General features: G+C 61.1%; 47 protein-coding genes, 2 tRNA genes and 1 pseudogene (1 of these 50 cut by a window edge). 36 read left to right on the forward strand and 14 right to left on the reverse strand.

Going from position 1 to position 57,671, the window contains the following annotated elements; translation table 11 throughout:
• Positions 1 to 124: 124 nt before the first annotated feature.
• The 6 genes from NN484_RS19510 to NN484_RS19535 all read left to right on the forward strand — a co-directional run bounded on the left by NN484_RS19510 (position 125) and on the right by NN484_RS19535 (position 7,352).
• Positions 125 to 733 carry a YqiA/YcfP family alpha/beta fold hydrolase gene (locus NN484_RS19510; protein WP_215501306.1) on the forward strand — a complete coding sequence of 203 codons (609 nt, stop codon included), beginning with the start codon at positions 125 to 127 and terminating at the stop codon, positions 731 to 733.
• A 41-nt stretch (positions 734 to 774) separates the two neighbouring features.
• Positions 775 to 2,682 carry a DNA topoisomerase IV subunit B gene (gene parE / locus NN484_RS19515; protein ID WP_003221068.1) on the forward strand — a complete coding sequence of 636 codons (1,908 nt, stop codon included), beginning with the start codon at positions 775 to 777 and terminating at the stop codon, positions 2,680 to 2,682.
• Complete coding sequence (locus tag NN484_RS19520; protein ID WP_274657688.1) at positions 2,682 to 3,671, forward strand: esterase-like activity of phytase family protein; 990 nt, start codon at positions 2,682 to 2,684, stop codon at positions 3,669 to 3,671. Before parE ends, NN484_RS19520 begins: the two co-directional genes overlap by 1 nt.
• Positions 3,668 to 4,192, forward strand: coding sequence for a retropepsin-like aspartic protease family protein (locus NN484_RS19525; protein WP_274657689.1), 525 nt, complete (start codon positions 3,668 to 3,670; stop codon positions 4,190 to 4,192). Before NN484_RS19520 ends, NN484_RS19525 begins: the two co-directional genes overlap by 4 nt.
• Before the next feature lie 7 nt (positions 4,193 to 4,199).
• A complete protein-coding gene (gene parC, locus NN484_RS19530; RefSeq protein ID WP_215501309.1) occupies positions 4,200 to 6,464 on the forward strand; it encodes a DNA topoisomerase IV subunit A in 2,265 nt (754 codons plus the stop codon).
• 177 nt (positions 6,465 to 6,641) lie between these two features.
• Positions 6,642 to 7,352 (forward strand): PqiC family protein, encoded by a 711-nt coding sequence (locus NN484_RS19535; RefSeq protein WP_127648995.1) that lies wholly within the window; start codon positions 6,642 to 6,644, stop codon positions 7,350 to 7,352.
• Between the two features lie 276 nt (positions 7,353 to 7,628).
• Here NN484_RS19535 and NN484_RS19540 read toward each other — a convergent pair whose 3' ends face one another.
• Entirely contained in the window at positions 7,629 to 9,146 is a 1,518-nt protein-coding gene (locus NN484_RS19540; RefSeq protein ID WP_127648996.1) for an AhpA/YtjB family protein, read from the reverse strand.
• 134 nt (positions 9,147 to 9,280) lie between these two features.
• Between NN484_RS19540 and serB the strand changes: the two genes are divergently transcribed.
• Positions 9,281 to 10,495, forward strand: a complete 1,215-nt coding sequence (gene serB, locus NN484_RS19545) for a phosphoserine phosphatase SerB (protein WP_007967407.1) — start codon at positions 9,281 to 9,283, stop codon at positions 10,493 to 10,495.
• 90 nt (positions 10,496 to 10,585) lie between these two features.
• Here the strand turns inward: serB and NN484_RS19550 are convergent, their stop codons facing one another.
• The 4 genes from NN484_RS19550 to NN484_RS19565 all read right to left on the reverse strand — a co-directional run bounded on the left by NN484_RS19550 (position 10,586) and on the right by NN484_RS19565 (position 15,789).
• Positions 10,586 to 12,340, reverse strand: a complete 1,755-nt coding sequence (locus NN484_RS19550) for a molecular chaperone (RefSeq protein ID WP_274657690.1) — start codon at positions 12,338 to 12,340, stop codon at positions 10,586 to 10,588.
• A gap of 174 nt (positions 12,341 to 12,514) precedes the next feature.
• On the reverse strand, positions 12,515 to 13,375 hold the full coding sequence (gene asd / locus NN484_RS19555) for an archaetidylserine decarboxylase (RefSeq protein ID WP_127648999.1): 861 nt from the start codon (positions 13,373 to 13,375) through the stop codon (positions 12,515 to 12,517).
• Complete coding sequence (gene rhdA / locus NN484_RS19560; protein WP_274657691.1) at positions 13,375 to 14,208, reverse strand: thiosulfate sulfurtransferase; 834 nt, start codon at positions 14,206 to 14,208, stop codon at positions 13,375 to 13,377. Before rhdA ends, asd begins: the two co-directional genes overlap by 1 nt.
• A 42-nt stretch (positions 14,209 to 14,250) precedes the next feature.
• Positions 14,251 to 15,789, reverse strand: a complete 1,539-nt coding sequence (locus NN484_RS19565; RefSeq protein WP_274657692.1) for an HDOD domain-containing protein — start codon at positions 15,787 to 15,789, stop codon at positions 14,251 to 14,253.
• Positions 15,790 to 15,955: 166 nt separating this feature from the next.
• Here NN484_RS19565 and motA point away from each other — a divergent pair, with 166 nt between their 5' ends.
• From motA to NN484_RS19580, 3 genes are all read left to right on the forward strand, one after another.
• A complete protein-coding gene (gene motA, locus NN484_RS19570; RefSeq protein WP_007952169.1) occupies positions 15,956 to 16,807 on the forward strand; it encodes a flagellar motor stator protein MotA in 852 nt (283 codons plus the stop codon).
• A 3-nt stretch (positions 16,808 to 16,810) separates the two neighbouring features.
• Positions 16,811 to 17,887, forward strand: a complete 1,077-nt coding sequence (gene motB, locus NN484_RS19575; RefSeq protein ID WP_215501313.1) for a flagellar motor protein MotB — start codon at positions 16,811 to 16,813, stop codon at positions 17,885 to 17,887.
• A 90-nt stretch (positions 17,888 to 17,977) separates the two neighbouring features.
• On the forward strand, positions 17,978 to 19,111 hold the full coding sequence (locus NN484_RS19580; protein WP_215501314.1) for a sterol desaturase family protein: 1,134 nt from the start codon (positions 17,978 to 17,980) through the stop codon (positions 19,109 to 19,111).
• A 49-nt stretch (positions 19,112 to 19,160) separates the two neighbouring features.
• Here the strand turns inward: NN484_RS19580 and NN484_RS19585 are convergent, their stop codons facing one another.
• From NN484_RS19585 to rsgA, 4 genes are all read right to left on the reverse strand, one after another.
• Complete coding sequence (locus NN484_RS19585; protein WP_215501315.1) at positions 19,161 to 19,646, reverse strand: toll/interleukin-1 receptor domain-containing protein; 486 nt, start codon at positions 19,644 to 19,646, stop codon at positions 19,161 to 19,163.
• Positions 19,646 to 20,605 (reverse strand): caspase family protein, encoded by a 960-nt coding sequence (locus NN484_RS19590; protein WP_274657693.1) that lies wholly within the window; start codon positions 20,603 to 20,605, stop codon positions 19,646 to 19,648. Before NN484_RS19590 ends, NN484_RS19585 begins: the two co-directional genes overlap by 1 nt.
• Positions 20,606 to 20,607: 2 nt before the next feature.
• Complete coding sequence (locus NN484_RS19595) at positions 20,608 to 21,015, reverse strand: TIR domain-containing protein (RefSeq protein ID WP_274657694.1); 408 nt, start codon at positions 21,013 to 21,015, stop codon at positions 20,608 to 20,610.
• Between the two features lie 212 nt (positions 21,016 to 21,227).
• On the reverse strand, positions 21,228 to 22,259 hold the full coding sequence (gene rsgA / locus NN484_RS19600; RefSeq protein ID WP_007950741.1) for a small ribosomal subunit biogenesis GTPase RsgA: 1,032 nt from the start codon (positions 22,257 to 22,259) through the stop codon (positions 21,228 to 21,230).
• 107 nt (positions 22,260 to 22,366) lie between these two features.
• On the opposite strand from rsgA, the gene orn reads away from it, so the two are divergent.
• From orn to NN484_RS19615, 3 genes are all read left to right on the forward strand, one after another.
• Complete coding sequence (orn, locus tag NN484_RS19605) at positions 22,367 to 22,909, forward strand: oligoribonuclease (protein WP_127649007.1); 543 nt, start codon at positions 22,367 to 22,369, stop codon at positions 22,907 to 22,909.
• Positions 22,910 to 23,083: 174 nt separating this feature from the next.
• Positions 23,084 to 23,695 carry a trimeric intracellular cation channel family protein gene (locus NN484_RS19610; RefSeq protein ID WP_215501318.1) on the forward strand — a complete coding sequence of 204 codons (612 nt, stop codon included), beginning with the start codon at positions 23,084 to 23,086 and terminating at the stop codon, positions 23,693 to 23,695.
• Positions 23,696 to 23,850: 155 nt separating this feature from the next.
• Complete coding sequence (locus NN484_RS19615) at positions 23,851 to 24,897, forward strand: Fic family protein (RefSeq protein WP_215501319.1); 1,047 nt, start codon at positions 23,851 to 23,853, stop codon at positions 24,895 to 24,897.
• 2 nt (positions 24,898 to 24,899) lie between these two features.
• Here NN484_RS19615 and queG read toward each other — a convergent pair whose 3' ends face one another.
• Positions 24,900 to 25,970 carry a tRNA epoxyqueuosine(34) reductase QueG gene (gene queG / locus NN484_RS19620; protein WP_274657695.1) on the reverse strand — a complete coding sequence of 357 codons (1,071 nt, stop codon included), beginning with the start codon at positions 25,968 to 25,970 and terminating at the stop codon, positions 24,900 to 24,902.
• A gap of 63 nt (positions 25,971 to 26,033) precedes the next feature.
• Here queG and NN484_RS19625 point away from each other — a divergent pair, with 63 nt between their 5' ends.
• The 12 genes from NN484_RS19625 (at position 26,034) to NN484_RS19680 (ending at position 41,032) form a co-directional block, all read left to right on the forward strand.
• Entirely contained in the window at positions 26,034 to 27,533 is a 1,500-nt protein-coding gene (locus NN484_RS19625; RefSeq protein ID WP_215501321.1) for an NAD(P)H-hydrate dehydratase, read from the forward strand.
• The gene (gene tsaE, locus NN484_RS19630; RefSeq protein ID WP_215501322.1) at positions 27,521 to 27,991 is read left to right on the forward strand and encodes a tRNA (adenosine(37)-N6)-threonylcarbamoyltransferase complex ATPase subunit type 1 TsaE; all 471 of its coding nucleotides are present in this window, start codon (positions 27,521 to 27,523) and stop codon (positions 27,989 to 27,991) included. The genes NN484_RS19625 and tsaE overlap by 13 nt, the downstream gene beginning before the upstream one ends.
• A gap of 51 nt (positions 27,992 to 28,042) precedes the next feature.
• Positions 28,043 to 29,422 (forward strand): N-acetylmuramoyl-L-alanine amidase, encoded by a 1,380-nt coding sequence (locus NN484_RS19635; protein ID WP_414891273.1) that lies wholly within the window; start codon positions 28,043 to 28,045, stop codon positions 29,420 to 29,422.
• A 5-nt stretch (positions 29,423 to 29,427) separates the two neighbouring features.
• Complete coding sequence (mutL, locus tag NN484_RS19640; RefSeq protein WP_215501409.1) at positions 29,428 to 31,329, forward strand: DNA mismatch repair endonuclease MutL; 1,902 nt, start codon at positions 29,428 to 29,430, stop codon at positions 31,327 to 31,329.
• Entirely contained in the window at positions 31,329 to 32,300 is a 972-nt protein-coding gene (gene miaA, locus NN484_RS19645) for a tRNA (adenosine(37)-N6)-dimethylallyltransferase MiaA (RefSeq protein WP_127649012.1), read from the forward strand. The genes mutL and miaA overlap by 1 nt, the downstream gene beginning before the upstream one ends.
• Positions 32,301 to 32,394: 94 nt before the next feature.
• A complete protein-coding gene (hfq, locus tag NN484_RS19650; protein ID WP_003221112.1) occupies positions 32,395 to 32,655 on the forward strand; it encodes an RNA chaperone Hfq in 261 nt (86 codons plus the stop codon).
• A gap of 12 nt (positions 32,656 to 32,667) precedes the next feature.
• Complete coding sequence (gene hflX, locus NN484_RS19655; protein ID WP_127649013.1) at positions 32,668 to 33,969, forward strand: ribosome rescue GTPase HflX; 1,302 nt, start codon at positions 32,668 to 32,670, stop codon at positions 33,967 to 33,969.
• Positions 33,970 to 34,065: 96 nt separating this feature from the next.
• Positions 34,066 to 35,244 (forward strand): FtsH protease activity modulator HflK, encoded by a 1,179-nt coding sequence (gene hflK, locus NN484_RS19660; protein ID WP_064585707.1) that lies wholly within the window; start codon positions 34,066 to 34,068, stop codon positions 35,242 to 35,244.
• Positions 35,244 to 36,113 carry a protease modulator HflC gene (gene hflC, locus NN484_RS19665; protein WP_025110148.1) on the forward strand — a complete coding sequence of 290 codons (870 nt, stop codon included), beginning with the start codon at positions 35,244 to 35,246 and terminating at the stop codon, positions 36,111 to 36,113. Before hflK ends, hflC begins: the two co-directional genes overlap by 1 nt.
• A 313-nt stretch (positions 36,114 to 36,426) precedes the next feature.
• Positions 36,427 to 37,614: an ATP phosphoribosyltransferase regulatory subunit gene (locus tag NN484_RS19670; RefSeq protein ID WP_127649014.1), complete on the forward strand. Its 1,188-nt coding sequence runs from the start codon at positions 36,427 to 36,429 to the stop codon at positions 37,612 to 37,614.
• Positions 37,615 to 37,668: 54 nt separating this feature from the next.
• Positions 37,669 to 38,958, forward strand: coding sequence for an adenylosuccinate synthase (locus tag NN484_RS19675; RefSeq protein ID WP_127649015.1), 1,290 nt, complete (start codon positions 37,669 to 37,671; stop codon positions 38,956 to 38,958).
• A gap of 139 nt (positions 38,959 to 39,097) precedes the next feature.
• On the forward strand, positions 39,098 to 41,032 hold the full coding sequence (locus NN484_RS19680; RefSeq protein WP_215501323.1) for a methyl-accepting chemotaxis protein: 1,935 nt from the start codon (positions 39,098 to 39,100) through the stop codon (positions 41,030 to 41,032).
• Between the two features lie 79 nt (positions 41,033 to 41,111).
• On the opposite strand, the gene NN484_RS19685 is transcribed toward NN484_RS19680, so the two are convergent.
• The 4 genes from NN484_RS19685 to NN484_RS19700 all read right to left on the reverse strand — a co-directional run bounded on the left by NN484_RS19685 (position 41,112) and on the right by NN484_RS19700 (position 44,329).
• On the reverse strand, positions 41,112 to 42,677 hold the full coding sequence (locus NN484_RS19685; protein ID WP_274657696.1) for an ABC transporter permease: 1,566 nt from the start codon (positions 42,675 to 42,677) through the stop codon (positions 41,112 to 41,114).
• Positions 42,677 to 43,687 (reverse strand): extracellular solute-binding protein, encoded by a 1,011-nt coding sequence (locus tag NN484_RS19690; protein WP_274657697.1) that lies wholly within the window; start codon positions 43,685 to 43,687, stop codon positions 42,677 to 42,679. The genes NN484_RS19685 and NN484_RS19690 overlap by 1 nt, the downstream gene beginning before the upstream one ends.
• A gap of 287 nt (positions 43,688 to 43,974) precedes the next feature.
• A tRNA-Leu gene (locus NN484_RS19695) sits at positions 43,975 to 44,061 on the reverse strand.
• A 181-nt stretch (positions 44,062 to 44,242) separates the two neighbouring features.
• A tRNA-Leu gene (locus NN484_RS19700) sits at positions 44,243 to 44,329 on the reverse strand.
• A 225-nt stretch (positions 44,330 to 44,554) separates the two neighbouring features.
• Between NN484_RS19700 and rnr the strand changes: the two genes are divergently transcribed.
• The 11 genes and pseudogenes from rnr to NN484_RS19755 form a co-directional block, all read left to right on the forward strand.
• The gene (gene rnr, locus NN484_RS19705) at positions 44,555 to 47,185 is read left to right on the forward strand and encodes a ribonuclease R (RefSeq protein WP_274657698.1); all 2,631 of its coding nucleotides are present in this window, start codon (positions 44,555 to 44,557) and stop codon (positions 47,183 to 47,185) included.
• The gene (rlmB, locus tag NN484_RS19710; protein WP_127649020.1) at positions 47,182 to 47,946 is read left to right on the forward strand and encodes a 23S rRNA (guanosine(2251)-2'-O)-methyltransferase RlmB; all 765 of its coding nucleotides are present in this window, start codon (positions 47,182 to 47,184) and stop codon (positions 47,944 to 47,946) included. Before rnr ends, rlmB begins: the two co-directional genes overlap by 4 nt.
• Before the next feature lie 295 nt (positions 47,947 to 48,241).
• Positions 48,242 to 48,664 carry a 30S ribosomal protein S6 gene (gene rpsF / locus NN484_RS19715; RefSeq protein ID WP_003221133.1) on the forward strand — a complete coding sequence of 141 codons (423 nt, stop codon included), beginning with the start codon at positions 48,242 to 48,244 and terminating at the stop codon, positions 48,662 to 48,664.
• A 28-nt stretch (positions 48,665 to 48,692) separates the two neighbouring features.
• Positions 48,693 to 48,923, forward strand: coding sequence for a 30S ribosomal protein S18 (rpsR, locus tag NN484_RS19720; protein WP_002551829.1), 231 nt, complete (start codon positions 48,693 to 48,695; stop codon positions 48,921 to 48,923).
• Positions 48,924 to 48,959: 36 nt separating this feature from the next.
• Positions 48,960 to 49,853, forward strand: a complete 894-nt coding sequence (locus tag NN484_RS19725) for a hypothetical protein (protein WP_064585714.1) — start codon at positions 48,960 to 48,962, stop codon at positions 49,851 to 49,853.
• 19 nt (positions 49,854 to 49,872) lie between these two features.
• Entirely contained in the window at positions 49,873 to 50,319 is a 447-nt protein-coding gene (gene rplI / locus NN484_RS19730; RefSeq protein ID WP_003221136.1) for a 50S ribosomal protein L9, read from the forward strand.
• 120 nt (positions 50,320 to 50,439) lie between these two features.
• Positions 50,440 to 51,837, forward strand: coding sequence for a replicative DNA helicase (dnaB, locus tag NN484_RS19735; protein WP_064585715.1), 1,398 nt, complete (start codon positions 50,440 to 50,442; stop codon positions 51,835 to 51,837).
• A gap of 231 nt (positions 51,838 to 52,068) precedes the next feature.
• The gene (locus NN484_RS19740) at positions 52,069 to 52,455 is read left to right on the forward strand and encodes a hypothetical protein (protein ID WP_127649022.1); all 387 of its coding nucleotides are present in this window, start codon (positions 52,069 to 52,071) and stop codon (positions 52,453 to 52,455) included.
• Between the two features lie 116 nt (positions 52,456 to 52,571).
• A pseudogene (locus NN484_RS19745) lies at positions 52,572 to 52,796 on the forward strand (DnaB-like helicase C-terminal domain-containing protein); the annotation flags it as partial.
• 266 nt (positions 52,797 to 53,062) lie between these two features.
• Positions 53,063 to 55,375, forward strand: a complete 2,313-nt coding sequence (locus NN484_RS19750; protein WP_127649023.1) for a YgiQ family radical SAM protein — start codon at positions 53,063 to 53,065, stop codon at positions 55,373 to 55,375.
• Between the two features lie 294 nt (positions 55,376 to 55,669).
• On the forward strand, positions 55,670 to 57,671 hold the 5' portion of the coding sequence (locus NN484_RS19755; protein WP_215501327.1) for a transglutaminase family protein. The gene runs 1,274 nt beyond the window's last position; only the first 2,002 of its 3,276 coding nucleotides appear in the window; the start codon lies at positions 55,670 to 55,672; its stop codon lies off the right edge, out of view.

A 57,671-nucleotide genomic window follows, 5' to 3' on the forward strand; every position in this document is an offset into this window, starting at 1 on the left:
AGGCGGTAGCGGGGGCCGTGAGGGCAGCATTGCATCGGACGGTCATGCATATCATTTGTATGGCCCATACCGCCCTGACTCCCTGTAAACTCCGCTATCTTTCGCCGACACCCAGGGAGCTCAAATGTCCGGTTCGATTCTCTATATCCACGGTTTCAACAGCGCACCGGCCTCGAAAAAGGCCTGTCAGCTGGTCGAGGTGATGGAACGGCTGGGTTTGAGCGATCAATTGCGGGTCCCGGCGCTGCATCACCACCCGCGTGAAGCCATCGGTCAGTTGGAGCAGGCGATTGCCGAGCTGGGCCGGCCGTTGCTGGTGGGAAGCTCACTCGGCGGCTACTATGCGACTCACTTGGCCGAGCGCCATGGCTTGAAAGCCCTGTTGGTCAACCCGGCGGTCAGTCCGCACCGGATGTTCGACGGATACCTGGGCACGCAGAAAAACCTGTATACCGATGAGACCTGGGAACTGACCCACGACCATGTGACGGCCCTGGCCGAGCTGGAAGTGCCGGCCCCCGTGGATGCGCAGCGTTATCAGGTGTGGTTGCAGACCGGCGATGAAACACTGGATTATCGCCTCGCCCAGCAGTATTACCGGGCCTGTGCCTTGCGCATTCAGGCCGGTGGCGACCATGGTTTTCAGGGTTTTGCCGGGCAATTGCCGGCGTTGCTGAGTTTTGCCGGCATTGGCGCCGATTTGTATCAGGCAATCGATTTCACCGCACTGTGATGTCTTGCCCCTTTTTCATGAATCACTGACGACGAGACCCTATGGCCACTCCCAGCGCTAGCTCTTATAACGCCGACGCCATCGAAGTCCTCTCGGGCCTCGACCCGGTGCGCAAACGCCCCGGCATGTACACCGACACCAGTCGGCCGAACCACCTCGCCCAGGAAGTCATCGACAACAGCGTCGACGAAGCCCTGGCTGGCCACGCCAAATCGGTACAGGTGATCCTGCACGCCGATCACTCGCTGGAAGTCAGCGACGACGGTCGCGGCATGCCGGTCGACATTCACCCGGAAGAGGGTGTGTCGGGTGTCGAGCTGATCCTCACCAAGCTGCATGCGGGCGGCAAGTTTTCCAACAAGAACTACCAGTTCTCCGGCGGTCTGCACGGGGTGGGTATTTCCGTGGTCAACGCCTTGTCGACCGAAGTCCGGGTACGGGTAAAACGTGACGGCAACGAATACCAGATGACCTTCGCCGATGGCTTCAAGGCCACCGAGCTGGAAATCGTCGGCACCGTCGGCAAGCGCAACACCGGCACCAGCGTGTACTTCGCGCCGGACCCGAAATACTTCGACTCACCAAAATTCTCCATCAGCCGCCTCAAGCACGTGCTCAAGGCCAAGGCTGTGCTGTGCCCGGGGCTGCTGGTCAGCTTCGAAGACAAAGGCACCGGCGAGAAAGTCGAGTGGCATTACGAAGACGGCCTGCGCTCCTACCTGGTGGACGCGGTCAGCGAATTCGAACGCCTGCCGGACGAACCATTCTGCGGCAGCCTGGCCGGTAATAAAGAAGCGGTCGACTGGGCGCTGCTGTGGCTGCCGGAAGGCGGCGACGCGGTGCAGGAAAGCTACGTCAACCTGATCCCGACGGCGCAGGGTGGTACCCACGTCAACGGTCTGCGTCAGGGCCTGCTCGATGCGATGCGCGAGTTCTGCGAATTCCGCAGCTTGCTGCCACGCGGCGTGAAGCTGGCGCCGGAAGACGTCTGGGAACGCATCGCTTTCGTGCTGTCGATGAAGATGCAGGAACCGCAATTCTCCGGCCAGACCAAAGAGCGTCTGTCGTCCCGTGAAGCGGCAGCGTTCGTCTCCGGTGTGGTCAAGGACGCCTTCAGCCTGTGGCTCAACGCCAACCCGGAAACCGGTCTGGCGCTGGCGGAACTGGCGATCAACAACGCCGGCCGTCGTCTGAAGGCGAGCAAAAAGGTCGAGCGCAAGCGCGTCACCCAAGGTCCGGCGCTGCCGGGCAAGCTGGCTGACTGTGCCGGGCAGGACCCGATGCGTTCCGAGCTGTTTCTGGTCGAAGGTGATTCCGCCGGTGGTTCCGCCAAGCAAGCGCGCGACAAGGAATTCCAGGCGATCCTGCCGTTGCGCGGCAAGATCCTCAACACCTGGGAAGTCGACGGCAGCGAAGTGCTGGCGAGCCAGGAAGTGCACAACATCGCCGTGGCCATCGGTGTCGATCCGGGCGCCGCGGACATGAGCCAGCTGCGCTACGGCAAGATCTGCATCCTCGCCGACGCCGACTCCGACGGTCTGCACATCGCCACGCTGCTGTGTGCGCTGTTCGTTCAGCACTTCCGCCCGCTGGTGGATGCCGGTCACGTCTACGTCGCCATGCCGCCGCTGTATCGCATCGACCTCGGCAAAGAGATCTACTACGCCCTCGACGAAGCCGAGCGCGACGGGATTCTCGACCGTCTGGTGGCCGAAAAGAAACGCGGCAAGCCACAGGTCACGCGATTCAAAGGTCTGGGTGAAATGAACCCGCCGCAGCTGCGTGAAACCACCATGGACCCGAACACCCGGCGTCTGGTGCAACTGACGCTGGGCGACGACTTTGCCGAAACTTCGGAAATGATGGACATGCTGCTGGCGAAGAAACGCGCCGGTGACCGCAAGACGTGGCTCGAATCCAAGGGCAACCTGGCCGAGGTGCTGGCCTGATGCGGTTTGGCGTCGCCCTGGCGTGTGCGTTGCTGCTGGGTTCGATGACGGTGGCGGCCGAGCCGGTGCCCGAGTTGAAGCTGCTCTCCGAGCACCCGGTCGACGGCATGCGCGGCGGCAACCTCTCCGGGCTGGCGGTGTGCGGCAAGGATCTGTGGACGGTTTCCGACCGTGACGACGACCAGATCTACCGGCTCAATACCGCCGATCAGGTCTGGCAGACCGAAACCGTGCACATCGACGTGCCGAAGGCGCCCGACAGCGGTTTGCCCTGGGGCCTGAGTTCGCGGACCTGGGCGGCGTCGTTCATCCGTGGCGGCGATCTGGACTTTGAAGGCATCACCTGCGACAGCGCCGGTAACCGCTACATCGTCAGCGAAGCCCATGCAGCGGTGCTGCAGGTGTCGCCCGAGGGGGCCGCGTCGTGGCTGAAAATCTCGCCGATGCTGGTGCGTGAAGCCCGGGCCAGTGGCATGTTGCTGCACTTCAATGCGTTGTTCGAAGGCTTGGCGATCAACTCGGCAGGCGATGAAATGTGGCTGGCCGCCGAGCGTGAACGCCGTGGCCTGCTGAAGATCAAGCGCCAGCAGACGGTCTGGGATTGCGACGGCGGCTGCGTGCTGCTCAGCGAAGCCGGGGTCGAGATGCAGCCGCCGCAGTTTCCCAAGGCCCGCGCCGTCACCCGTGACTTCGCCGACCTGTCGCTGTTCAACGGCAAACTGTTCACCCTTGAGCGCAATGCCTTCAGAGTCTGTCGTCGCGATGCGGTGACGGCCAAGGTCGAGCGCTGCTGGTCGTTCGCAGAAGAAGCCTTGCAGCCACAGCGCCTTTACTCCCAGGCCTACGGTCTGGCGGAAGCGCTGGTGGTAGATGCCGACGGCGCGTGGATCGGTCTGGACAACAACGATGGCGTGCGCGCCGATGGCGAGAAGCGCCCGATCGTCTGGCGCTTCGCCGCACCTGAAGGTGGCTGGAGCGCCAGGCCGTGAGTCAGCAACCGCCGGGCAAGCGCGCCGGTCGGGTTTTCATGATTCTGGCCTGGTGCGCAGCGCTGTTTCTGGCGACGCGGTTTTTCGGCCAGTGGGAAGCGCGCCAGCAGAATCCGAACGTGGTGGTCACGTCCGAGCAGCATGGCGGCGTGATCGAAGTGAAGCTGGCCGGCAACGCCCAAGGGCATTTTGTCGCCAGCGGCCAGATCAACGGTGAGCCGGTGGAGTTCATGCTCGACACCGGTGCCACCGATGTGGCGATCCCGGCGGATCTGGCCAAGCGGTTGAAACTGGAAGAAGGTTTCGGTGTGACCCTGAGCACGGCCAACGGCCTGAGCAAGGGCTACCGGACCAAAATCGACCGCCTGCAACTGGGCGACATCGTGCTGCGCGACGTCCGCGCGCTGGTGGCGCCGGGGCTGCATGGCGATCAGGTGCTGCTCGGCATGAGCGCCCTGAACAAACTTGAATTTACCCAGCGCGGTGGCACCATGCTGCTGCGCCAGACAACGAACCGATGAGGCCCGCATGAGCGACATCCTTGCAGACAGCTTAGACGGCGTAGAACGCCGATCGCTGGCTGACTTCACCGAAAATGCCTACCTCAACTACTCCATGTACGTGATCATGGACCGTGCTCTGCCGCATATCGGCGACGGCCTGAAACCGGTACAGCGGCGCATCATTTATGCGATGAGCGAGCTGGGGCTGGACGCCGATTCCAAGCACAAGAAATCGGCGCGTACCGTCGGTGACGTGCTCGGCAAGTTCCACCCGCACGGCGACTCGGCGTGCTACGAAGCGATGGTGCTGATGGCCCAGCCATTCAGCTATCGCTACACGCTGGTCGACGGCCAGGGCAACTGGGGTGCGCCGGACGATCCGAAGTCCTTCGCCGCCATGCGTTACACCGAAGCACGCCTGTCGCGCTATTCCGAAGTGCTGCTCAGCGAACTGGGCCAGGGCACGGCTGATTGGGGGCCGAACTTCGACGGTACCCTGCAGGAACCGCTGGTGTTGCCCGCACGTTTGCCGAACATCCTGCTCAATGGCACCACCGGCATCGCCGTGGGCATGGCCACCGACGTGCCGCCGCACAACCTGCGTGAAGTCGCCACCGCCTGCGTACGTCTGCTCGATGAGCCGAAAGCCACGGTCGAGCAGCTCTGCGAGCATATTCAAGGCCCGGACTATCCGACCGAAGCGGAAATCATCACCCCGCGCGCCGACCTGCTGAAAATGTACGAAACCGGCAAGGGCTCGGTGCGCATGCGCGCCGTGTACCACGTCGAGGACGGCGACATCATCGTCACCGCGCTGCCGCACCAGGTCTCCGGGGCCAAGGTGCTGGAGCAGATCGCCGCGCTGATGCAGGCCAAACCGTCGAAAGCCCCGCAGATCGCTGACCTGCGTGACGAATCCGACCACGAAAACCCGTGCCGCATTGTGATCATTCCGGTCAACAGCCGCGTCGATCACGAAGCGCTGATGCAGCACCTGTTCGCCAGCACCGAGCTGGAGTCGACCTACCGGGTCAACGTCAACATCATCGGTCTGGACGGCAAGCCGCAACTGAAAAACCTGCGTGCGTTGCTGGTCGAATGGCTGGAATTCCGCGTGTTGACCGTGCGTCGCCGCCTGCAATTCCGCCTCGACAAGGTCGAGCGTCGCCTGCACCTGTTGGACGGTTTGCTGATCGCCTACCTCAACCTGGATGAAGTGATCCACATCATCCGTACCGAGGAACACCCGAAAGCCAAGCTGATCGAGCGTTTCGCCCTCAGCGAGATCCAGGCCGACTACATCCTCGACACCCGTCTGCGTCAATTGGCGCGACTGGAAGAGATGAAGCTGCGCGACGAGCAGGACGAACTGCTCAAGGAACAAGCCAAGCTGCAAGCCCTGCTGGGCAGCGAAGCCAAGCTGAAGAAGCTGGTGCGCACCGAGTTGCTGAAAGATGCTGAAACCTACGGCGATGACCGTCGCTCGCCAATCGTCGAGCGTGCTGAAGCCAAGGCGCTGACCGAACACGATCTGCTGCCGAACGAGAAAGTCACCGTCGTCCTGTCCGAGAAAGGCTGGATCCGCTCGGCCAAGGGCCACGATATCGACGCCACCGGCCTGTCGTACAAGGCCGGCGACGGCTTCAAGACCTCGGCGGCGGGGCGCTCCAACCAGTTTGCGGTGTTTATCGATTCCACCGGCCGCAGCTACTCGGTGGCCGCGCACACCTTGCCGTCGGCCCGGGGCCAGGGCGAGCCGTTGACCGGCCGTCTGACGCCACCGCCTGGCGCCACGTTCGAATGCGTGCTGATGCCCGAAGACGATGCGCTGTATGTGATCGCCTCCGACGCCGGTTACGGTTTCGTGGTGAAAGGTGAAGATCTGCAAGCCAAGAACAAGGCCGGCAAGGCGCTGTTGAGCCTGCCGAACAACGCCAAAGTCATCGCGCCGCGGCCTGTGGCCGATCGTGAGCAGAACTGGCTGGCCTCGGTCACGACCGAAGGTCGCCTGCTGATCTTCAAGATCAGCGATCTGCCACAATTGGGTAAGGGCAAGGGCAACAAGATCATCGGAATCTCCGGTGAGCGCGTGGCCAGTCGCGAAGAATATGTCACGGACATCGCCGTGCTTCCGGAAGGCGCCACCTTGGTGCTGCAGGCCGGAAAACGGACCCTGTCGCTGAAGGCCGACGACCTCGAACACTACAAAGGTGAACGTGGCCGTCGTGGCAATAAGCTGCCTAGGGGCTTCCAGAGGGTGGATGCGCTGCTCGTCGAAAACCTCAATTAGGCGTCCTAGAGAGCTCGATCTACGATTTAACGCGTAGATCGACGCTTTGGCGCTGGAGTCGGAACGCATATTCACGGATGATATGGCCTTTCCAAGCGCCGGCGTGGCCGAGCGTTCTTCATATTTATTGAGTATTTTCACTGTGGTCAGCCTTGTGGCGGCCACCTGGACGGGATGATGACTTCTCTGCGCCCCCTTATTTTCCTGCTCGCCGGCGTTTTGGGCCTGGCGGGTTGCAGCGTTCACCAGCCGGTGTCGCTGTATCAGCTGGACAGCGGAAGTCCGGCTCAGCCTGCGCAAAGCACAGGCATGGCGGTTTTGTTGGGCCCGGTAGTCATCGCTGATTACCTGCAACGTGAAACCCTGCTGCAACGTCAACCGGACGGCAGCCTGCAAGCCTCGACCGACGGTCGCTGGGCGGGCAGCCTTTCGTCGGATATCGATCAATTGCTGATGCGTCAGGTTGCCGGTCATCTCGACAGCCAGCGCGTGGTATTGGCGCCGGCCACCCTGGGGTTTACCCCGGATGTGCAGGTCTTGCTGACCATCACGCGTCTGGACTCGGGTGAGAAACAACCGGCGATCCTCGATGCGCAATGGCGCCTGATCGACCGCCGTGGTCAGGTGCGCGATAACCGCATCGTTCATCTGCAAGAGCTGCACGCCGGCACCACGGCTTCGCAGGTTCAGGCGCAAGGCATTCTGCTGCAGCGTCTGGCCGAGCAGTTGTCGGTGGCGCTCAAGCCGTTGGCCAACCAGCCTCCGGTGGCCGAAGCACCGCGTAAAGCGGCGCCAAAACCGGCAGCGCCGGCGGCGGGAGCCGAGAAGCAGCCAAAGATTCCGATGGCATCGCCGATTCGCACCGACATGGAAGTGTTCCGCTTCTAAGACCGAGTCGAGTCAAACCAGAGCCCGCCTTGTGCGGGCTTTGTTGTGTCTGGGGGTTGGAGATCTTTGCCGTCGGCGCGGGCCTCTTCGCGAGCAAGCTCGCTCCCACGGGTATTGCAGGTGTTCACAAGATCTGTGGCAGCCATCGTCCACTGTGGGAGCGAGCTTGCTCGCGAAAGAGCCGGTACAGGCAACAAAAAAGCCCGCAGACAATCGCTTGTCTGCGGGCTCATGTTTAGCCGCGAAAAGATCGCAGCCTCCGGCAGCTCCTACAGCTTACGCCCGGCGCTCATGCATCCGCGCCAGTTGCCGCTCGAGCATCGATGGATACGGCTCCATCAAGCGCTCCACACAGCAGGCGCCTTCAGGGCTGGCGATCGGGCGGATCCGGGCACGCTGGCGAATCAGCGAGTCGTCACCGATCTTGCGCTCGACCAGCAGCAGATTGCGGCTGTGCTGGGACAGGGCCAGGGCATCCTGGGCTGAATCGGTCAGCAGCAGGTCGATCTGGCTCAGACCGAACAGCTCATCGCCCAGGGTCAGGCCTAACTGCAATTGCAGGGTGATGCCGCTGTCGGCGACTTCGATCTGCAACTGATGACCCAGCGCCCGCAGCAACTCGCCGCAGCAGATGGCGTTGGTCAGGTAGTCGTCACCGCTGTCTTCGGTGTGGAACAGCATCAGCGTGCTACCGTCGTTCAGGGTTTCGATTTCGCCCTGATACAGCGAAGCGGCCTGGTCGAGGCAATCGCGATAGCGTTCCAGCAACTCTTCCAGTCGGGCACGCGGCAGGCGACGCAGTTGTTCTTGCGAGCCCAGTTGCACCGCCAGCACCGCGCTGTGCTGTGGCACGCTTGGCGTGGCCTGGCGCGCGACCGGCGCAGCGGCTTCGGTCAGCGATTCGTCGCGCAGGTCGGCAAACGGGTCCTCGTCGTCGTCATCGTCTTCAACGGTGCTGACCACATGGCGTGGCGCCGGTTTCTGCGCAGCCATCGGGCGGGTTTCGTCAAAGCTCGGGTCACGCAGATTGCGCACTTCGAACTCCGGCTCATCCTCTTCCTCGAACTCGGGTTCCGGCTCGGGCTCGGGTTTTGGCGCGGGCTCCGGAGCGAAGTTGGCGTGCAGCTGACGCGCCAGATCGCCGATCTCGTCCTGACGGTCGGTGCCGGGGGTGTATTCGTCGATGTTGCGCAGCCATACACGCAATTGCAGCAGCGGCGTGGACAAATAGCGGCCCATGCGCAGGCTCAAGGCCAGCGACAATGCCAACAGGATCGCACTGAGAATGCCCATGCTCTGCAGGCTGATGGTCATCGGCTGCTGGAACTGATCCATGTCCAGGCTGATGCGCAGTTGCCCGGCCGTCACGTCCTGGAAGGTGATCTTGCTCTCGTACATGCCCTCGGCTTCGCCCAACAGGCTGTGCTTGGGACGCTGACCGGATTCGGCGAGGATGCGGTTGTCCACGCTATAGATGGCCGCGTGGGCCACCAGTTTGTTCTTGGTCAGGTTGTTGAGCAGCACGTTGAGGCTGAGGATGTCGTTGGACACCAACAGCTCAGTGGCGGAAGTAGCGGTCTGCGTGGTCAGGCTTTCGCCCAGCGCATCGGCCTGCTCGTGCATGGCCTGCTTGAACTGCAAGCCCATTACCCCGGCATAGATCACCAGGGCCAGAGCGACCAGGATCACGTTATGGCTGGCAATGCGCAATGCAATCGGTACACGGCGGTGGCGCAGTGCACGGAAGATCAGCAGGAAGAAGTTATCGGTTTTAACTGGCGTGGGCCGGTTCACTGAGCTCGGCTCTTTTGTCCGTGAAGTTGACGCGCAGTATAGCGACAGGCCCTAGACCGGCAAAGCGCTCGCGGTGCCCGATGGTCACTGAAAGTGGGTAGAATGCGGTTTTTTTCCAGTTGCGGGGGTGCGCGTTGCGCGAAATCGTCCTGATTAACATCACGGGAGTCGACCGTCCGGGTCTGACTGCGGCCATTACCGGCGTTCTGGCCCAGGGTGGTGTGAACATCCTCGACATCGGTCAGGCGGTGATCCACGACACCCTGTCGTTCGGCATCCTGGTCGAGATTCCCGACTCCGAGCAAGGCAAAGCCGTGCTCAAGGACATCCTGTTCAAGGGCTACGAGCTCGACCAGCAGGTGCGCTTCACCCCGGTGTCCGAAGAGGATTACCAGCAATGGGTGGGCAATCAAGGCAAGAAACGCCACATCGTCACCCTGTTGACCCGCAAAGTGACCGCCGGCCAATTGCAGGCCGTCAGCTCGATCACCGCCAAATATGGCCTGAACATCGACCATATCGACCGTCTGTCGGGTCGCATGCCGCTGGACACGCCGGCGGACAAGGGCAAGGGCTGCATCGAGTTCTCCGTGCGGGGCGAAGCGGCTGATCCGCAGGCCCTGCGCGCCGAATTCCTCAGCGTCGCGCAGGAACTGAACGTCGACATCGCCTTCCAGGAAGACTCGCTGTTCCGCCGCAACCGGCGTCTGGCGGTGTTCGACATGGACTCGACGCTGATCGAAGCCGAAGTCATCGATGAACTGGCCAAGGCGGCCGGTGTGGGCGAGCAAGTTTCGGCCATTACCGAGCGGGCGATGGCCGGCGAACTGGATTTCCGTGCCAGCTTCAAGGAGCGTCTGGCGCTGCTCAAGGGCCTGGACGTCAGCGTACTGGACTCGATCGGCGCCTCGCTGCGCCTGACCGAAGGCGCGGAAACCCTGTTCGCTGAACTCAAGCGTCTGGGTTACAAGACCGCGATCCTGTCCGGCGGCTTCACTTACTTCGCCAAGCAGTTGCAGGCCAAGCTCGGCATCGACTACGTGTTCGCCAACGAACTGGAAGTGGTCGATGGCAAGTGCACCGGTGTGGCGATCGAGCCGATTGTCGATGCCCAGCGCAAGGCGGATCTGCTGAAAGAGCTGGCGCACAAGGAAGGCTTGCGTCTGGAGCAGACCATCGCCGTCGGCGACGGCGCGAATGACCTGCCGATGCTGGCGATTGCCGGTCTGGGTGTGGCCTTCCGCGCCAAGCCGCTGGTCAAGCAGTCGGCCAAGCAGGCGATCTCGACCCTGGGTCTGGATGGTGTGCTGTATCTGCTGGGCTTCCGCGATCGTGACGGGCAGTTGTAATTAAAGATCAAGAGATCGCAGCCTGCGGCAGCTCCTACACAGGAATATGCATTTCCCTGTAGGAGCTGCCGCAGGCTGCGATCTTTTGTATCAAAGCGACTTCCACAACGAATCGAAATCCTCTTCGCTCCCGCCATTCTGCGCGGCCTCCAGCGAGCGATAGGCAAACTGATTGAAACTGTGCGTGCTCGACACCCGTCGATCCAGACCGGCGCGGTGTTCTTCGCCGTGGGTGTTGATCAGCACTTTATTGCCTTCCTGAAATGGCAGGCGCGGGGCGAGCAAGGTTGCGGGCAAGTCGATGGCGCTCACCTCGGGCAATAACAGGCCGCGCAAATAGTGGCTGTGCTCGTCCCGCGAGCGCACCAGTTGCAAGCCGCAGGGCTCGGCGTGCGGCGCCACCAGTTCAATGCCCATTTGCGGTCCGCTGCCGCGTACCTGACGAATCCAGCGGACCACCGCAATGCTCCAGCCCTGATTCGAGCTGTCCTGAATCCCGACCATCTCCCCGGCCTGCAACTCGGCGGGCACTTCGCTCGGCCATCCCAGGCAATAACCGCCGGGGCTGTGGTTGATCACCGGCAACGTATAGGTCGGGTAGTGCGGCGTGTGGTCGGTTGTGCTTTCGTCTTCGCCGATATGGTCGTACTGGATTTCTTCGTAGGGCAGAAACTCATCGGCCTTGCTTTGCGGGGCCGCGTCGAAGGCCTGGCTCCAACTGTCCTTTTCGCCCTTGACCACGGCGCTGCTGAAGTTCGCCGCGCGGGCGCCGGGATGCTTGAGCAGTTCGCTGAAGGTTCGCTCGCCGGCCAGATAGAAGTGCAGGGCGCTCATGCCCACGCATACGGTGAGGTTGCCTTGGCCGGCGGTGCGCTGAAAACTGCGCTCGGCGGCCTGGCCCCAACTGGCGTGCACATGTTGCAGGGTGTCGAGGCTCAGTCCTGTCGGAACGGGGAGTGGCGTCGACGTATCCTGATGCAGTAAATGCGCTTCGATGACATTGACCAGCGGCTGTGGATTGAAGCCGAGCAGTGCGCCCTGTTGTTCTTTACGAAACATGCTGCGGTAGCGCGGGCCGGTGTCCAGTTCGGCGCTGATGGCGAACAGGCCGTCGTTCGGGCTGCCGGGATGCAGCTTGAGCAGGGCGCTCCACGGCTCCAGCACTTCGGCCAGCCGGGCGATCTGGTTCTGCCGCAGTTGGTTGCAACGGGCGCTGCCCAGCAGCAGGGCGGCAATGTAGGTCTGCTCCAGGCTCAGTTCTGTGATCAGGCTCGCCAGATCGTCATGCACCCGGCGCTGTTGCAGCTGCAATTCGCAGGCGCAGCGATACAACTGATGCAGCTCGAACCACAGCTGTTCCGGTGCCGGGCTATACAGCTGCGAGGCCCGCAGCAGTTGCCCCTTGAGCGCATGCGCGGCCCGCTGCAGGGCCTGACTGAGCAGCGCCGCTCGATCCTTGTGGTACTTGGGTGCGATGCGCAGAATGATCTGTTTGTAGCCGATGGCCAGCTGACTTTGCAGGGCCTGACAGAGGTTGCTGATCTTGCGCGAACGGTCGTCGAGCATGATCGCCTGATGCAGGAAGTGTCGCTCCAGATGCTGGCAGACGAAATACACCTCGGGGCGCAGCAACTCCAGCAGTTGCAGGCGATTGTCGCTGGGGGTGAGCAGCTGATTGAGTTCGCCCAGGCCTTGGTACAACTGGCGGGCGGTTTCGCCGATGTTGGCCTTGGGCAGGCCGGCGATCCAGCGCTTGAGGTCGCGCGGGGTGGCTTCGCAGAACGACAGGCGCGACTGCGTTGGAGTCGGGGCGCTTAGCGGCGGTGAGGAGATGGTCTGGCTCATGCCAAAAACCATAGCAGCAAAAATCGGGGTCTGTCGCAACGGCGAACCTGTAGGAGCTGCCGCAGGCTGCGATCTTTTGATTTTTTTTACAAACCAAGATCAAAAGATCGCAGCCTGCGGCAGCTCCTACAGGGATATCGACAATCAGGGGAGTCCGAGGCGGTCGATCGGGAATCAGGCTGTTGGCAGTGCCAGGCCCTGGCCCATCTGCACGGGTGAACCGGCGACCAGTTCTTCAGCCCATTTCACCTGATCCGGCCCGAACAGCACGATCGCGGTCGAACCCAGCTTGAAGCGCCCCAGTTCGGCGCCTTTTTCCAGATGAATCGGCGCACGGGCAGCTTCGTCGTAGCGGAAGGTTTTCAGTTCGCGCTTCGGTGGCGTGACCAGCCCGGCCCACACGGTTTCGATCGAGGCGACGATCATCGCGCCGACCAGCACCACGGCCATCGGCCCGCGCTCGGTGTCGAAGATGCAGGCCACACGCTCGTTGCGGGCGAACAGCTCCGGGACGTTTTCCGCGGTGGTCTGGTTGACCGAGAAGATCCGGCCCGGGATGTAGACCATCTCGCGCAGGGTGCCGGCCAGCGGCATGTGCACGCGGTGGTAATCCTTCGGCGACAGGTAAATGGTGGCGAAGTCGCCGCCCATGAACGGCGCGGCATTCGCCGCGTCACCGCCGAGCAGCTCGAGCACGCTGAAGCTGTGGCCCTTGGCCTGGAACACCCGCCCGTGTTCGATCGGGCCGAGCTGGCTGACCGCACCATCCGCCGGGCTGAGGATCGCGCCCGGGGTTTCGTCCAGTGGACGTGCGCCGTCTTTCAGGGCGCGGGTGAAGAAAGCGTTGAAGTGCTCGTAGGCAGTCAGGTCTTCGACCAGCGCTTGCGACATGTCCACCTGATAGCGCTTGGCGAACCATTGGGTGAAGGCATTCTTGAACCAGCGCACGCGGCACTCGGCAACGCAGCCGGCCAGACGCGACAGCAGGTGATGAGGCAGCAGGTACTGGCTGAGGATAAACAGACGCTCTTTCATTAGTTGTCCTTAGAACCTTGAATCTCGACAGGCGTGTCAGGGTGGTTGCCCCATTCGCCCCAGGAACCGGCGTAGCCCTTGACCCGCGGATAACCGAGGGACTTGGCCACCAGATAAGTGAAGCCCGACCGGTGATGGGTCTGGCAGTGGGTAATGATTTCTTTGTCTTTGGTGATCCCGAGGTCTTCGAGGATCTGCGGCATGTCGGTGCGAATGCGCAGCTGACGCGCCTTGTCCATGCCGGCGGTCCACTCGAAGTTGACCGCGCCCGGAATGTGTCCGCCTTTGGCGGCGAGCACCTTCTCGCCGGAGTATTCCAGCGGCCCACGGGCATCCCAGATCGCCAGATCGGCGGCGCCGAGACGGCTTTGCAGGTATTCGCGCGTGGCGGTCGGTTCTTCGTGCAGGGTCAGCGCCACCGGGCCGCCCACCGCCGGCGGAACCTGGATCGACATTGGCATGCCCGCTGCCAGCCACGCTGGCAGGCCGCCGTCGACGTAGTGGTACTTGTCGTGATCGATCACGTCGAGCAGCCAGATGAAACGCCCGGCCCAGCCGCCGCCCTCGTCATCGTAGACCACGTAGACCGCGTCCTGACGATGCCCCAGCTCACCGAACAGGGCTTCCAGATCGGCCTTGGCCGGCAACAATCCCGGCGCCGGCGGCTGGCCGAGCTGGGTGCGCTTCGGATCGACAAAACGTGCGCCGGGAAGGTGACCTTCGGCATAACGGGCAGGGCTGGTCAGATCCACCAGAATCAGTTCAGGGGAATCGAGGCGCGGGAGCAGGTCGCTCGGCTCGATGACGAGCGGCAAGCCAGAGAAGTCAGACATGTGAGGTCTCCAGAGCACAAAGGGGGGGATTGTAGCGCAGCCTCATCGGCCACGGCTGCTAAAGCTGTGCAGGGCTTTTTCGATGCACTGTGCGGTTTTGCCGAAAGCCTGCACGGTGATGTCGGCAAATGGCCCGCCGCCCTGGTCGGCCACGACGATCATGATCACCCGGCCGTTATTGACCAGCGAACGCAGGAACAGATGATCGCCGCGAAACAGCGAACGCAGGCCCGACGGCAATAACGCGGAGAATTGTGCGTTGTTCTCGGGGGTGATCCGCACCTGTGCCTGCTGTGCGAGCAACCGTTGCAGGACTTTGCTCTGACTGACGACAAAGTTCAGCGCGGCGGCTTCTTTCGGCAGGCCAAAAGTCTGGTGCACGCGCAGATTGGACTGCGTGCGATCGGCCATCAGAATCATCACCCGACGCATGCCGCTGGCGACCAGGGCATCGCGGGCGGCAACGGTCAGGCTCATGGCGTTGGTGAATCGGCTCGGCTCGGCCAGCAGTTCAGCGCACTGACGGCGCCATTGAGTCAGATCCTCGGCACTCGGCGCGGCCGCCGGGAGCATTCCGGCGGGCAGGCGATGGGTGCCCCACGGCCACAATAATGAAACGGCCGGGTGCCACAGATCGGGCATGGCATGCTGGCGCGCACTGTTGGCGGCCTGCTGGTGCAACTGCTGCTGCACCTCGTCCATCGAAATCTGCAGATAAAGGCTGGTCAGGTACTGCCAGCGTTCGCTGTGCGGACTGTCCCAGGCCTGTTGCGCCGATAGCGCCAGACCGTTGGCCAGCAGCACGGTATTGGCCGGCTGATTGAGCCAGCGGCGCAAGGTCGGATCGTCGTCAAGGCGATTCTGCTGGCGCAGCGGATGTTCGCTGTCGCGGGCGATGCGCAGCACTTTCACCAGTTCGCGCTGTTCGCTGAGCAGCAACTTATAGCCTTGCTGCACCCAGATCGGCAGGTGCCAGATTTGCACCAGTGCCTGGGCGATCTTCAGCAGACGTACGCCAAACAATTGCTTCTCGACCACCGGGGCCGATTCGCCCTTGTGGATAACCCGCAACTCCCACTCTTCGAGCAGCTCGGGATACGTCAGCGCCAGCGGCCATAACGGCGAGAGAAACAACAGGCTGCCCCAATGAATGTCCTGCCACAGTCGCGCCAGGCGACTGGCGAAAAAACCGTTGGCCTGTTGCGTGGCGTGCTGGCTGATCATTTGCAGTTGGCGCAGGGCCTTGGGGATCTGCATCTGCGGCTCGACGGGCAAACGGGCGAGCAATTCTTCGGTGCGCGCCAGGCCCAGACGGTTGATCGCCACCTCGAGATTTTCCGCCGGTGCGGCCATGGTGCCATGGGTGTGACGATTGGCCTCACGGATGACGCTCAAGGCCAGTGCCGGGCTGTCCTGCATCAGGTCGGCGATGTCGCGCAGCGAGCTGCGGTTGTCACGAATCGCGCGGCACACTTTGTCGTGAGCCTCTTGCGGCACGGGCAGGCGCACGCCATCGAGCAACTTTACCCAGCCATCGAGGGTGGTCGGTTTTGCATGTGGGACGTTCGTTTCATTAGCCATGTCTGGACGAGATCTTCACTGACTGTAGACGCGCCCGGCATGGGCTAAATTGGCTTTTCGCCTGAACTGGCTATAGTCTGGCGCAGTTTTGCCGATAAGTAGAAGAAGAGATTTTTTAACTTCCGAATATGACCTTGAACCCGACTTAAATAAGTACTTTCTACCTATGGCTAAAATTATCGGCATCATCGTCGTATTCGCGAGCGTGCTCGGCGGATACGTGCTCTCCCACGGCAAAATTGCCGCCCTGATCCAGCCCTTCGAGGTGATGATCATCGGTGGTGCGGCCCTCGGTGCATTCCTGCAGGCCAACCCCGGTTACATGACGATGCACGTGCTCAAGAAGTCCCTGAGCATGTTCAGTTCGCGTTTCAGCCACACGTTCTATCTGGAAGTGCTGGGCCTGATCTACGAGATCCTCAACAAGAGCCGCCGCGAAGGCATGATGGCCATCGAAGGCGACATCGAAGACGCCGCCGCGAGCCCAATCTTCGCCAAGTACCCGGCCGTGCTCAAAGACGAACGCATGACCGCGTTCATCTGCGATTACCTGCGCATCATGTCCTCCGGCAACATGGCGCCGCATGAGCTGGAAGGCCTGTTCGACATGGAACTCTATAGCCTCAAGGAAGACCTCGAGCACCCGTCCCACGCGGTGAACGGCATCGCCGACGCCATGCCCGGTTTCGGTATCGTCGCGGCGGTACTGGGTATCGTGGTGACCATGGCCTCGCTGGGTGAAGGTGATCAGAAATCCATCGGCCTGCACGTCGGTGCGGCATTGGTCGGTACCTTCTTCGGTATTCTCGCGGCCTACGGCTTCTTCGGTCCGTTGGCCCACTCCCTGGCCCACGATGCCAAGGAAGAGCTGAACGTTTACGAGGCCATCAAGGCTTCGCTGGTGGCTTCGGCTTCCGGCATGCCGCCATCGCTGGCCGTGGAGTTCGGGCGCAAGGTTCTGTACCCGGCGCACCGTCCAAGCTTTGCCGAGCTGGAACAAGCCGTTCGCGGTCGTTAAGCCATGGAAAATAATCAGCCGATAATCATCAAGCGCGTCAAGCGCATAGCCGGCGGGCATCACGGCGGGGCGTGGAAAATTGCCTTCGCCGACTTCGCCACGGCGATGATGGCGTTCTTCCTGGTGCTGTGGCTGCTGTCCACGGCAACGCCGGAGCAGAAGATCGCCATCGCCGGCTACTTCAAGGACCCGGTCGGCTTCTCCGAAAGCGGCACGCCGTACATCATCGATCTGGGCGGCACGCCGACCCTCGCGCCGGAAAACACCCTCAACCCCGAGGTGAAGTCGCAGCCGCAACCGGACAAGGTTACGGTCGACACCGAGCAGGTCGAAGGCATGGCCGAACAGGTCGAGAAAGAACGCCTGGAGCTGTTGCTGCAAGAACTGCAGAACAAGGTCGACGAGAACCCGCAGTTGCAGAAGTTCAAGGATCAGATTCTGTTCGAGATCACCCCGAACGGCTTGCGCATTCAGATCATGGACGCCGAAAACCGGCCGATGTTCGACTCGGGCTCGGCACGTCTGAAGCCGTACTTCGAAGACATCCTGCTGGCGATGGCTGACACCATCAAAGCGGTGCCGAACAAGATCAGCATCAGCGGCCACACCGATGCCAAGCCGTACACCGGCACCGGCGATTTCGGTAACTGGGAGCTCTCGGCCAACCGTGCCAACGCCGCCCGGCGTGCGCTGGTGGCGGGCAGCTATCCGGACGGGCAAGTGGCGCGCGTGGTGGGTTATGCCTCGTCGGCGCTGTTCGACAAGGAAAACCCGTTCAACCCGGTCAACCGCCGCATCGACATCGTGGTGTTGACCAAGAAAGCCCAGGCGGCCATTGAAGGTTCGCAAGGTGCTGATCCGGCCAAGCCTGCGGTGGAAGGTGAGAATGGTGCTGCCCCGGCAACGCCGGTCGATCCGAACGCGCTGCCGGCGGATCAGCAACCGGTGCCTGCGCACGAACTGCGCGAACGCTTGAACCTGTTCGACGACGCGCCACCCAAACCGGCCACGCCGGCAAGTGCGCCGCCGGCACCCACAGCACCACCGGCCACTGCACCGGCTGTCGCGCCGAAGCAGTAACCGACAAAAAGCCACGGTCACCGTGGCTTTTTGGTTTCTGCCTGCGTCGCAATGAGCAGTCGCAGTTATCGCAATCACGGAAGATCAGTTATGGAAAGACTCAAAGCCTATTTTCAACGGCACGGGAACGCACCCTTCAAATTTGGTGAGGGGCGGGTCAGTGGCTATATTTCAGCCACCCTCGGGCTGTTGAGCCTGCTGGCGGTGCTCTGCTTCCTGTTTCCTGAATGGCTGACCACCGCCGAACTGCGCAAGGTCTATGACGAGCAGTTCGCGCGCACCACGCTGTTGCTCGGGCTGGTGCTGTCGTTCAGCCTCGGCACCCTGAACATCCTGCTCAACAAGCGCAAGCGCCTGGGGATTACCGGGCTGGTCGCATCGGGGCTGGCGGTGTTCCTCGGCGGCACCAACGTGCAAGTCAGCGAAATCGGGCAGACCCCGTACTCGCTGGGACTGGACTGGTTCGTCCTGGCGCTGCTGGTGTCGGCGATCGTGTTTATTCCGCTGGAAAAACTCTATTCCAAGGATCCCGAGCAAAACATCCTGCGCCCGCACTGGCGCACCGACCTGACCTATTTTTTCGTCAGCCACATGCTGGTGCAGTTCATCCTGATTTTCATCACCGCCTCGTCGGGTTACATCGCCGGCTGGGCGGTATCGCCGGGGTTGCAGGCCAGCGTCCAAAGTCTGCCGCTGGTGGTGCAGTTCCTGCTCGCGGTGCTGGTGGCGGATCTCGGCCAGTATTGGCTGCATCGTCTCTATCATGTGGTGCCATTTCTGTGGCGCATCCACGCGGTGCATCACTCCAGCACCCACATGGACTGGCTTGCCGGTTCGCGCGTGCACTTCATCGAAATCCTGCTGACCCGCACCGGCGTTCTGGTGCCGCTGATGCTGCTGGGGTTCGCGCCTCAGGCGTTGAATGCCTACGTGATTCTGGTCGGCGTCCAGGCCGTGCTGGCCCATGCCAATGTACGCATCAACGGCGGCTGGCTGAACTACCTGATCGTCCTGCCGCGTTATCACCACTGGCACCATGCCCGGCACAAGGACTACATCTACAAGAACTACGCGATTCACACGCCGTTGGTGGACATGCTGTTCGGCACGTTCAAGCTGCCGCCAAAAGAGTGGCCGGTGCGTTATGGCGTGTTTGGCAAGGAGCTGCCGGGCGGGATCGTGCGTCAGCATCTGTATGCGTTTCAGAAGCCCGAGCCGAAGTAGGGCAGCTGGACACAAAAAGCCCCGAATGTTCGGGGCTTTTTTGTGCGCGTCAGAAGCCGCGTCGAATGCGGTTTTTCAATTGATCGTGGAACAACTCGGCATCGCGTTTGTACGTGCCCTTGATGGTCTCGTTGATCGAATCCAGTGTCATCGAGCGTTTGTTCGACACCTCTTCACGATAGGCATCGATGAAGAAATTCAGATCACTGGCCGTGCTCAGCTTCGGCCACTTGTCCAGATAAGCCGGCAATTGCGTGGGCCCGGTCTTGAACGAGCAGATCCGCCGATTACTGATCGTCGCCTCGCCGATTTCGAACGGCACCCACCACGACAATGCGGTTTTCTCCGACACCACCGCCAGCAGGTGCGTGCATTCGGTGATGTTGCGTGTGATGACCCCGGTGATGTCGTCGGTGGTCTGCGATTCCGGGTCGAGCACGTCGAGGTAGGTCTTGATGTTGGCCTGCATCAATTGGCTATTAATGGCCATGGCCTGTGGACGATCCATGTGGCGGTAGCTGATGAATACGGGCATCAGAAGTGTCCTTTTATGGCGAGTTCGCGGTAGTAGGCGCCGAGGGCGGTAAGTCGGCAGCCGGTGGAGTTTATGGCGGCGTAGTACATGTGCTCGGCGTCCACGGGTTCAATCAGGCTGTGGCGATTGCACTTTTGCAGTTGGGCGAAGACTTCGCCGTGCTCGGGGAGGAACGTCGCTTCGGTGGGTTCGTAGCTGGGATCAAGGTCGAATGTCGACTCGGCTTCGGCAAACCACTCCGGTAGTTTGCGCAGGATCTCCTTGGCGATCAGCGGCGAGACTTCGCGCAGGGAAATGAACTGCGAGACGTTGGTCTTGAACACCGGGCGCTGCTCCCAGACGTCGAGTGCGTTGTCGACAAAGGCATACAGGCTGCCGGGGGTGATCTTGCCGAGAATGTTCGCCGCGCCGCCGTGCAGGGCCTGCAGCAGCAAACCGGTGAAGACGCCGTGTTGCGCGCCTTCCATCGCCGGCTCTTCCTTTTTGCAGGCGGTCAGAATGGTCATGCCTTCGCCGACCACGCTGCTCTCGCTGCGCAGGGCGCGTACCTCGCCGGCCGCGCCGCTCTGGCAGCAGTCGAGGATGATCACTTTGTTTTTGATCTTCGTGGCTTTGGTGGCCCAGTTGAGAATGTCGCTGATGCGAATGCCGTCCTTGGTATTGCGATAGTCCTGCGGCAGCAGCATGCCTTCATCGTTGTCGGTGTCGAAGCCGCCATGTCCGGCGAAATACAGCAGCGCGACGTTGCAGTCGCCGGAGAACAGTTCGCGAATCTGGTCCTCGAGTTTTTCCCGGCTCAGGTAATCCTCGGCGGACGTCAGCACCACGTTCTTGAAGTTGGGATCGCCATTGGCGTCAGTCTTCAGCACCGAGGCCATGGCCATGGCGTCGTTGCTGCAACCGCTCAGGCGTGAAACATGGGCGTAGTCGTTGATCCCGATAAACAGTCCTTTGCGCATGGTTACACCGCCGTGTGCAGGCGAATCGCACTGACGATGCTGTTGGTGTTCCACGCGCATTCGGCGTGAGCGGCGTCACGCACCACGGTGGAAATGCGCTCGGCGCCGAATGGCTTGATCGCGATGATCACCTTGCCCATGCGTTTGGCGATCTCGATTTCCTTGTTGATCCACTTGCTGTAGGTCGAATACATCCCGGCCATGATCAGTACCGCCGAGCAAGGGCGAATCTTGTTTTCGATGGCTTCTTCGAGCTGCTTGTCGGTCTGCGCGCCCATGATCGGGTTATGCGGCGGCACGGAAAAATTCTTGAAACTGAAATCCGGCTTGGCGCCGAGCAGGCGTACCAGATTGTCGTGAGCGTGGGCGTAGTTCCACGAATGGCTGATGAACAGGTGATAGGTCTGCATGGGGTTCCTCGAAGGTCGCAGAGGTGCGAAGGAGGACCCCAATCTAGGCATCTGGAGCGTGCCTACAAGGGCCGGGCGGTGAAAGAGAAATGTCCTGCAAGCAGTCGCGGACGGGCCTGTCAGAAAGGTCTGATGTTTAACGGTTCGGGGGATTTGTCAGGCGCGTTCCGACATCCGGCAGCCCTCGGGCGAGGTGCTGCCGGTGCGGATGTTTAGTAGCCGTTTTCCGGCAGGCTGGCGATGATCGAGCGATAGCTGTTCATCCGTTGCTGCTGCACGCGGCCATCTTCCAGGGCCTTGAGCAGTGCACAACCCGGTTCGCGATCATGCTTGCAGTCGCGGAAGCGGCAGGTGCCGAGCAGGTCGTTGAACTCGATGAAACCGGCTTCGACATCGGCGCGGCTGACGTGGCCCAGACCGAACTCACGGATACCCGGGGAGTCGATCAGTTCACCGCCACCGGGGAAGTGGAACAGGCGCGCGGTGGTCGTGGTGTGAGTGCCCTGGCCGGACAGCTCGGACAACGGCCCGACACGGGTTTCGACTTCCGGCAGCAGGCTGTTGACCAGCGACGACTTGCCGACGCCGGACTGGCCGACGAACACGCTGATGCGCCCGTCGAGCTGCTTCTGCAACTGTTCCATGCCGTTGCCGTGGTGCGCCGAGACTTCCAGCACCGGATAACCCAGCGTGCGATACACCGCCAGCAGCGCATTGAGCGCCGGAGCATTCTGCTCGTCGATCAGGTCGAATTTGTTCAGCAGCAGCAGCGGGCGGATGCCGGCGTGCTCGGCGGCGACCAGGTAGCGGTCGATCAGGTTGGCGTGCGGCTCAGGCAGCGGCGCGAAAACGATGACGATCATGTCGACGTTGGCCGCTACCGGTTTGAGTTGGCCACGGCTGTCCGGGCGGCACAGTTCGGTAGTGCGCGGCAGTTGCGCGACGATCACTCCGATGCCCTGATTGCCGGCACGCCAGACCACCTGATCGCCGGTGACCAGCGCCGGCAGGTTGGCGCGCAGGTGGCAGCGGAATACCTGGCCGGCCAGTTCGCCGTCCACGGCCTCGACCTCGACCTGCACACCGAAGTGGGCGATCACCAGGCCGTGTTGCTCGGGGCCCAGGTCGCCGCCCTCCAGGGCTTCGACCGCCGAGGACTCGCGTTTGGCGGCGCGGGCGGCGCGCTCGCCCTGAATCTTTTCGATGCGCCAGTTTTGACGACGATTGAGTTGGCGTTTGGCCATGGGTGTTCCGTCTGAAGAATGCAGCGATTAGGTAAAACGGCCGCGAGTTTAGCACGCCCGGGCACCGGCCTAGGCTAAACTGCGCAGCATTGCCTAGGAGCCCGAATATGCAAAACCCGCAGAACCTGATCTGGATCGACCTGGAAATGACCGGTCTGGATCCGGAAAACGACGTCATCATCGAAATGGCCACCATCGTCACCGATAGTGACCTGAACACCCTGGCCGAAGGCCCGGTGATCGCCATTCATCACAGTGACGAAGTGCTCGCCCGCATGGACGAGTGGAACACCCGCACCCACGGCAACTCGGGCCTGACCCAGCGTGTGCGAGACAGCCGCATCAGCATGGCTGAAGCCGAGGCCGAAACCATCGCGTTCCTGGAAAAGTGGGTGCCGAAGGGCAAGTCGCCGATCTGCGGCAACAGCATCTGCCAGGACCGCCGCTTCCTTTATACCCACATGAAGGCGCTGGAAAACTACTTCCACTACCGCAACCTCGACGTCTCGACGCTCAAGGAACTGGCCGCGCGCTGGGCGCCGGACGTACGCGACAGCTTCAAGAAGGGCAGCACCCACCTGGCGCTGGACGACATCCGCGAATCGATCGCCGAGCTGCAGCACTACCGCAAGCACTTCATCAAGTTCTGATGCTGCCCCTGTAGGAGCTGCCGAAGGCTGCGATCTTTTGATCCTGTTTTTCAGAGTCAAAGTCAAAAGATCGCAGCCTGCGGCAGCTCCTACAGGGGATCGTCGTGTTCGCGCCCTCTTCTGGTGCGACGCTGAAATGGCTAGACTGCGCGCCTTCCTGCCAGGACCGCCGCCATGTTGCTGATGCTCTATCTGATTGCCATTACCGCTGAAGCCATGACCGGCGCGCTGTCTGCCGGACGGCGCGGCATGGACTGGTTCGGGGTGGTGCTGATCGCCTGTGTCACGGCGCTGGGTGGTGGTTCGGTGCGCGACGTGTTGCTGGGGCACTACCCACTGACCTGGGTCAAACACCCGGAATACCTGGTGCTGACCTCGGCGGCAGCGATGCTCACCGTGTTCACCGCCCGCTGGATGCGTCATCTGCGTTCGCTGTTTCTGGTGCTCGATGCGGTTGGCCTGGTGGCGTTCACCCTGATCGGCTGCATGACGGCGCTGGAAATGGGCCACGGCATGCTGGTGGCTTCGGTCAGCGGCGTGATCACCGGTGTCTTCGGCGGCATCCTGCGCGACATCTTCTGCAACGACATCCCGCTGATCTTCCGTCGCGAGCTGTACGCCAGCGTCTCGTTCGCGGCGGCGTGGTGCTACATGCTCTGTCTGTACCTGAATGTGCCGGGCGAGCAGGCGATCCTGATCACCCTGTTCGGCGGTTTTCTGCTACGGCTGCTGGCGATCCGTTTCCACTGGGAAATGCCCAAGTTCGTTTATAACGACGCACCTTGACGTCACTCTGGCGGGCACGTGGAAATATCCTGTTGGGAATGTTGCATAGATGCCACACCTCTAAATAGGGTAAAAAATATAGTTTAAATGGGGTATTTCTTTCTTAAATACCCTTTTAAGTTCTTTTTTACCTCATTCAGAAGGTTGCCTGAATCATGCACTCACTCACCCCGGAATTTCTTGACGCCTTGCGCTTCGACGGTCTTCAGATTTCGACGCTTCGTGCATTGGGAGAGTTTCGGGGTAAGCAACAACTGTTCGTTGCTCAATCGCCGCAGGTCCTCCAAGGGCTTACGCAGATAGCCGTGATTGAATCCACGGAGTCATCTAACCGACTCGAAGGTGTGACTGTCGCGCCAGCGCGATTGAAGTCACTGATGAGCAAAAACGCTGACCCCAAAAGCCGATCCGAACAGGAAATTGCTGGCTATCGGGACGCACTTTCGCTCATCCATGAATCTGCCGATGGGATGCCATTTTCCGAAGGTGTTTTTAGACAGTTACACGGTCTTCTTTACCGCTATCTACCTCAGGATGGTGGTGAATGGAAGGCGATGAATAACGACATCATCGAGCGCCATGCCGATGGTTCATCGCGGATTCGCTTCCAACCAGTTTCTGCTCATATGACCCCTATTGCGGTGACTGAAACCTTGGCGCATTACCACCGTGCGTTGGCATTGAATCTAGCTGACCCTCTGGTTTTGGTGCCGTTAACTGTCCTCGACTTCCTCTGCATACACCCCTTCTCTGACGGTAACGGTCGCGTCGCTCGTCTGTTGACATTGCTGCTGCTCTATCAATTTGATTACAGAGTCGGGCGATTTATCAGTCTTGAACGGATATTTGAGGAATCAAAGGAAGGCTATTACGCAACATTCGAGCTGAGTTCTCAGGGGTGGCACGAGGGTACGCACGATGTTCGGCCATGGCTGGATTATTTCTGGGGGGCATTGCTTAGAGCGTACAAAGAGTTCGAGGTACGAGTGGGCACGATAGAGAAGCGTCGAGGGGGTAAAAGCGATCGAATCAGAGACGAAGCCTTGAAGCGAGTCCTCCCTTTTGCCATCTCGGAAATTGAAGAGTCCTGCCCGGGAGTCAGCCGCGATACAGTGCGCCTGGTTTTACGATCACTAAAAGCAGAAGGACTGATTGAGCCGACAGGTAAGGGGCGCTCGGCCAAGTGGAGAAAACCGGCGTAGTCTCAAATACGGCGTTCAGCGTGCTGTTTCAGCGCCCACTCGACATGTTCACGCACCAGCTCTGACGGGTAGTCGCGGCGCGCCTTCAAGGCTTCCAGCACCGGAATGCTCGACGGCGCATTGCCCAGGCCCACGGCCAGATTGCGCAACCAGCGTTCGTAACCGGCGCGGCGTAGCGGCGAGCCTTCGGTGCTGCTGAGAAATTTGTCCTCGTCCCACAGAAACAGCTCGGCCAGTTCGGCGTTGTCCAGATTGTGCCGTGGCTTGAAGTCGCTTTCCCCGGACGGCCGAGCGAAGCGGTTCCACGGGCAGACGATCTGGCAGTCGTCGCAGCCGAACACACGGTTGCCGATCAGCGGGCGCAGGTCTTCGGGGATGGCGTTTTTCAGTTCGATGGTCAGGTAAGAGATGCAGCGCCGGGCGTCCAGCACATACGGCCCGACGAAAGCGTTGGTCGGGCAGATGTCCAGGCACGCCGTGCAGCGACCGCAATGTTCGGTGCTGTGCGGTTCGTCCACCGGGAGCGGCAGATCGACGAACAGTTCGCTCAAGAAGAAATAGCTGCCGGCCTTGCGGTTCAACACCAGCGTGTTTTTACCGATCCAGCCCAGTCCGGCTTGCTCGGCGATGGCTTTTTCCAGCACCGGGGCACTGTCGACGAACGCACGAAAACCGAATGGGCCGATCTCGGCCTGAATCTTGTCGGCCAATTGTTGCACGCGCTTACGGATCAATTTGTGGTAATCGCGGCCCAAGGCATAACGCGAAACGTAGGCTTTTTCCGGTTGCGCCAGCATTTGCGCCATTTGCGTGTCGCCGGGCAGGTAGTCCATGCGCAGCGAAACCACGCGCAACGTGCCGGGCACCAGCTGTTCGGGATGCGAGCGTTTGCTGCCATGGGCGCCCATGTAATCCATTTCGCCGTGGTAGCCGGCGGCGAGCCAGCGCTCCAGGTGCTGCTCATGCTCGGCCAGGTCCAGACCGCTGATGCCGACTTGCTGGAAGCCCAGCTCGCGGCCCCAATCCTTGATCGATTGGGCGAGGGTGGGCAGATCTGTGGTGATGGCGGACATGAGGCGAGAGAAACCGGAGCTGAGGTGCGTATAATTCTGCCAGACATCGGAGCCCGAAGACGCATGCCGCACACGAAAGATGAATTACCCGACGCGCTGTACGCTGCCGCCCAGGTGCGAGCACTCGACGCACGGCTGATCGCCGCCGGCACGCCGGGCTTCGAATTGATGCAGCGCGCCGCATATGCGTGCTGGCGCGCGTTGGTGCGGCGCTGGCCCTCAGCGACTGAGCTGACCGTGCTGGCCGGGCGTGGCAACAACGCTGGGGACGGTTATCTGGTGGCGGTGCTGGCACAGCGTGCCGGTTGGGCGGTGCGGGTGCTGGCGGTCGGTGAGCCGCAGCGTTTGCAGGGCGACGCGGCGCTGGCGCATGCCGAGGCACTCGCCGAAGGTGTTGCGGTGCAGGGCTGGAGCGCTCAGGCCGAGTTGCGCGGCGTGGTCCTCGATGCGTTGCTCGGCACCGGTTTGAGTGGCGACGTACGTGAACCCTATGCCTCAGCCATTGCCGCGATCAACGCCAGTGGCCTGCCGGTAGTGGCAGTCGATATTCCTTCCGGATTGTGCGCCGACACCGGGCGAGCGTTGGGGCTCGCGGTGCGCGCTGACCTGACGGTGACGTTCATTGGTCTGAAGCTGGGGCTGTTCACCGGAGATGCGGCAGATTGTGTCGGCGAACGGGTGTTCAACGATCTGCAAGCTACGCCTGAAACTTACAGTGACATTCCGCTCGTCGCTCGCCGGCTCAACGCGGCTAATCTGCCGCGTCTGCCTGCGCGTGCGCCGACCTCCCACAAAGGCCGCTTCGGCCATGTGCTGTTGATTGGCGGCGACCATGGCTTTGGCGGCGCGATCCTGCTCAGTACCGAAACTGCCTTGCGCAGTGGTGCGGGCATGGTCTCGCTGGCGACGCGCCCGGAGCATATCCCGGCAGCGCTGGCCCGCGTACCGGAAGCCATGGCGCTGGGCGCTTCATCGGCCAATCAGTTGATGAGCCTGCTGGAGAAAGTCTCGGTGCTGGTCGTCGGGCCGGGGCTGGGGCAGGCGAGTTGGGGGCGGGCGCTGCTGTCGGCTGCGGCGAACGCGGCGCTGCCACAGGTGTGGGACGCCGATGCATTGAATCTGCTGGCCAGCGGTGTTGTCAGTCTGCCGAAGGATTGCGTGATCACGCCGCATCCGGGTGAGGCGGCGCGTTTGCTGGGGATCAGTACCGCCGAGGTGCAGGCCGATCGCCCGGCAGCGGCACATGCGCTGAGCAAGAAATACTCCGCCGTCGTCGTGCTCAAAGGCGCCGGCAGCTTGATCGCCCATCCCGATGGACGTCTGGCGCTGTGTCATCAGGGCCATCCGGCCATGGCCACTGCCGGCCTCGGTGATGTACTCGCCGGTCTGACCGGCGCGTTGCTGGCGCAAGGCATGGACGGCTTCGAAGCAGCGTGCCTGGCGGTCTGGCTGCATGCCAATGCCGGCGCACAACAAGGTAAATTCGGCCGTGGGCTGGCGGCCAGTGATCTGATTCCAGTCATTCGTCAGTTGTTGGAGGAGCATGCACCGTGTCTGAAGTAACCCTGTACCTGGCCGATGAACAGGCGATGAGCGACTTTGGCGCACGCATCGCCCGCGTTACCCAGGGCCATGGGCTGATTTTTCTCGAGGGCAACCTGGGCATGGGCAAAACCACGTTGTCGCGGGGCATCATTCGTGGTCTGGGGCACGTCGGCGCGGTAAAAAGTCCGACCTTCACTCTGGTCGAACCCTACGAGATTGGCGACGTACGCGCCTTCCACTTCGACCTGTATCGCCTGGTCGATCCGGAGGAGTTGGAGTTTCTTGGCATCCGCGACTATTTCGAAGACGATGCCCTGTGCCTGATCGAGTGGCCCGATAAAGGTGCAGGCTTTTTGCCAAAGCCTGACCTGACCATTACCATTAGCCCGCAAGACAGCGGGCGTTCGCTGAAAATTTTATCCCAGGGCTCGCGTGGCGGGGCCTGGTGTGCCGCTTTGGCATTGGAATCCAATTAAATGATGGGGTTAGGTATGCGCTTTCGCGCGTTGGTGGCTGCCGCAGGACTGATGTTGATGGCAGTGGCCGTCAACGCTGTGGCCGACACAAAGGTCAACAGCGTGCGCCTGTGGCGGGCGCCGGATAACACGCGACTGGTCTTCGACCTGAGCGGCCCGGTGCAGCACAGCGTCTTCACCCTGACCGCACCGGATCGGCTGGTGATCGACATCAATGGCGCCACTCTGGGTGCGCCGCTGAAAGTCTCGACCGCCAACACACCGATCACCGCGATGCGCTCGGCCCAGCGCACGCCGACCGACCTGCGGGTGGTCATCGACCTGAAAAAAGCCGTCACCCCGAAAAGCTTCTCGCTGGCGCCCAACGCGCAATACGGCAACCGGCTGGTGGTCGACCTGTTCGACAACCCGGCCGATGCCGCACCGCCACCTGCGCCGACGCCACAAGTGGCGACGGTACCAGCGGTGCCGGTCACTCCTTCCGAACCTGCCATCAAGTTGCCGCCGGCCCCGGCCGGCAAGCGCGACATCATCGTGGTGATCGACGCTGGCCACGGCGGCGAAGACCCGGGTGCGTCCGGCTCGCGCGGCCAGCGTGAAAAAGACGTGGTGCTGCAGATCGCCCGCGAACTGCAGCGTCAGGTCAACGGCATGAAAGGCTTCCGTGCCGAGCTGACCCGCACCGGCGACTACTTCATCCCGTTGCGCGGCCGTACCGAAATCGCGCGCAAGAAGGGTGCGGACCTGTTCGTCTCGATTCACGCCGACGCCGCGCCGTCTGCGGCAGCGTTCGGTGCTTCGGTGTTTGCCTTGTCCGATCGCGGTGCAACCTCGGAGACCGCCCGTTGGCTGGCCGACAGCGAAAACCGTTCCGACCTGATCGGCGGTGCCGGCAACGTCAGCCTCGACGACAAGGACCGCATGCTCGCCGGTGTGCTGCTCGACTTGTCGATGACGGCGTCGCTGACTTCCAGCCTCAACGTCGGCCAGAAAGTCCTGACCAACATCGGTCGCGTGACGCCGCTGCACAAACAGCGTGTGGAACAGGCCGGGTTCATGGTGCTGAAGTCGCCGGATATTCCGTCGATCCTCGTCGAAACCGGGTTTATCTCTAACGCCAATGAAGCCTCGAAGCTGTCGGCCTCGAGCCACCAGCAGGCGCTGGCCCGCTCGATCAGCAGCGGCGTGCGCCAGTTCTTCCAGCAAAACCCGCCACCGGGCACCTACATTGCCTGGCTGCGTGACTCGGGCAAGATCGCCCAGGGCCCGCGCGATCACCGCGTGAGTCCGGGCGAGACGCTGGCGATGATTGCGGTGCGTTATCAGGTGTCGCCTGCGGCCCTGCGCAGTGCCAATAACCTCAGCAGCGATGAGCTTAAAATCGGTCAGCACCTGACCATTCCTGGCACCGAACTGGCGTCCAAAGAATGAATCAGCTGTTGAACGCCGCACGCATCGAACTGCTCAGCCCACGGCTGGCGAACCAGATCGCCGCCGGTGAGGTGGTTGAACGCCCGGCCTCGGTGATCAAGGAACTGCTGGAAAACAGCCTCGATTCCGGTGCCAAACGCATCGACGTCGACGTTGAGCAGGGCGGCGTCAAGCTGTTGCGAGTGCGTGATGACGGCAGCGGCATTTCCGCCGACGATCTGCCGCTGGCCTTGGCCCGTCACGCCACCAGCAAGATTCGCAACCTCGAAGACCTCGAGCAGGTGATGAGCCTCGGTTTCCGTGGCGAGGCACTGGCGTCGATCAGCTCCGTGGCGCGCCTGACCCTGACCTCGCGCACCCGCGACGCCGATCAGGCCTGGCAGGTCGAGACCGAAGGTCGCGACATGGCACCTCGGGTGCAGCCGGCGGCACATCCTGTCGGTACGTCGGTGGAAGTGCGCGACCTGTTCTTCAATACCCCGGCGCGGCGCAAGTTTCTCAAGACCGAAAAAACCGAATTCGATCACCTGCAAGAAGTGATCAAGCGTCTGGCACTGGCGCGTTTTGACGTGGCTTTCCACCTGCGCCACAACGGCAAGACCATCCTCAGTCTTCACGAGGCCCACGATGACGCGGCCCGCGCCCGGCGTGTGGCGGCGATTTGCGGCTCGGGTTTTCTGGAGCAGGCGCTGCCGATCGAGATCGAGCGCAATGGCCTGCACCTGTGGGGCTGGGTCGGGTTGCCGACCTTCAACCGCAGTCAGGCGGATTTGCAGTATTTCTTCGTGAACGGCCGTGCGGTGCGCGACAAACTGGTGGCCCACGCGGTGCGCCAGGCTTATCGCGACGTGCTGTTCAATGGCCGTCATCCGACCTTCGCGCTGTTTTTCGAGGTCGATCCGGCGGCGGTCGACGTCAACGTGCACCCGACCAAACACGAAGTGCGCTTCCGTGACGGGCGCATGGTGCATGACTTCCTTTATGGCACGCTGCACCGCGCGCTGGGCGATGTGCGCCCGGAAGATCAGCTTGCCGGTTCTGTCACCACGGCCATTGTCCGCCCAACCGGCATCGAGGCGGGTGAGTTCGGCCCGCAAGGCGAAATGCGTCTGGCGGCCAATGCGCTGCTGGAGCAGCCGCAGGCGCAACCGGCGTTCAATACGTCGTCGGGTGCCAGTGCTGGCGGTGCTTATCAGTATCAGTACACGCCGCGGCCGCAATCCGCGGTGCCGCCAGCCGCTGAGGCGCAGGCTGCCTACCGCGAGTTTTTTGCGCCGCTGCCGGAAGCCAATGCCAACGCATTGCCGGCCGGTCAGGAGGATATTCCGCCGCTCGGTTACGCACTGGCGCAGCTCAAGGGCATCTACATCTTGTCCGAGAACGCCCAGGGCCTGGTGCTGGTGGACATGCACGCCGCCCACGAGCGGATCATGTATGAGCGCTTGAAGATCGCCATGGCCAGTGAAGGCCTGAGCGGCCAGCCATTGCTGGTGCCAGAGTCGCTGGCGGTCAGTCAGCGTGAAGCCGATTGCGCCGAAGAGCATGCCGCGTGGTTCCAGCGCCTGGGCTTCGAACTGCAGCGTCTGGGCCCGGAAACCCTGGCGATCCGACAGATTCCGGCGCTGCTCAAACAGGCCGAGGCCAACCGTCTGGTGGGCGACGTGCTGTCGGACCTGATGGAATACGGCACCAGCGACCGGATTCAGGCGCACCTGAACGAACTGCTCGGGACCATGGCCTGCCACGGCGCGATCCGCGCCAATCGGCGTCTGGCCTTGCCGGAAATGAACGGTCTGCTGCGCGACATGGAAAACACCGAGCGCAGCGGTCAATGCAACCATGGCCGACCGACCTGGACCCAATTGGGCCTGGACGATCTGGACAAACTGTTCCTGCGCGGTCGTTGATGAGCCAGCTTCCTCCAGCGATTTTCCTGATGGGCCCGACCGCTGCGGGCAAGACCGACCTGGCCATCGAGCTGACCAAGGTGCTGCCATGCGAGCTGATCAGTGTCGATTCGGCGCTGGTTTATCGCGGCATGGACATCGGCACCGCCAAGCCTTCGAAAGAGCTGCTGGCCGAGTTTCCGCACCGTTTGATCGACATCCTCGACCCGGCGGAGGCCTATTCCGCCGCCGATTTCCGCCGCGATGCCCTGCAAGCCATGGCCGACATCACCGCGCGCGGGAAGATTCCGCTGCTGGTCGGTGGGACGATGCTTTATTACAAGGCATTGGTCGAAGGCCTGGCGGACATGCCGGCGGCGGATCCCGAGGTCCGCGCGCAGATCGAAGAAGAAGCTGCACGCCTTGGCTGGCAAGCCCTGCACGAACAATTGGCGGTGATCGACCCGGAGTCAGCGGCGCGCATTCATCCCAACGATCCACAGCGTCTGAGTCGGGCGCTGGAGGTTTATCGGGTCAGCGGTCAGAGCATGACTGCGCTGCGTCAGCAACAATCTGCGCAAAGTACTGAAGCAGCCGCTTCGGGACGGCAACAATTGCCCTATACTGTCGCGAACTTGGCCATTGCTCCGGCAAATCGCCAGGTACTGCACGAGCGCATTAAACAAAGATTCACAAATATGCTGGAACAGGGGTTCATCGACGAGGTCGTAGCCCTGCGTAAAAGAAGTGACCTGCATTCGGGGTTGCCGTCTATACGTGCGGTAGGCTACCGCCAAGTCTGGGACTACCTGGACGGCAAGCTGTCGTTAGCCGAAATGCAGGAACGCGGCATCATTGCCACGCGTCAATTGGCCAAACGCCAGTTCACCTGGCTGCGCAGCTGGGAAGATCTGCACTGGCTGGACAGTCTTGATTGCGACAATCTGCCACGCGCCTTGAAATACCTTGGGACCATCTCCATATTGAGCTGAGTCCTTGCAATTGCCGTCTATCCTTGGGGGTGTGGCGGCCAAAGCCATCTGAATTACCTATTTTTATTATTGAATCCTTAAAGGAGTGCGGCACATGTCAAAAGGGCATTCGCTACAAGACCCTTACTTGAATACTTTACGTAAAGAGAAAGTTGGGGTTTCCATCTACCTGGTCAACGGTATCAAACTGCAGGGCACGATCGAGTCGTTCGACCAGTTCGTTATCCTGCTGAAAAACACCGTCAGCCAGATGGTTTACAAACACGCTATCTCTACAGTCGTGCCAGTACGTCCAATTCGTCTGCCTAGCGCAACCGAATCCGATGCAGGTGACGCTGAGCCAGGTAACGCCTGATAGGAGTCTCCTTTGTTCTTTGAGCGCCACGGTGGTGGTGAGCGAGTGATCCTCGTTCACTTGGATGGTCAGGACCCTGAGGCGCGCGAAGATCCGCAGGAGTTTCAGGAATTGGCTAATTCGGCGGGCGCCGAGACCGTTGCGTTTTTTAACGTACCGCGTCATCGGCCAACCGCCAAATTCCTGATTGGCAGCGGCAAGGTCGAGGAACTGCGCGACCTGGTCCATGCCGAAAAGGCCGATCTGGTGATTTTCAATCACATTCTCACGCCCAGTCAGGAACGTAACCTCGAACGTGTTTTCGAGTGTCGCGTGATCGACCGTACCGGCCTGATTCTCGATATTTTCGCCCAACGCGCGCGTACCCATGAAGGCAAGCTCCAGGTCGAACTGGCCCAGCTTGACCACATGAGCACCCGTCTGGTTCGTGGCTGGACTCACCTTGAGCGTCAGGGTGGCGGTATCGGCATGCGTGGCCCGGGTGAAACCCAGCTGGAAACCGACCGCCGTCTGCTGCGGGTTCGCCTGCGCCAGATCAAGGGCCGACTGGAAAAAGTCCGCAGCCAGCGCGAGCAATCGCGACGCGGTCGTTCGCGTGCCGATATCCCTACCGTATCTCTGGTGGGCTACACCAACGCCGGTAAGTCCACGCTGTTCAATAACGTGACCAAGTCCGAGGTGTACGCGGCTGACCAGTTGTTCGCCACACTGGACCCGACCTTGCGCCGTCTGGAACTGGACGACCTGGGGCCGATTGTTCTCGCGGACACCGTAGGTTTCATTCGCCACTTGCCACACAAGCTGGTCGAGGCATTTCGGTCTACGCTCGAAGAGTCGAGCAACTCCGACCTGCTGTTGCACGTGATCGATGCGGCCGAACCGGATCGCATGTTGCAGATCGAGCAAGTGATGGTAGTGCTGGGCGAGATCGGGGCCCAGGACTTGCCGATCCTGGAGGTATACAACAAACTCGATTTGCTTGAAGGCGTTGAGCCTCAGATCCAGCGCGATGCCGATGGCAAGCCGCAACGGGTCTGGTTGTCGGCGCGCGATGGCACGGGTCTGGAATTGCTTGAACAAGCCATTGCCGAGTTGCTGGGCAGTGATTTGTTCGTGGGGACATTGCGCCTGCCGCAACGGTTCGCTCGACTGCGTGCGCAGTTCTTCGAGCTCGGTGCGGTGCAGAAAGAAGAGCACGACGAAGAAGGCATCTGCCTGCTGGCCGTTCGTTTGCCCCGGGTCGAGTTGAATCGACTGGTAAGCCGCGAGGGATTGCAGCCGATGGAATTCATCGAGCAACACACTTTGCAATAAAAGCCTGGCAAAGCGGTTGTGCCGCAACGGCAGGCATTCTGTAGCATTGGTCGGCGCGCCGTGGGTGCGTCTTTGCTTTATCAGATGGAGAGCGCTATGGCTTGGAATGAGCCGGGTGGCAACTCGAATAATCAGGATCCTTGGGGTGGCAAGCGCCGCAATAACGGCGACCGCAAGGGGCCACCGGATCTCGACGAGGCCTTCCGAAAGCTGCAGGAAAGCCTGAACGGGTTGTTCGGTGGTGGTAAGAAACGCGGTGGTGATGACGGCGGTGGTTCGGGCAGGAGCGGTGGCGGCTTCGGCGGTCTGCTCGGCATCGGCCTCGTGGTGCTGGCGGCTGTCTGGCTGTACAGCGCGGTCTATGTGGTCGACGAGCAGGAGCAAGCCGTGGTGCTGCGCTTCGGCAAGTACTACGAGACGGTCGGCCCGGGCCTGAACATCTACTTCCCGCCGATCGATAAAAAGTACATGGAAAACGTCACGCGTGAGCGTGCGTACACCAAGCAGGGGCAGATGCTGACCGAAGACGAGAACATCGTCGAAGTGCCGCTGACCGTGCAGTACAAGATCACCAACCTGCAGGACTTCGTGCTGAACGTCGATCAGCCGGAAATCAGCCTGCAGCATGCGACTGACAGCGCCCTGCGCCACGTGGTGGGTTCCACCGCCATGGACCAGGTGCTGACCGAAGGTCGTGAATTGATGGCCAGCGAAATCAAGGAGCGTCTGCAACGCTTCCTCGATACCTATCGCACCGGTATCACCGTCACCCAGGTGAACGTACAGAACGCGGCAGCCCCGCGTGAAGTGCAGGAAGCTTTCGACGACGTGATCCGCGCCCGTGAAGACGAGCAGCGTTCGCGCAACCAGGCGGAAACCTACGCCAACGGCGTCGTGCCGGAAGCCCGTGGTCAGGCCCAGCGCATCCTCGAAGATGCCAATGGTTACCGTGACGAAACGATATCGCGCGCCAAGGGTGAGGCCGACCGCTTCACCAAGCTGGTCGCCGAGTATCGCAAGGCACCTGAAGTCACCCGCCAGCGTCTGTATCTGGACACCATGCAGGAAGTCTTCAGCAACACCAGCAAGGTACTCGTGACCGGCAACAAGAACGGCCAGAGCAACCTGCTTTACCTGCCGTTGGACAAGATGATTCAGAACAGTTCGGGTGGCAGCAATGCACCGGTGACCGGTTCGGCCGCTGCCAGCAACAACACGGACGTCGCGCCGCATGTCACTGACCTGCCGCAGACACGCACAAGGGAGACCCGCTGATGAGCAATAAATCGCTGATCGCCCTGATTGTTGGCGTCGTTGTGGTTCTGGTTGGCTGGAACTGCTTCTACATCGTGGCTCAGACCGAGCGCGCGGTGCTGCTGCAGTTCGGTCGTGTGGTTCAGGCCGATGTTCAGCCGGGTCTGCATGTGAAGGTGCCTTACGTTAACCAGGTGCGTAAATTTGACGCACGTCTGATGACGCTGGATGCACCGACACAGCGTTTCCTGACCCTGGAAAAGAAAGCCGTGATGGTCGATGCCTACGCCAAGTGGCGGGTGAAAGATGCCGAGCGCTTCTACACCGCGACGTCCGGCCTCAAGCAGATCGCCGACGAGCGTCTGTCCCGTCGTCTGGAATCGGGTCTGCGTGACCAGTTCGGTAAGCGCACCCTGCACGAAGTGGTGTCGGGTGAGCGTGATGCGTTGATGGCTGACATCACTGCATCGCTGAACTCGATGGCGGAAAAAGAGCTGGGTATCGAAGTAGTCGATGTCCGGGTCAAGGCCATCGATCTGCCGAAGGAAGTGAACCGCAGCGTGTTCGAGCGTATGAGCACCGAGCGTGAGCGTGAAGCCCGCGAGCACCGCGCCAAGGGTAACGAGCTGGCCGAAGGCATCCGTGCCGACGCCGATCGTCAGCGCCGCGTACTGCTGGCTGAAGCCTATCGTGAATCCGAAGAGGTTCGCGGTGACGGTGACGCCCAGGCCGCTGCGATCTACTCCAAGGCCTACGGTCAGGATCAGGAGTTCTACGGTTTCTACCGTAGCCTGCGCGCCTACCGTGAAAGCTTCGCGAACAAATCCGATGTCATGGTTCTCGACCCAAGCAGCGACTTCTTCCGTTACCTGGAAAAGTCCAAGCCTTGATACGGCGTTGACCTGAATCGCTCCGCCCGGCGGCTAAAACCTCGGGCGGGGTGATCCTTTGGGAAAACGTGTGTATGATGCGGCAGCCGGGAAATTCCCGGCTTTTTTGCGTCTGCACGTTTGATTGCTGTTTTTTGTTGCAGGCATCGGGTTGAATGGCCCGAGCGTTTTTCGAGGAAAGTGATGGGCGAAGCCGGTAACAGGCCTTTCGCCGCGTCGTTCATGCGCGTGCGTTTTGAACGGGTCGGTCATTTTCTGCTTCACTCAAGGCTCGCCCGCAGGCAGGCCGCCCGGATCAAAGGGGAATGGCGTAATGGCAACGGTAGACCGCTGGCTGCTGCCAGATGGCATCGAAGAAGTACTGCCACCGGAAGCGGCGCGCATTGAAGTCGCGCGTCGTCAGGTGTTGGATCTGTTCCAGAGCTGGGGTTACGAGTTTGTCGTGACTCCCCATATCGAGTACCTGGAATCCCTGCTGACCGGTGCGGGCCAGGACCTGGATCTGCGGACCTTCAAGGTCATCGACCCGCAGTCGGGCCGGCAGATGGGGTTCCGTGCCGACATCACGCCGCAAGTGGCGCGCATCGATGCGCACACCCTGCGTCGCGAAGGCCCGAGCCGTCTGTGCTACGCCGGCAGCGTGCTGCATGCCCAGCCGCGTGCACTGTCGTCCTCGCGCAGCCCGATCCAGTTGGGCGCCGAGTTGTACGGCGATGCCAGCCCGAGCAGCGACGTTGAAGTGATCAGCCTGATGCTGGCCATGTTGCAACTGGCCGATGTGCCGGATGTGCACATGGATCTCGGTCATGTCGGCATCTATCGTGGTCTGGCGCGTGCCGCCGGTCTGTCCGGTGAAGTCGAGCAGCAGTTGTTCGATGCGTTGCAACGCAAGGCCATCGACGAGGTCATTACCTTGACCGAAGGCCTGCCGGCCGATCTGTCCGACATGCTGCGGGCACTGGTCGACCTGTGTGGCGGACGTGAAGTGCTGGCCGCCGCCCGTGAGCGTTTGGCCAATGCACCGGCGCCGGTGCTGGCCGCGCTGGAAGACTTGCTGGCGATCGCCGAGCGTCTGTCAGTGCGTTTCCCGGATCTGCCGTTGTACTTCGATCTGGGCGAGCTGCGCGGCTATCACTACCACACCGGTGTGGTGTTCGCGGTGTTTGTACCAGGCGTGGGTCAGTCCATCGCTCAGGGTGGTCGTTACGATGACATCGGTGCCGACTTCGGTCGTGCCCGTCCGGCGACCGGCTTCTCTACCGATTTGAAAACCCTGGTGACCCTGGGGCGTGCTGAGATCGAGCTACCGTCTGGCGGTATCTGGATGCCTGACAGTACGGATGCGGCACTCTGGCAGCAGGTTTGCCAGTTGCGCAGTGAGGGTCAGCGTGTCGTTCAGGCGCTGCCTGGACAACCTTTGGCCGCCGCCCGTGATGCGGACTGCGACCGGCAATTGATTCAGCAGAACGGGCTTTGGCAAGTATCGCCACTGGCTTCTTGAGTTTTCCTGCCGGCCAACGCCGGCACCAAGTTTGCGCGAATGAGGACAAGTGTTATGGGTAAGAATGTCGTAGTCCTGGGCACCCAATGGGGTGATGAGGGCAAAGGCAAGATCGTTGATCTGCTGACCGAACATGCTGCCGCCGTAGTGCGCTACCAAGGTGGCCACAACGCTGGCCACACCCTGGTGATCGACGGCGAAAAAACCGTCTTGCACCTGATCCCGTCGGGCGTGCTGCGCGAAGGCGTGCAGTGCCTGATCGGCAACGGCGTGGTGGTTGCACCTGACGCCCTGCTGCGCGAGATCACCAAGCTGGAAGAGAAAGGCGTACCGGTGCGCGAGCGCCTGCGTATCAGCCCGTCCTGCCCGCTGATCCTGTCCTTCCACGTGGCGCTGGACCAGGCCCGTGAAAAGGCCCGTGGCGAGCTGAAGATCGGTACTACCGGTCGCGGCATCGGCCCGGCGTACGAAGACAAGGTTGCACGTCGTGGCCTGCGCGTTGGCGACCTGCTCAACATGCCGCGCTTCGAAGACAAGCTGCGTGAACTGGTGGACTACCACAACTTCATGCTGGTGGGTTACTACAAAGAGCCGGCCATCGAGTTCGAAAAGACTCTGGCCGAGTGCAAGGAATACGCTGAGCTGCTCAAGCCACTGATGCTGGACGTGACGGCCGAGCTGCACGACCTGCGCCGCGCCGGCAAAGACATCATGTTCGAAGGCGCCCAGGGTTCGTTGCTCGACATCGACCACGGTACCTATCCGTACGTGACCAGCTCCAACACCACCGCTGGTGGCGTGGCGACCGGTTCGGGCGTTGGCCCGATGTTCCTGGATTACATCCTGGGCATCACCAAGGCTTACACCACTCGCGTCGGTTCGGGCCCGTTCCCGACTGAGCTGTTTGACGAAGTCGGTGCGCACCTGGCCAAGCAAGGTCACGAGTTCGGCGCTACCACCGGCCGTGCCCGTCGTTGCGGCTGGTTCGATGCCGTTATCCTGCGTCGCGCTATCGATGTGAACAGCATTTCGGGTATCTGCCTGACCAAGCTGGACGTACTCGACGGTCTGGAAACCATCAACATCTGCACCGGCTACAAAGATGCACAAGGCAACGCCGTTGCTCCGACCGACGCTGACAGCTACGTAGGCCTGCAGCCTGTGTACGAAGAAGTGCCGGGCTGGACCGAATCGACCGTGGGCGCCAAGACCCTGGAAGAGCTGCCGGCTAACGCTCGTGCCTACATCAAACGCGTTGAAGCGTTGATCGGCGCGCCGATCGACATTATTTCGACGGGTCCGGATCGCAACGAAACCATCGTTCTGCGTCATCCGTTCGCTTGATAAGTCGTTGATGTAAAAAACAAAGGCCCCTTAATCGGGGCCTTTGTCGTTTATGCCGGTTGGACGGCATGACCTTTGCTGTAAATCTGTCTACAAGAGTGCCATCAAATTAATGGCGTCAGAAGTAGAGGGATTCACAGTGTCGGCCGTTCTCTCACTGTTACAAAGCCGTTTGTTGCGGCCCGTGTTCGTTACCCTTGGTATCGCCCTTTTGGTGCAAGTGCTCGTGGCGGTCGCCCTGACACGAAGCACGGTCACGGCGCTGGAGGCCGACCTCGGCGTTCGCCTGGGCGCCGACAGCCAGAAGCTCTCGGGCGAGCTGGAACAGGCCGGGCGTGAAGTCACGTCGAGTCTCGATAATCTGTCCTCAAGTACCCGCCAGCGTTTGACCGCCGGCTTGTCCGCGCGTCTGAAGGACGAGCAGGCACAGCTGCGTACGACTTTGGAAAAAGACCTGAAGGACTCGGCCAATGACATGGCCCAGTTGCTGGCCTCGGTCGCGCCTCGCGCCATGTGGGACAGCGACGTGCCGACCCTGTCCGAGTTCGCCCGGCGCGCCCAGCGCAATCCCAATGTGTTGTTCGTGGTCTACGACGACGCCACCGGGCAGCACCTGACCCGCTACCTCAACCGCGAAAACCCGATCAACAAGGCTCTGCTGGAAAAAGGCCAAGGCGAACGGGCACTGGACAAGGTGCTGGACGCGGCGAAAAACGATCCGTCGGTCTACTACCTCGAAGCCTCGATCAACCCCAATGGCGTGGAAATCGGCAAAGTGCTGATGGGCGTTTCGACGGCCTCGGTGGAAACCGATCTGGCCGCGCTCGACCAGCGCTTCTCGGCGCTGATCGCCAGCAGCGATCAACTGGTGGGCGACAGCCTCAAGGGCGCCGCCGCTGACAGCGCCGCAGCGATGCAGGCGCGCCTGCAGTCGGCGCAAACCACCGCGGCCGAGATGAAAGCCAACACCAGCAGCACCGTGCAGGACGCCGCTGCGACATTACGCTGGCGCATCGGCATGGGCCTGGCGCTGGTCGGCTGCGGCGTGCTGCTGTTGCTGGCGGTGGTGCTGGGGCATCGGGTGGTCAATCGTCTGAAGATGCTCAACGCGGCGATGGACGATCTGGCGGCGGGCGAGGGCGATCTGACCAAGCGCGTGCAGATCAACAGCAAGGACGAGATCGGCGACATGGCGTCGGCGGTCAATCGCTTTGTGGATAAGTTGCAGCCGATCGTGCGCGAGGCGGGTGACGTGGCCCAGCGTACCGGCGTGGAAATCGGCGCCATGACCCTGCGCAATGCCGGCGCCGACGCGGCGGCGGGGATGCAGCGCGATGAGGTGGCTGAGAGCCTGCGCGCGTTGTCGCAAATGGCCGACGAGGCGCAATCGGAAAGCCACGCGATGCAAGCGGCGTTGAAGCAGGTGGTGGACATCCGCCAGGCCACCGACGAAAACACCCGCACTTCAGCCAAGGTCGGCAGCCTGATCGAAGCGCTGGCCGGGCAGGTCGACACGGGGGCAAAAGTCATTGAGCGACTGGCGCAGCAGAGCGAACAGATTGAAGTGGTGCTGACGGTGATCCACGGCATCGCCGAGCAGACCAACCTGTTGGCGCTCAATGCGGCCATTGAAGCGGCACGGGCCGGCGAGACCGGGCGTGGTTTCGCAGTAGTGGCAGACGAAGTGCGCGCCTTGGCGAGCAAGACACAAAGCTCTACCGGCGATATTCAGGCGCACATCGTCGCGTTGCAGCAGGGCGCGCGTGAAGCGGTAGAAGCGATCGGTCAGGCCGGGCGTCAGGCCAGCGAAGGTTTGCTGGTGTTGCGCGACAGTGCGCGGTTGCAGCAATCGGTACAGGCGTCAGTCGAGCAGGTGCACGCGGCGATCGGCCTGGCCACGCAGGCAGCGGCGCATCAGGCGCAGGGCGCGCAAGCGGTGCGCGGGCGGGTCGAGACGATCCATGCCCAGGCCGAGAAAGCGGCTCAGGCGGTGGTGGAAACCACGGCGAGTGGCAAGGTGCTGGATGGCTTGGCGGCGCAGTTGAAGGCGAGCCTGGGGCAGTTCAGGGCCTAAGATCAAAAGATCGCAGCCTGCGGCAGCGCCTACAGGAAACGCAAATTCCCCTGTAGGCGCTGCCGCAGGCTGCAATCTTTCAGCGGCTCAGATACATCCGTGTCGTCAGCAGATACACCGGCAACCCCGACACCACGATTAGCAACGCCGCATAAGGCGCCGCCGCCGCGAACTCGACATTCGCCGTATGCGCCCAAACCTCGGTCGCCAAGGTGTTGAGCCCGGTCGGACTCAGCAACAGCGTCGCCGTCAGCTCCTTCATCGCATCCAGAAACACCAGGGCAAACGCCGCACCCAAGGCCGGAAAGATGATCGGCAGGGTTACCCGGCAAAACGCCGTGAACGACGACGCGCCCAGCGTACGTGCGGCTTCTTCCAGTTGCGGTGCCGCCTTGTTCAGTGCCGTGCGAATCGGCGCCTGCGCCAGTGGCAAAAACAGCAACGCGTAGGCAATCAGCAGCAATGCCGAAGTCTGGTACAGCGCCGGCACGTAATGCAGGGCGAAATACACCAGCGTCAACGCAATCACCAGCCCCGGCAGCGCGTGCAACAGATACGGCAGACGCTCGGCCCAGATCGCCAGTTGGCCCTTGTAACGGACCACCAGCAACCCGACCGGCACCGCCAGCAGCAGGCACAACGCCGCGCCGCCCAGTGACAAGGCCAGCGACGACAGCAGGGCTTCAGTGATCGCGGCGACCGGGAACGCTGCTGACGAACCGACCGCCAGCCAATACGCGAGCATGCCCAGCGGAATCCCGCTGCCGACGATCGCCAGCAGCAGGCAATACAACTGGCCAACCACGGCCCATGGCCCGAGACGGACTTGTTCGGCCTGACGCGCCGCGCCCTGACCGGTACGCACATGTCGGCCCTTGCCGCGTACGCGCAGCTCCAGCCACAGCAGGGCCAGACACAGCGCAAGCAATACCGCCGAAAGCATTGCCGCGTTGGCGTTGCTGAACTCCAGTTCGAATTGTTGATAGATCGCTGTGGTGAAGGTTTGCAGGCCGATGATCGACAGCGCGCCGAATTCCACCAGCATGTGCAGGGCAATCAGCAGCGAGCCGGCCAGCAGGGACGGCCAGAGCAGCGGCAGGGTGACGCGGAAAAACACGCCCCAGCGGTTCTGCCCCAAGGTGCGGGCGGACTCTTCGAGGGAGGGGTCGAGGTTGCGCAGGGTCGCTGCGACCGGCAGAAAGATCAGCGGGTATTTCGACAGGCTCATCACCAGAATCGCTCCGCCGAGGCCTTCGAACTGTGCACTCAACGAGACCCAGGTGAAGCTGCTGACAAACGCCGGCACGGCGAACGGCAGGCACAGAATCACGCCCCACAGGCGCCGTCCCGGCAGATTGCTGCGCTCCAGCAGCCAGGCCAGCGACAGGCCGATCACGCCGCAGGTGAGCGTCACGCCCACCATCAGCGCCAATGTGTTGCGCAACAAGCCGAACACATACGGGCGCCACAGCAAATGCAGTGCCTCGGCCCAGCCGGCCTGCCAGGCTTTCAGGCCGACGTAGGCCAGCGGCAACAGGCTCAGCAGCACCAGCAGCAATACCGGTAGCACCAGCCAGACCGACGGCCGCTTGCGCCGTGGCACGTAACCCCCGCGCGCGGCGGGGGCGGATAACGATGCGGCCATCAGTTCAGGCCAACTTCACGTTCCAGTTCCAGGGCTTCTTCGGCGTTGCCCAGGTCGGCCGGGGTGACATTCGGCGCTTGCAGTTCGCTGAATGGCTTGAGACCGCGATCCGATTCCATACCCTTGTGCAGCGGGTATTCGGCGGTGGTCTGAGTGATCACGCGCTGGCCTTCCTCACTGGCCATATAGGCAAGGAGCTGCTGGGCTTCTTTCGGGTGTTTGCTGGACTTCAATACTGCAGCGCTGGACACGGTGATCAGCCCGCCGACGTCGCCGTCGGTGAAATAGTGCAGTTTCGAGTCGAGTTGGCCTTTCTCGCGTTGCAGGGCGAACCAGTAGTAGTTGTTCACCAGGGCAGTGGCGACTTCACCGTTTTCCACGGCTTTGAGTGCGACCATGTTGTTGCTGTAGGTCTTGCCGAAGGCGCGCAGACCGGTCAGCCATTCTTCGGCGGCGTCGCGTCCGTGCACTTTGATGATGGCCACGGCTTGTTCCTGAAAGGCGCCGCTGGTTGGCACGAAGCCGACCTTGCCTTGCCATTTCGGATCGGAGAAGCCGAGTACCGATTGCGGCAGATCCTTTTCATCGATTAGCTTCGGGTTGTAGGCAACCACGCGAACTCGTGCGGTGACGCCGATCCAGGTGCCGTTGCCGGCGACATACTCTTTCGGCAATACGGCCAGCGTGGCGTCATCGGTCTTGGCCAGCAGGCCTTGTTCGCCAAGATTGTTCAGCGGCGGGGATTCTTCGGTGTAGATCACATCGGCGGGGGAGCGGCCGCCTTCTTCGATGACCTGGCTTGCAAGTTGGTTGCTGCTGCCCTTGCGCACATTGACGTGAATGCCGGTCTTGGCCTCGAAGGCTTTGGCGATCGCATCGCCGACTTCCTTGTGTTGACCGTTGTAGAGCGTCAGGGAAACCGCGTCGGCTGCCTGGGTGAGGGGAGTGGCGAGTGCCAGGCCGAGCAGGGTGAAGGTCAAGCCTCGGCGCAGGGTATTTCGAAACGTCATTCGCAGGGTTCCTCACTGTCGCATTGCAAAAACTTGCAACAATGATAAACGATATTGTTTCTCAAGTGCGCCTTGCAGGACGCCGCCTGCTCTGATACGACGGATTGCGCTGCCCTTGTAGGAGCTGCCGAAGGCTGCGATCTTTTGATTTGGCTTTTTTAAGAAGCAAAAGATCGCAGCCTTCGGCAGCTCCTACAGGGGAGTGTTTGGTTTTCAAATGCCAGAAACGCAAAAACCCGCTTTCGCGGGTTTTTGGGAAACTCAAGGTCATCACCTTGAATTTGAATTGGTGCCCAGAAGAAGACTCGAACTTCCACGACCGTAAGGTCACCAGCACCTGAAGCTGGCGTGTCTACCAATTTCACCATCTGGGCATTCATCGCGAGCGTTGCCGCTGTTGATGTGGCGCACTATACGGAGCGCTTTTTGATCTGTAAACCCCTGATTTAATTTTAATTAATCGGTTTTAACAAATCCGTTCCTTAGAATGCAAAAAACCCGCTTTCGCGGGTTTTTGTGTGAGTCTTGAAACTGATCTAGTCTCAAACTCGAAATTGGTGCCCAGGAGAAGACTCGAACTTCCACGACCGTAAGGTCACCAGCACCTGAAGCTGGCGTGTCTACCAATTTCACCACCTGGGCATCTCGTCAACGTATGTACGTCGTCGATGGCGCGCACTATACGGAGCGCCTTTTTAACTGTAAACCCCTGCCAGCAAAAAAAATGATTTTTTTTACCGACGGTGTTCAAAAGGGCTTTCAGGCGTCGATACAAGGCTTTAGAAGAGCCTTATAGAGTGGGAAATTTCCCGTTTGATGGCGCCTATGCCAAACTAACCCGCATATAGACAAGGTGAAAACTCTCTAATGGCCGATTGGCAGTCCCTCGATCCCGAGGCCGCTCGTGAAGCGGAAAAATATGATAACCCTATTCCCAGCCGCGAACTGATCCTTCAGCACCTTGCTGATCGGGGTTCGCCCGCTGCCCGCGAGCAACTGGTCGAAGAGTTTGGTCTGACCACAGAAGACCAGATCGAAGCCCTGCGCCGCCGCCTGCGCGCCATGGAGCGCGACGCTCAATTGATCTATACCCGCCGTGGCACCTATGCGCCGGTGGACAAGCTCGACCTGATCCTCGGCCGCATCAGCGGTCACCGTGACGGTTTCGGCTTCCTGGTGCCGGACGATGGCAGCGATGACCTGTTCATGAGTCCGGCGCAAATGCGTCTGGTGTTCGACGGTGACCGTGCCCTGGCCCGCGTTTCCGGTCTCGACCGTCGCGGTCGCCGCGAAGGCGTGATCGTTGAGGTGGTGTCCCGTGCTCACGAGAGCATCGTCGGTCGTTACTTCGAAGAGGGCGGTATCGGTTTCGTCGTGGCCGACAACCCGAAGATCCAGCAGGAAGTGCTGGTTACTCCGGGTCGCAACGCCAATGCCCAGATCGGTCAGTTCGTCGAGGTGAAAATCACCCACTGGCCGACCCCGCGCTTCCAGCCGCAAGGCGATGTGATCGAAGTCGTCGGCAACTACATGGCGCCGGGCATGGAGATCGACGTTGCTCTGCGCACCTACGATATCCCGCACGTCTGGCCTGAGGCGGTGCTCAAAGAAGCCGCCAAGCTCAAGCCTGAAGTCGAAGAGAAAGACAAAGAGAAACGCATCGACCTGCGCCATCTGCCGTTCGTCACCATCGACGGCGAAGACGCTCGCGACTTCGACGATGCGGTTTATTGCGAAGCCAAACCGGGCAAGCTGCGCCTGTTCTCCGGCGGCTGGAAGTTGTACGTGGCGATTGCCGACGTCTCCAGCTATGTGAAAATCGGTTCGGCGCTGGACAACGAAGCCCAGGTGCGCGGCAACTCGGTGTACTTCCCTGAGCGCGTGGTGCCGATGCTGCCTGAGCAGCTGTCCAACGGCCTGTGCTCGCTGAACCCGCACGTTGATCGTCTGGCCATGGTTTGCGAGATGACCATCTCCAAGACCGGCGAAATGACCGACTACTGCTTCTATGAGGCGGTGATTCACTCCCACGCGCGTCTGACCTACAACAAGGTCAGCGCGATGCTGGAAACCCCGAAAGCCACTGAAGCCCGTAAGCTTCGCGGCGAATACACCGACGTGGTGCCGCACCTCAAGCAGCTTTATGCACTGTACAAAGTGTTGCTGGCGGCCCGTCACGTGCGTGGCGCGATCGATTTCGAAACTCAGGAAACCCGGATCATCTTCGGTTCCGAGCGCAAGATTGCCGAAATCCGCCCGACCACCCGTAATGATGCGCACAAGCTGATCGAGGAATGCATGCTGGCGGCCAACGTGGCCACTGCCGAATTCCTCAAGAAGCACGAGATCCCTGCGCTGTACCGCGTCCACGACGGCCCGCCACCGGAGCGTCTGGAAAAACTGCGCGCTTTCCTTGGCGAGCTCGGCCTGTCCCTGCACAAAGGCAAGGATGGCCCGTCGCCGAAGGACTATCAGGCCCTGTTGGCGAGCATCAAGGACCGTCCGGACTTCCACTTGATCCAGACCGTGATGCTGCGCTCCCTGAGCCAGGCGGTGTACAGCGCCCAGAACGAAGGCCACTTCGGCCTGAACTACGAAGCCTATACCCACTTCACCTCGCCGATCCGTCGTTACCCGGACCTGCTCACGCACCGCGCCATCCGCAGCGTGATCCATTCGAAACAGGACACCCCGCACGTTCGTCGTGCCGGTGCGATGACCATTCCGAAGGCGCGCATCTATCCGTACGACGAAGCGGCGCTGGAGCAACTCGGCGAGCAGTGCTCGATGAGCGAACGTCGCGCCGACGAAGCGACCCGCGACGTGGTGAACTGGCTCAAGTGCGAGTTCATGAAGGACCGCGTGGGCGAATCGTTCCCGGGCGTGATCACCGCCGTGACCGGTTTTGGTCTGTTCGTCGAGCTGACCGATATTTACGTCGAAGGTCTGGTACACGTCACCGCGCTGCCGGGCGACTACTACCACTTCGATCCTGTGCATCACCGCCTGGCGGGCGAGCGCACCGGTCGCAGCTTCCGTCTTGGCGATACCGTTGAAGTGCGGGTCATGCGCGTCGACCTCGACGAGCGCAAGATCGACTTCGAGATGGCGGAAAAAACCATCAGCGCACCGATCGGCCGCAAGAAACGTGGCGCCGAAACCACAGCGCCTGCGGCCAAGGCCGTGGAAGACAAGGCCCCGGCGAAAACCGCCAGCCGTCGTCCCGCCAAGGAAAAAGCGGCCGAAGCCTATCGCCCGAGCGATGCCGTGGCGAAAAACGCCGAGCTGCGCAAAAGCCGTGAATTGAAGAAGGCCTTGCTGGCCGAAGCCAAAAGCGGTGGTAAAGCGGCGTCTGGGGGAAAGACCGGACGGTCGGCGCCTGACAAGGCGACCGGCGGCAAGCCAGCCAAACCGAGCAAACACCGTAAAGGCCCGCCGAAAGCGGGTTCTGCTCCAGCCAAAAGTGGCGGGGCACGTAAACCGAAGGCGAAGTCATGAGTCAGTTGGAAAAAATCTACGGCGTTCACGCGGTAGAAGCGTTGCTGCGTCACCACCCTAAACGCGTCAAGCAGATCTGGCTGGCCGAAAGCCGCAACGATCCGCGCGTGCAGACCCTGATCGAACTGGCCAACGAAAATCGTGTGCAGGTCGGTCAGGCCGAGCGCCGCGAAATGGATGCCTGGGTTGAAGGTGTGCACCAGGGTGTGGTCGCCGACGTCAGTCCGAGCCAGGTCTGGGGTGAGGCGATGCTCGACGAGTTGCTCGATCGCACCGAAGGCGCGCCGCTATTGCTGGTGCTGGACGGTGTGACCGACCCGCACAACCTCGGCGCCTGCCTGCGCTCGGCGGATGCTGCCGGCGCGCTGGCAGTGATTGTGCCCAAGGACAAGTCGGCGACCCTGACGCCGGTGGTGCGTAAAGTGGCGTGCGGCGCGGCGGAAGTGATTCCGCTGGTGGCGGTGACCAACCTGGCGCGCACCCTGGAAAAGCTCCAGCAGCGCGGTCTGTGGGTTGTCGGTACGGCGGGTGAGGCCGAGGTCAGCATTTATGACCAGGACCTGACCGGCCCGACCATCCTGATCATGGGCGCCGAAGGCAAAGGCATGCGTCGCCTGACTCGCGAGCATTGCGACTATCTGGTGAACCTGCCGATGGCCGGTAGCGTCAGCAGCCTCAACGTGTCCGTGGCGACTGGCGTGTGCCTGTTCGAAGCGCAGCGTCAGCGCGGCGCCAAGGCCAAGGCTGCAGTCAAGAAGTAAACCTCTCTGTGTGGCTTGTAGGAGCTGCCGAGTAAAACGAGGCTGCGATCTTTTGATCTTGTTTTGAAAAATCAAAGTCAAAAGATCGCAGCCTTCGGCAGCTCCTACAGGTGTCTCCCGGTGATTGTTCAAATAATCACCAATTGCCTTGCACCTCTGCAGTCCCTTCTCTACAATTGCGCCCCTTGCTGTGACGGCAGGCACGCATGTGCCCCGCGCCAGCAAGTCCATAAGTGTCATTCACTCCTTGTCTGACCGTTTTTGAGCGGCAGGCTACAACCCGTAAGGAGCATTCATGCGTCATTACGAAATCATCTTTCTGGTCCACCCTGACCAGAGCGAGCAAGTCGGCGGCATGGTTGAGCGTTACACCAAGCTGATCGAAGAAGACGGCGGCAAAATCCACCGTCTGGAAGACTGGGGCCGTCGTCAACTGGCCTACGCAATCAACAATGTTCACAAGGCTCACTACGTGATGCTGAACGTTGAGTGCACTGGCAAGGCCCTGGCCGAGCTGGAAGACAACTTCCGCTACAACGATGCAGTGATCCGTAACCTGGTCATCCGTCGCGACGAAGCCGTTACCGGCCAGTCCGAGATGCTCAAGGCTGAAGAAAACCGCAGTGAGCGCCGTGAGCGTCGCGACCGTCCTGAGCACTCCGACGCTGATGGCGTTGAGGGTGATGACAGCGACAACAGCGATAACGCTGACGAGTAATCCACGGACCTTTTAAGGAGCCTATCAAATGGCACGTTTCTTCCGTCGTCGTAAATTCTGCCGCTTCACCGCTGAAGACGTGAAAGAGATCGATTACAAAGATCTCAACACTCTGAAAGCCTACGTATCCGAGACCGGCAAAATCGTTCCAAGCCGCATCACCGGTACCAAAGCTCGTTATCAGCGTCAGCTGGCCACCGCTATCAAGCGCGCCCGCTTCCTGGCCCTGCTGGCCTACACCGACAGCCACGGCCGCTGAGACCGGGCAGTCGACAAGTAGCAAAGGATTGAATGCATGCGTGCCTTAGCTGAGTTCATCATGCGAGGCCGTATGCAGGCCACTCTCGTGGTGGCCGGATGTGCAACATTGCCGTTGTTGTATTGGTTGGGTGCTGCCGCCGGGAGCCTGGTGCTTCTGCGGCGCGGACTGACGGACGCCCTGGGTGTTCTGTCTCTGGGGCTGCTGCCAGCGTTGATCTGGTGGCTGTATGCCGATGACCCACGGGCACTTCTGGTGCTGCTGGGGTCTTCGGGGCTTGCGTTGGTTTTGCGCGCAAGCGAGTCCTGGGTTCGCACGCTGCTGGTCAGCGTAGTGATTGGAGTGGTGTTTTCAGTGGTGCTCGGGGCGGCGTTTGCGGCCCAGATCGAGATGCTCGCGCAGGCCTTGATAAAGGTCATGCCGGCGCTTCTTGGTGATACCTACAAGCAATTGTCGGTCGATGAGCAAGCGCGGTTCGCGTCCCTGATTGCACCAGTCCTGACCGGACTGATTGCGGCATTGTTGCAGATCGTCAGCGTGCTGAGCCTGATTGTCGGGCGGCATTGGCAGGCGTTGTTGTACAACCCGGGTGGTTTTGGTCGCGAGTTTCGCGCCATCCGGATACCGCTGGGGCCGGCGATGTTGCTGCTGGCGTTGATGCTTCTGGGCCCGAATCTCGGTGCACAGATGGCCATGTTGACGCCGTTGTGCAGCGTACCGCTGGTGTTCGCCGGACTGGCCCTGATTCACGGGCTGGTCGGGCAGAAGCGACTGGCCGGTTTCTGGCTGGTGGGGTTGTACGTCACGCTGCTGCTGTTCATGCAGCTGATCTATCCGTTGCTCGTGGTTCTGGCCATTGTCGACAGCCTGATTGATTTTCGCGGTCGTCACGTGTCGAAAGACACCGATAACGCGAACGGTGAAGGTTAAAAGTTAAGAGGATTTCCACATGCAACTGATCCTTCTGGAAAAAATCGCCAACCTGGGCAACCTGGGCGACAAAGTAAACGTTAAGGCCGGTTACGGCCGTAACTACCTGCTGCCTTTCGGCAAAGCTACCGCTGCGACCGCTGCCAACCTGGCTGCGTTCGAAGAGCGTCGCGCTGAGCTGGAAAAAGCCGCCGCAGACCGTAAAGCATCGGCTGAAAGCCGTGCTGCCCAACTGGCCGAGCTGGAAGTGACCATCACTGCCACCGCTGGCGACGAAGGCAAGCTGTTCGGTTCGATCGGTACTCACGACATCGCTGATGCACTGACCGCTTCCGGCGTTGAAGTGCAGAAGAGCGAAGTTCGTCTGCCGAACGGCACCATCCGCAACGTGGGTGAATTCGACGTGGCTGTGCACCTGCACGCCGAAGTTGAAGCCACCGTACGCGTTGTCGTGGTAGCAGCTTAAGCAACACTTGTCGGCTGGCACCCTCGGGTGCTTGCCGGTAACATCGGGCACGATCCTGTTTACAGGTCGTGCCCTTTGTCTTTCTGGTACTCCCGTTTTCAAACCTGACTCCAAGTGGCCATGAACGAAATCTCCGCTCCCGAGCAATACGACCTGCAAACCGCCGCGCTGAAAGTGCCGCCGCATTCCATCGAGGCCGAACAGGCCGTACTCGGTGGTCTGATGCTGGACAACAACGCCTGGGAACGCGTGCTCGATCAAGTCTCCGACGGCGATTTCTACCGGCATGACCACCGTTTGATCTTCCGTGCGATCGCCAAACTGGCCGATCAGAACATGCCGATCGACGTCGTGACCCTTGCCGAGCAATTGGACAAGGAAGGTCAGACGTCCCAGGTCGGCGGCCTCGGTTACCTGGGCGAACTGGCGAAAAACACGCCATCGGTCGCCAACATCAAGGCCTATGCGCAGATCGTTCGCCAGCGTGCGACGTTGCGCCAGTTGATCGGCATCAGCACCGAAATCGCCGACGCCGCCTTCAACCCTGAAGGCCGCACCGCCGAAGAGATCCTCGATGAAGCCGAACGGCAGATCTTCCAGATCGCCGAAGCGCGGCCCAAAACCGGCGGCCCTGTAGGGGTCAACGAACTGTTGACCAAGGCCATCGATCGCATCGACACCCTGTTCAACACCGCCGACGCAATCACCGGCCTGTCCACCGGCTACACCGACCTCGACGAGAAAACCAGCGGCCTGCAGCCGTCCGACCTGATCATCGTCGCCGGTCGTCCGTCGATGGGTAAGACCACCTTCGCGATGAACCTGGTGGAAAACGCCGTACTGCGCAGCGACAAGGCGGTGCTGGTGTACTCCCTCGAGATGCCAGGCGAATCGCTGATCATGCGTATGCTCTCGTCCCTGGGCCGTATCGACCAGACCAAGGTGCGTTCCGGCCAACTGGAGGACGACGACTGGCCGCGCCTGACCTCGGCGGTCAACCTGCTCAACGACCGCAAGTTGTTCATCGATGACACCGCCGGTATCAGCCCGTCGGAAATGCGCGCGCGGACCCGGCGACTGGTGCGCGAGCACGGCGATGTCGGCCTGATCATGATCGACTACCTGCAGTTGATGCAGATCCCGGGCTCCAGCGGTGACAACCGGACCAACGAGATTTCCGAGATCTCGCGATCCCTCAAAGCCCTGGCCAAGGAATTCAACTGCCCGGTGGTGGCGCTGTCGCAGCTCAACCGTTCCCTGGAGCAACGTCCCAACAAGCGCCCGGTGAACTCCGACTTGCGGGAATCCGGAGCGATCGAGCAGGACGCCGACGTCATCATGTTCGTGTACCGGGACGAGGTGTATCACCCGGAAACCGAGCACAAGGGCATTGCCGAAATCATCATCGGCAAGCAGCGGAACGGCCCGATCGGCTTTATCCGCTTGGCGTTTATCGGTAAATACACGCGATTCGAAAACCTGGCACCGGGCAGTTACAACTTCGACGACGACGAGTAATTCGAACTCAGCGAAGCACCTTGTGTGCTTGTAAGATGCATGGCATTACGCCACAGCATCTTCCTGCCCACGGAGTCAGGCAATTGACAGGTGTCTCAGCCGCGTATGCCTTGTGCCCTGGCGGCTTCCACCGTTAGTCGGGAATCCTCCCATACCTGTCAACTTTGACAGTAGGCGGGTTTTTTGGTGTGCGTTTAAATGGCTCCTCCTCAACAGCAAGGAGCTTGCACCATGACTATTTCGGATACTCAATCGGCGTCGGATAGAAAGCAGTATGCCTTGAACATATGTACTGTCGAACCGGGAAAATCACCGGTAGATCACGTAGGTGGTGTAGGTGGGAGGCCATTTTCTTATGAGGAATTCAAAAACCGGACGGTCGGAGTGAGGGTAAGTACCTTGTCCTCGGTTGGTGAAACTGTCACGGTGACTCTTTTGGGTCCTGGCAAGACGGTGCTTGAGAAGGTCAGTGTTGATGTTGGGCCCAACGAGGCTGTATACCTGATGTTCGGCCACAAATACACGCCCTCTCAGTTTCCTCGATCGACCTTTGAAGGATGGGCTGCCGATGGAGGCGATCCATACGATCAGCGCGGATCGATAGTCTACTTTAATTAAAGAAATCGCCTAACGGACCCTGTCCTGGTGACAGGGATCCTTTAGGTCAAGGAATGCAACTCTCCGGTGATTCATCTTTTCTTGTTCAATCCCTCCCCATAGATACCGCTGAACCCGACTTGCGGGAATCCGGAGCGATCGAGCAGGACGCCGACGTCATCATGTTCGTGTACCGGGACGAGGTGTATCACCCGGAAACCGAGCACAAGGGCATTGCCGAAATCATCATCGGCAAGCAGCGGAACGGCCCGATCGGCTTTATCCGCTTGGCGTTTATCGGTAAATACACGCGATTCGAAAACCTGGCGCCGGGCAGTTACAACTTCGACGACGACGAATAACGCGAAGCCCTGTGGCTAGAGAGCTTTTGTGGCGAGGGGGCTTGCCCCCGTTGGGCAGCGAAGCGGCCCCAATGCTCATTCTGCTAAACCGCATCTTCAGTATTTACGACTGCTTCGCGGCCGAGCGGGACGGTGCGACGATTCGACAAGTCCCCTCGCCACAGTAGGGCGCTGGCAATTTCCGACCACAACCGTCGGAATTGGTCAAAATTTGTGCTATATTCCGCGCCCGCGAAATTCAATGAAAGCCAACACCGGTTATCGACATGCAAGCAGCCAAGCCGTTATTTGACTATCCAAAGTACTGGGCCGAATGTTTCGGGCCAGCGCCATTCCTGCCGATGAGCAGGGAGGAGATGGATCAGCTCGGCTGGGATTCCTGCGACATCATCATCGTCACCGGTGATGCCTACGTCGATCACCCGTCGTTCGGCATGGCGATCATCGGCCGGCTGCTGGAGTCCCAGGGCTTTCGCGTCGGGATCATTGCCCAGCCGAACTGGCAGTCCAAAGACGACTTCATGAAGCTCGGCGAGCCGAACCTGTTCTTCGGCGTCGCGGCCGGCAACATGGACTCGATGATCAACCGCTACACCGCGGACAAGAAAATCCGTTCCGACGACGCCTACACCCCGGGTGGCATGGCCGGCAAACGTCCGGATCGCGCGAGCCTGGTCTACAGCCAGCGCTGCAAGGAAGCCTACAAGCACGTGCCGATCGTACTCGGCGGCATCGAAGCCTCGCTGCGTCGCATCGCTCACTACGACTACTGGCAGGATCGCGTGCGCAACTCGATCCTGATCGACGCCAGCGCTGACATTCTGCTGTACGGCAACGCCGAGCGCGCCATTGTCGAAGTGGCCCAGCGTCTGTCTTACGGTCACAAGATCGAAGACATCACCGACGTGCGCGGCACCGCGTTCATCCGCCGTGACACGCCGCAAGGCTGGTACGAAGTCGACTCCACGCGTATCGATCGTCCGGGCAAGATCGACAAGATCATCAACCCGTACGTGAACACCCAGGACACCCAGGCCTGCGCCATCGAGCAAGAAAAGGGCCCGGTGGATGATCCCGAGGAAGCCAAGGTCGTACAGATCCTGGCCAGCCCGCGCATGACCCGCGACAAGACCGTGATCCGCCTGCCGTCGATGGAAAAGGTGCGTAACGACCCGGTCTTGTACGCCCACGCCAACCGCGTGCTGCACCTGGAAACCAACCCGGGCAACGCCCGTGCGCTGGTGCAGAAGCATGGCGAGATCGACGTCTGGTTCAACCCGCCGCCGATTCCGATGACCACTGAAGAAATGGACTACGTGTTCGGCATGCCTTACGCACGGGTTCCGCACCCGGCGTACGGCAAGGAGAAGATCCCGGCCTACGACATGATCCGTTTCTCGGTGAACATCATGCGTGGCTGCTTCGGCGGCTGCACCTTCTGCTCGATCACCGAGCACGAAGGCCGGATCATCCAGAACCGTTCCGAAGAGTCGATCATTCGCGAAATCGAAGAGATCCGCGACAAGGTTCCAGGCTTCACCGGCGTCATTTCCGACCTCGGCGGCCCGACCGCGAACATGTACCGCATCGCCTGCAAGAGCCCGGAAATCGAATCCGCGTGCCGCAAGCCGTCCTGCGTGTTCCCGGGCATCTGCCCGAACCTGAACACCGACCATTCGTCGCTGATTCAGCTGTATCGCAGCGCCCGTGCCTTGCCGGGTGTGAAGAAGATCCTGATCGCCTCCGGCCTGCGTTATGACCTTGCGGTCGAGTCGCCGGAGTACGTCAAAGAGCTGGTGACCCACCACGTCGGCGGGTACCTGAAGATCGCCCCGGAACACACCGAGGAAGGTCCGCTCAACCAGATGATGAAACCGGGTATCGGTACTTACGACCGCTTCAAGCGCATGTTCGAGAAGTACACCAAGGAAGCCGGCAAAGAGCAGTATCTGATTCCGTACTTCATCGCCGCGCACCCGGGCACCACCGATGAAGACATGATGAACCTGGCGCTGTGGCTCAAAGGCAACGGGTTCCGTGCCGACCAGGTGCAGGCGTTCTACCCGTCGCCGATGGCCACCGCCACCGCGATGTACCACTCGGGCAAGAACCCGCTGCGCAAGGTCACCTACAAGAGCGACGGTGTGACCATCGTCAAGAGCGAGGAGCAGCGTCGTCTGCACAAGGCGTTCCTGCGTTATCACGACCCGAAAGGCTGGCCGATGCTGCGTGAAGCGCTGATCCGCATGGGCCGCGCCGACCTGATCGGGCCGGGCAAGAACCAGTTGATCCCGCTGCACCAGCCGGCCACCGACAGCTACCAGAGCGCCCGTCGCAAGAATTCGACGCCAGCCGGCAGCCACAAGGTCGCGAAAGAGGGCAAAGAGAAGACCACCAAGATTCTCACCCAGCACAACGGCTTGCCACCGCGTGCCAGTGACGGTGGCAACCCATGGGACAAGCGTGAACAGGCCAAGGCGGCGGCATTTGCCCGCAACCAGCAGGCGGCCAAGGAGCGCAAGGAAGCCGCGAAAGGCAAAGGGCCGAAGCCGGCTCGCAAGCCAGTGGTACCGCGCTAAGTCGCTTTTTGGTTCAACAGAACGCCAACCTTCGGGTTGGCGTTTTTTTTGGGGTCAAAAAGATCGCAGCCTTCGGCAGCTCCTACATTAGGTCGTGCGTTTCCCAGTAGGCGCTGCCGAAGGCTCGATCTTTTGATCTTCGCCACATTTAGGCGCAACTTCCTCAATCCATTTCCCCGCATCGCCCGATTTTGGTGCTGTACTGCCCTGAGCATTCCGGGAAAGCGCCCAAGCCCCTGCATGGCATAAGTTTTGCGCGCTTTCGAATACGCTTAGGCTCGCAGGAGGCACGCCGTGTCGATTCATGTCGCATTGCATCACGTCACGCATTACCGCTACGACCGCGCTGTCGAACTCGGCCCGCAGATCGTTCGCCTGCGCCCGGCTGCCCACAGCCGCACGCGGATACTGTCGTATGCGCTGAAAGTCTCGCCCGAGCAGCATTTCATCAACTGGCAGCAGGATCCCCAGGGCAACTACCTTGCGCGTCTGGTATTTCCCGAGAAAACCGATGAGTTGCGCATCGAAGTCGATCTGGTGGCCGAGATGGCCGTGTTCAATCCGTTCGACTTCTTCCTCGAGCCCTACGCCGAGAAAATCCCCTTCGCCTACGCCGCCGATGAGCGCAAGGAGCTGGCGCCGTACCTCGAAACCTTGCCGCTGACCCCGGCCTTCAAAGCCTATCTGGACAGCATCGATCGCACCCCGCTGCCCGCGGTGGATTTCCTGGTGATGCTCAATCAGCGTCTCAGCGAAGACATCCGCTACCTGATCCGCATGGAGCCGGGCGTGCAAACCCCGGAACACACCCTCGAACACGCTTGCGGCTCCTGCCGCGACTCGGCGTGGCTGCTGGTGCAGTTGTTGCGCAACCTCGGGCTGGCCGCGCGGTTTGTCTCCGGCTACCTGATTCAACTTACCGCCGACGTGAAAAGCCTCGACGGCCCGTCCGGCACCGAAGTCGATTTCACCGACCTGCACGCCTGGTGCGAGGTGTACTTGCCCGGTGCTGGCTGGATCGGCCTCGACGCCACTTCCGGATTGTTCGCCGGTGAAGGGCATATCCCGTTGGCCTGTAGTCCCGATCCATCCTCGGCGGCGCCGATCAGTGGCTTGGTGGAACCGTGCGAATGCCAGTTCAGCCACGAGATGTCGGTGGAGCGGATCTGGGAAGCACCACGGGTCACCAAGCCCTACACGGACGAGCAGTGGCTGGCGATTCAGGCGCTGGGCCGGCAGATCGACGCCGATCTGCTGGAAGGCGATGTGCGACTGACCATGGGCGGCGAGCCGACCTTCGTTTCCATCGACGACCCCGACGGTGCTGAATGGAACACCGCTGCACTGGGCCCGGACAAGCGCCGGCTCTCCGCCGAGCTGTTCCAGCGCATGCGCAAACACTACGCGCCCAAAGGCCTGGTGCATTTCGGTCAGGGCAAGTGGTACCCGGGCGAGCAGTTACCGCGCTGGTCGCTGAACTGTTACTGGCGTCGTGACGGCGTGCCAATCTGGCACAACAACGCGCTGATTGCCGACGAACAGCAGGACTACGGCGCTGACGGTACGCTGGCCGGGCGCTTTCTGGCGAGTGTCGCCGAGCGTCTGAAATTGCCCGCGCGCTTCGTGTTTCCGGCCTACGAAGACAATTTCTATTACCTCTGGCGTGAGGGCGCGCTGCCGAGCAACGTCAGTGCCGAAGACTCACGACTGGAGGAGCCGCTGGAGCGCGCGCGTCTGCGCAAAGTCTTCAGTCAGGGCCTCGATAAGGTCATCGGCCAGGTGCTGCCGCTGGCGCGCACTGCCAAGGGTGATCAATGGCAGAGCGGGCGCTGGTATCTGCGCGATGAGCATTGCCGCTTGGTGCCGGGGGATTCGCCGCTGGGCTATCGCCTGCCGCTCGGTTCGCAGCCGTGGGTGAAGGCCGCCGAGTATCCGTTCATTCATCCCAACGATCCGAATCAGGACTTCCCACCGCTACCGGACGCGACGCAGCTCAATAGCCATGGCGAGCCTGTATCTGCCGACGAACGCTCGCCGAAAATCGACGAGTCCGCCGACTGGCTGACCCGCACCGCGTTTTGCGCCGAGGCGCGCGAGGGGCGGCTGTATCTGTTCATGCCGCCGCTGGAGCGGGTCGAGGATTATCTGGAACTGGTGGCGGCCATCGAAGCCACCGCCGAAGAGCTGCATTGCCCGGTGCTGCTGGAAGGTTATGAGCCGCCGAGTGATCCGCGCCTGAGTAACTTCCGCATTACCCCGGATCCGGGCGTGATCGAGGTCAACGTGCAGCCGTCCG

It is taken from the genome of Pseudomonas serboccidentalis (genome assembly GCF_028830055.1).
In the GTDB taxonomy this organism is placed as follows: Bacteria; Pseudomonadota; Gammaproteobacteria; order Pseudomonadales; family Pseudomonadaceae; genus Aquipseudomonas; species Aquipseudomonas serboccidentalis.

Coding starts and splice junctions, on each gene's coding strand:
- NN484_RS19510 (WP_215501306.1), top strand. CDS start 125: ATGTCCGGTTCGATTCTCTATATCCACGGTTTCAACAGCGCACCGGCC.
- parE (WP_003221068.1), top strand. CDS start 775: ATGGCCACTCCCAGCGCTAGCTCTTATAACGCCGACGCCATCGAAGTC.
- NN484_RS19520 (WP_274657688.1), top strand. CDS start 2,682: ATGCGGTTTGGCGTCGCCCTGGCGTGTGCGTTGCTGCTGGGTTCGATG.
- parC (WP_215501309.1), top strand. CDS start 4,200: ATGAGCGACATCCTTGCAGACAGCTTAGACGGCGTAGAACGCCGATCG.
- NN484_RS19535 (WP_127648995.1), top strand. CDS start 6,642: ATGACTTCTCTGCGCCCCCTTATTTTCCTGCTCGCCGGCGTTTTGGGC.
- NN484_RS19550 (WP_274657690.1), bottom strand. CDS start 12,340: ATGAGCCAGACCATCTCCTCACCGCCGCTAAGCGCCCCGACTCCAACG.
- asd (WP_127648999.1), bottom strand. CDS start 13,375: ATGAAAGAGCGTCTGTTTATCCTCAGCCAGTACCTGCTGCCTCATCAC.
- rhdA (WP_274657691.1), bottom strand. CDS start 14,208: ATGTCTGACTTCTCTGGCTTGCCGCTCGTCATCGAGCCGAGCGACCTG.
- NN484_RS19565 (WP_274657692.1), bottom strand. CDS start 15,789: ATGGCTAATGAAACGAACGTCCCACATGCAAAACCGACCACCCTCGAT.
- motA (WP_007952169.1), top strand. CDS start 15,956: ATGGCTAAAATTATCGGCATCATCGTCGTATTCGCGAGCGTGCTCGGC.
- motB (WP_215501313.1), top strand. CDS start 16,811: ATGGAAAATAATCAGCCGATAATCATCAAGCGCGTCAAGCGCATAGCC.
- NN484_RS19580 (WP_215501314.1), top strand. CDS start 17,978: ATGGAAAGACTCAAAGCCTATTTTCAACGGCACGGGAACGCACCCTTC.
- NN484_RS19585 (WP_215501315.1), bottom strand. CDS start 19,646: ATGCCCGTATTCATCAGCTACCGCCACATGGATCGTCCACAGGCCATG.
- NN484_RS19590 (WP_274657693.1), bottom strand. CDS start 20,605: ATGCGCAAAGGACTGTTTATCGGGATCAACGACTACGCCCATGTTTCA.
- NN484_RS19595 (WP_274657694.1), bottom strand. CDS start 21,015: ATGCAGACCTATCACCTGTTCATCAGCCATTCGTGGAACTACGCCCAC.
- rsgA (WP_007950741.1), bottom strand. CDS start 22,259: ATGGCCAAACGCCAACTCAATCGTCGTCAAAACTGGCGCATCGAAAAG.
- orn (WP_127649007.1), top strand. CDS start 22,367: ATGCAAAACCCGCAGAACCTGATCTGGATCGACCTGGAAATGACCGGT.
- NN484_RS19610 (WP_215501318.1), top strand. CDS start 23,084: ATGTTGCTGATGCTCTATCTGATTGCCATTACCGCTGAAGCCATGACC.
- NN484_RS19615 (WP_215501319.1), top strand. CDS start 23,851: ATGCACTCACTCACCCCGGAATTTCTTGACGCCTTGCGCTTCGACGGT.
- queG (WP_274657695.1), bottom strand. CDS start 25,970: ATGTCCGCCATCACCACAGATCTGCCCACCCTCGCCCAATCGATCAAG.
- NN484_RS19625 (WP_215501321.1), top strand. CDS start 26,034: ATGCCGCACACGAAAGATGAATTACCCGACGCGCTGTACGCTGCCGCC.
- NN484_RS19635 (WP_414891273.1), top strand. CDS start 28,043: ATGTTGATGGCAGTGGCCGTCAACGCTGTGGCCGACACAAAGGTCAAC.
- miaA (WP_127649012.1), top strand. CDS start 31,329: ATGAGCCAGCTTCCTCCAGCGATTTTCCTGATGGGCCCGACCGCTGCG.
- hfq (WP_003221112.1), top strand. CDS start 32,395: ATGTCAAAAGGGCATTCGCTACAAGACCCTTACTTGAATACTTTACGT.
- hflK (WP_064585707.1), top strand. CDS start 34,066: ATGGCTTGGAATGAGCCGGGTGGCAACTCGAATAATCAGGATCCTTGG.
- hflC (WP_025110148.1), top strand. CDS start 35,244: ATGAGCAATAAATCGCTGATCGCCCTGATTGTTGGCGTCGTTGTGGTT.
- NN484_RS19670 (WP_127649014.1), top strand. CDS start 36,427: ATGGCAACGGTAGACCGCTGGCTGCTGCCAGATGGCATCGAAGAAGTA.
- NN484_RS19675 (WP_127649015.1), top strand. CDS start 37,669: ATGGGTAAGAATGTCGTAGTCCTGGGCACCCAATGGGGTGATGAGGGC.
- NN484_RS19685 (WP_274657696.1), bottom strand. CDS start 42,677: ATGGCCGCATCGTTATCCGCCCCCGCCGCGCGCGGGGGTTACGTGCCA.
- NN484_RS19690 (WP_274657697.1), bottom strand. CDS start 43,687: ATGACGTTTCGAAATACCCTGCGCCGAGGCTTGACCTTCACCCTGCTC.
- rnr (WP_274657698.1), top strand. CDS start 44,555: ATGGCCGATTGGCAGTCCCTCGATCCCGAGGCCGCTCGTGAAGCGGAA.
- rlmB (WP_127649020.1), top strand. CDS start 47,182: ATGAGTCAGTTGGAAAAAATCTACGGCGTTCACGCGGTAGAAGCGTTG.
- rpsF (WP_003221133.1), top strand. CDS start 48,242: ATGCGTCATTACGAAATCATCTTTCTGGTCCACCCTGACCAGAGCGAG.
- rpsR (WP_002551829.1), top strand. CDS start 48,693: ATGGCACGTTTCTTCCGTCGTCGTAAATTCTGCCGCTTCACCGCTGAA.
- NN484_RS19725 (WP_064585714.1), top strand. CDS start 48,960: ATGCGTGCCTTAGCTGAGTTCATCATGCGAGGCCGTATGCAGGCCACT.
- rplI (WP_003221136.1), top strand. CDS start 49,873: ATGCAACTGATCCTTCTGGAAAAAATCGCCAACCTGGGCAACCTGGGC.
- dnaB (WP_064585715.1), top strand. CDS start 50,440: ATGAACGAAATCTCCGCTCCCGAGCAATACGACCTGCAAACCGCCGCG.
- NN484_RS19740 (WP_127649022.1), top strand. CDS start 52,069: ATGACTATTTCGGATACTCAATCGGCGTCGGATAGAAAGCAGTATGCC.
- NN484_RS19750 (WP_127649023.1), top strand. CDS start 53,063: ATGCAAGCAGCCAAGCCGTTATTTGACTATCCAAAGTACTGGGCCGAA.